Here is a 55,326-nt window from a genome sequence, read left to right on the forward strand (position 1 = left end):
TTTTCAATCTGTTCGACGAGAGCCAATTTAAAAGTCAGCGAGTAATCGCGTTGTGTTCGTTTCACACCTTGTCCCATTGGGGTCTCCATATCTTCGGGGGAAAGGTGTAAACCATATTCAGGACGGGACACGGGCAACAAAAAAGGCGCCGAAGCGCCTTTTTTCATGATTGCGTGCTGCTTAGTGATGATGACCGCAGCAGCCGCCATCGTGGTCGTGATCATGGTCGTGCTCGCCGTGCACGTGGCCGTGGGCCAGCTCTTCTTCGGTGGCTTCGCGCACTTCACGCACCACGCCCTTGAACGACAGGGTCATGCCTGCCAGCGGGTGGTTGCCGTCCACTTTCACGTATTCCTCGGCCACTTCCACAATGGTCACCGGACGATGGCCATCATCGGTCTCGGCCACAAAGGTGTCGCCTTCGGACACTTCCATGCCATCGAACAGTTCACCGGGCACCGACTGCACCAATGCCTCGTCGTAATCACCGTAGGCCTGATCCGGGCTCAGGGTGACGTCGAAATCTTCACCGGCCACCTTGCCGGCCAGCTCGCTTTCCAGACCGGTCACCAGATAGCCGGTACCGTGCAGGTATTGCAGCGGCTGCTTGTTCTCGGTGGAGTCCAGAATTTCGCCCTCGGCGTTACTGACGGTAAAGTCCAGTGTGACCACTGCGTTGTCGGATACTTTCATGGGAATGAGCCCTGGGTAAAAATGGTGGCTCATAGAATACATGATGGGCCCGCGGGATGAAATGAAGCCCGTGAAGATTAAAAATGGCCCCGAAGGGCCATTGGCGGCAGAATTCAAGAAAACACAGGGAATGGAACTTGCGCTCTGCCGTGCAGCCAGTCTAGCCCGAAAGGCCAGCCGGCACCAAGCCTGAAGCCGGCAAGCGGCCAGAAAGCATACGAATGGCAGGGAATAACCGGCTAGTCCGGCCGAAACACGCCGATAATGTCGCCGGTGGCGGCAGATTCCACCTGCTGCTCGGCCTGGCTTTGATGGTGGCCGCAGTGCACACACTCGACCTTCTCGACACCATGCTCCATATACAGCATCATGGTGTCCGCCGACTGGCATTTCGGGCAGACGGCGCCGGCAATAAACCGCTTTCTACGACGGGTTTCCATGGAACGGGATCCTGTACCACTAATCATTTTTAAAATTCTCCGCCAAAAACGAACCAACCACAATGACCGCAAGCGCCCATTACAGCATTCATCATCAGCTTTTCGATCTGCCTCACTTAACGCCCGGCAAACGCCGCCGCCACCTTAAAGGTGTCCTGCTGCTGGTACATGAAGGATCGGGCCTGTTGCAGCTCGGCCGCCGCTATTTTCCGCTGACCACGAACGAGGCCGCCTTTCTGCCCGCCGACACCCTGTTCGCCTGGCACGCCCTGGCCGGCAGCCGGGTGAGCCGTGTTGAGCTGTCGTGCCGGCTGGCCCAGCCGCAGCAGGCCGGGCGGCTTCAACCCACGGCGCTGCTGGCGGCCATCACCGGCAAACTGGCCGGCTGGCAGGGCGAAAAGCACTGGCAAGGTCCCTATGGCCGCCTGTGCCGGGCCCTGTATGACGAGCTGCCGGCACAGGCCCTGCTGCCTTTTGAGTCCATGTCGTCCCTGGCCGCTCAAGTGAGCGAGGCGTCCGCCGGGCTCGGTCTCGACGAGGAGCAACACCAGGCCTTTCGCCGGCAGTTTGGCTGCGATCTGGCCAGCTGGCAGCGTCAGCTCGCTCTGCTGCACATGCTGCGGGATCTGCCCAAAAGCCCGAATCCGGACCAGCTTGCCCGAGAACACGGGTTCGCCTCCTTTCCCCAGTTCGAGCAGGATTGCCGCCACTGGCTGGGAAGCCCCTGTCATACCGGGGGCAAAACCGGGTAAAATACCGCTTTTGCACAATTCCGGGTTTCTATGATCACCCTCAGCCAGATTGAATTGCTTCGGGGCGGCCGCCCCCTGTTGAAAGACGCCAGCGCCACCATTCACGGCGGCCAGAAGGTCGGCCTGGTGGGCAAAAACGGCTGCGGCAAGTCCACCCTGTTTGCCCTGCTCAAGGGCGAGCTCACCGTCGACAGTGGCCAGTTCAGCCTGCCCGCCGACTGGCAGCTGGCCAGCGTGGCCCAGGAAACCCCGGCGCTGCACTGCTCCGCCCTCGACTACGTCATTGACGGCGACCACGAATACCGCCGCCTGTGCCGGGAGCTGGAGGCCGCCGAGGCCCGCCACGACGGCATTGCCATCGCCGAGCTGCACGGCCGGCTCGAGACCCACGGCGGTTACCACATTCACGCCCGTGCCGCCGCCCTGCTGCACGGCCTGGGCTTTGCCAGTGACGCTCAGGGCCGACCGGTGAGTGATTTTTCAGGGGGCTGGCGCATGCGCCTGAACCTGGCTCAGGCGCTGATCTGCCGCTCCGATCTGCTGCTGCTCGATGAGCCCACCAATCACCTGGACCTGGACGCGGTGATCTGGCTGGAGCGGTGGCTGAACAGCTATGACGGTACCCTGATTCTGATTTCCCACGACCGGGACTTTCTCGATGCCGTGGTCAACCGCGTAATTCATATCGAAAACAACACACTGAACGAATACACCGGCAACTACTCCGACTTCGAACGCATGCGCGCCGAACAGCTGGCGCTGCAACAGTCGCTGTTTGAAAAGCAGCAGCGGGCACTGAGCCACATGCAGAATTACGTGGACCGCTTTCGCTACAAGGCCAGCAAGGCCAAGCAGGCCCAGAGCCGGCTCAAGGCCATGGAAAAGATGGAGCGCATTCTGCCCGCGCACGTCGACTCGCCGTTCAGCTTCAGTTTCCGTCCGCCGGCCAGCCTGCCGGTGCCGCTGATCGCCATGGAAAAACTGGCCGCCGGTTACGGCGACAGGGAAATTCTGTCGAACATCAAGCTTAACCTGGTGCCGGGCTCGCGCATCGGCCTGCTGGGCCGTAACGGCGCCGGCAAGTCCACCTTTATCAAGCTGCTGGCCGGCGAGCTTTCTCCCCTGTCCGGCAAGCTGGAAGCCAGCAAGGGCGTGGCCCTGGGTTACTTTGCCCAGCACCAGCTGGAAAGCCTGCATCCGCAGGAGTCGGCCCTGACTCACCTGGCCCGGCTCGATCCCAAAGCCACCGAGCAAAGCCTGCGCGACTATCTGGGCGGCTTTGATTTTCATGGCGACAAGGTGAAAGACCCGGTCGGGCCCTTTTCCGGCGGCGAAAAGGCCCGGCTGGTGCTGGCGCTCATTGTTTACCAGAAGCCCAACCTGCTGCTGCTCGATGAGCCCACCAACCATCTGGATCTGGATATGCGCGAGGCCCTGACCCTGGCGCTGCAGGCCTTTGAAGGGGCCATGGTAATCGTGTCTCACGATCGCCACCTGCTGCGCGCCACCACCGACGAGTTCTATCTGGTGGACAGTGGCAAGGTTGAAGCCTTTGACGGCGACCTCGACGACTACCACCAGTGGCTGACCGAGCAGGACAAAACGGAACAGGCCGCCGACACGCCTTCGGCCGGGGACAACTCGGCCCTGGCCCGCAAGGCGGAAAAGCGCCGCCAGGCCGAACTGCGCCAGCAAACCCAGCCCCTGCGCAAGGCCATCGCCAAACTGGAAAGCCAAATGGAGCGCTGCCAGCAACAGCTGGCCGACATCGAGCAGCAACTGGCGGATCCGGACATTTACGCGGCCGAGCACAAGGCTCGCCTGCAGCAGTTGCTTAAAGATCAAAGCCCGTTGCAACAACAGCTGGCCGAGGCTGAAATGGAATGGCTGGAGCTGCAGGAGCAGCTGGAAGCCCTGGAGCAGTCATGATCAGCGCCGATGAGCTGTGGCAGTTCAGCGAGCAGCATTACGGTCGCCCCGGCGTGGCCGCTGCCTGCCTTGAACTGCAGGACGCTCACGATGCCAACGTGAACCTGATGCTGCTGCTGTTGCTGCTGGAAGAGCGAGGGCTGACCGTCGACATCGCGCCCTTTGCCCCGACGCTGGAAAATCGCCGGGGCATGTTTGCCCACTGGCGCACCTTGCGCCGGCGGCTGAAGGCGCAGCTCGATGCCGACGACTACGCCCAGCTGCTGCAACACGAGCTGGAGCTGGAACGCTGGCAGCAGCAAGAACTGCTGTCGGTGCTGGCCGGCCTGCCCGTTGCCGCCGGCAGTGGCGCCCTGCTCACTTACCTCAACGCGCTGCAGGTGGCCGATGCGCCCCTGTGGCAGCTCAAACTTGCCGGTTAAGAGACCTTATCATGCTTAGTTATCGTCACGCCTTTCACGCCGGCAACCACGCCGACGTGCTCAAACACGCGGTGCAGGCCTTTATTCTTGAGTCGCTGTGCGCCAAGGACAAGGGCTACAGCTATATCGACACCCACTCCGGTGCCGGCGGTTATACCCTGAGCCACGAGTGGACCCAGAAAAAGGCAGAATACCTGGGCGGCATTGCAAAGCTCTGGAATGAACAGCAAAAATGGCCGCAACTGGCCGGCTATTTCGCTGCCATCAAGGCCATGAACCAAGGTGATGAGCTGGAACACTACCCGGGCTCGCCCCTGGTGGCGGCGCATTTTCAGCGCCCTCAGGACAAACTGACCCTGATGGAACTACACCATAACGAGGTGGAGCTGCTGCGCCACAACCTCGCCGGTGACGGCGTGGCCATTCACCATCGTGACGGCTTTGAAGGCCTGGTGGGGCTGCTGCCGCCCACTCCCAAACGTGGCCTGGTGCTGATTGACCCGCCCTATGAGCTGAAAGAAGACTACCAGCGGGTGGCCAGCACCCTGAAGAAGGCCCACAAGCGCTGGCCCATCGGCATTTACGCGGTGTGGTATCCGCTGCTGGCCAAGGCCGTGGATCGCAGCGACGGGCTGAAAGCGGCATTGGCCAAACTGGGTTTTGAGCAGGTGCTGTGCGCCGAGCTGAGCGTTCAGGCCCAGGCCGATGACTTTGGCATGCACGGCTCCGGCATGATAGTGCTGAACCCGCCCTGGAAACTGGATGAAAAGCTCGCCGAGCTGCTGCCCGCCTTGAGCCGAACCCTGGCCCAGGACGAGCAAGCCGGTTTTAGCCTGGAATGGCTGAAATAAACTAATCGTTTGCGAAGCAGTGCACTACCGTCGGTCAAAGCGCACTGCTTCTCCGGCACGCTGTAAATACATCCATGTACGCTCCGTCGCGTCATCCCTGACGCGAAGGGCACGGCGAAGCAGACACCCTTTGCCCTCCTCAGCACGCTCAACGTTCACTGCATACAGGCAACGCTGATGCTTCGAGAGCTCAGAACTCAGCAAACAGCCCTGTTCCAGTCCCAGCTCCCCAATCCCTACTCCCCGCCTTTAAAGCGCTTCCTGCTTTAACCAGTCCCGCACCATGGCAATGTCGTTCAGGCGGGGGGAGTCGGGCCGCCACACCAGATAGTAACGGTGGTGAGGCGTCAGCTCGGTGGCAAAGGGCCGGCACAGCCGACCCTCGCGCAGCAGATCCGCCACCAGCACCGAGCGGCTGAGCGCCACTCCCTGCCCTGCCAGCACCATTTCCAGCCCCAGATTGCCGTCGTCCACGGTGAGCTGACGACAGTGCGGCAAAATCTCCTCGTTGCCGCTCAGGGCAAGCCAGTTGGCCCAGCTGACACCGGCATATTCGGGGCCGGCCACCAGCGGCAGGCTGATCAGGTCTTCTACCCGCTGCAACCTGGCCGCCAATGCCGGCGCGCACACCGGAAAGGCGGTGTCGCTCATCAGCCACTCGCTATGCAGCCCTGTGTAGTTTCCTTCACCATAACGAATGGCCAGATCCACCTCGCCGCCGGCAAAGTCGGCGAGCTGCTGGCTGGGGTGCAAACGCAGTTCAAGGTGGGGATGGGTTTCGGCAAAACGCCACAGCCTGGGCATCAGCCAGCGGGCGGCCAGGGATGGCAGTACACTAAGCTGAAGCGGCCCGGCGGCGGGCTGAGTGAGCCGGCTCAGGCCACGCTCAAGCTGAGCCAGCCCCTGCTCCACAAAGGGCAGCAGCTCGCGCCCCTCATGGGTCAGCGCCATGCCGGCGCCCCGGCGCACAAACAGCCGGCAACCGAGGGAGGCTTCCAGATTACGGATTTGCTGACTCACCGCCGCCTGGGTCACGCACAACTCGGCGGCGGCGGCGGAATAACTGCCGTGGCGGGCGGCCACGGCAAACATGCGCAGGCCGCTCAGCCGGCTGGCAGTGACAAGCCGGGGGTTCAGACCTTACCCCTTGTTCAGCACCGGCCGGGCATACATGGCCAGCACCCGTTCACGCAGTTCGGCGGGCACGGCACTCATGTGCTGCTCAAAGGCGCGGCGGGCGGTGGCGTCCACGTCCACGGTCTGGCCCGCCGCCAGCAGATTGCTGGGAAACAGGTGATAGTTGGCGTGAATTTCCCGGTCTACCGCCAGCGCCAGCTCGTCGGCATTGTCGAAGTCACCGGTCATGGGCCGGCCAAAGGCCACATGCACCCTGCCCTTCTGGCCGGTAATGCCCTGGACGATGCTTTGAATATCCTCGAACTCGCTCTTTTCATAGCCGCCTTGGGTTTCCTTGGCATGCAGTTCGCGGGCCTTGGCCACGTCGCCGGGATCGTATTCATAGGAAATGGACACCGGCACCAGATTCAGGCTGCGAATATAGTCACTGAAAGGAATTTTCTGCTTTTTCCCTTCCATGTAAAACATCTTGAGAATGGCCGGATCCGTCTTGTCGTCCCCGTCCTTGGCCCGGCCTTCCTTCTGGGCTATCCAGATGGAGTGCTGCTCGTCGAGGGAATGGCGCAGGTAGGCAGACAGCTCGCTGAAAGCCTTCATCATTTCCCGCGGGCCCTTGGCGGAGCGCTTGACGATAAAGCTCTTGTTGAGCTTCATCAGCTCGGTGGCGCAGGGCTTGCGCAGCAGGTTGTCGCCGATGGCAATGCGTACCGTGTCCATGTCATGGGTATACAGACCCCAGTTGACAAAGGCCGGATCCATGGCGATATCCCGATGGTTGGAGATAAACAGGTAACCGGTGTCGGGACGCAGGTGCTCCAGGCCGGAGTAGGTCACGCCCGTGGTAGAGCTGGTGATCATCTTTTCCATAAAGCCGGCCACTTCCATCTGCACTTGGTGCACGCTGTTCACCTTGCGCCAGCGCCAGCCCAGATAGAGCCGGATCAGCTGCTTGACCAGGCCGCCGCCCAGACGGGACAGGCCGGCAAAACGATAGCGGGCGATGGCGCCAATAAACTCATCGTCGGCGATCAGCCGCTCAAGGGCGCCGGCGACTTCGTCATCCCGGTAGGGACGAATCTCTTTAAACAAATCTGTGTCAGAAACCATGACTGCCTTGGATCGAGGACAAAAAACCGGCCAGATTTTACACCCTTTGCGCCCAAACTCTAACGGTTAACCGCAAATCAATGCCAGATCATCGCCACGCAGGCAGCGGTCAGCCCGCCCATCACGCCATTAAAGCGGCGCCAGTCGCGCTCGGTGCGCAGCCAGCGGCGTACCCGCATGCCGATCAGGGTCCACAGGTGGCCGGTGATCAGGCCAAAAAACAGAAACACGCCCAGCACACTCCAGGCCGAGCTCCAGTACTGCTCGCCGGCCAGGGTAAAGCCGCTGATGGCGGAAATGGCCATCAGCCAGGACTTGGGATTGAGAAACTGGAACAGGGCGCCCTGATGCCAGCTCATGGGGCGCTCGCCGGCCTCGGGAGGCGGCGCCGTGGCAATGCGCCAGGCCAGCCACAACAGGTAACCGCTGCCGGCCACCTTGAGCCCCCACTGCAGCGCCGGCCAAAGTTCAAACAGCCGCCCCAGTCCCAGGGCGGTCAGCAGCATCAGCCCCTGCAGGCCAAGCATGATGCCCAGCAACAGTTTAAGGCTGGCCAGATAGCCGCTGCGGGTGCCGGAGCTGGCCAGCAACAGATTATTGGGGCCGGGGGTACCGCAGGCCGCCAGGGCAAAGCCGGCCACCGGACCGAGCAGGGCAATCTCCATGATAGTGTTGTCACCGTGGTAAATGAGAGCATCGTTTTACTCGATTTTATCAGCGCCGCCCAGTATTTTAACCCTACCGGCCCGTCAGCGCCGGCCGTCACATACCAGCACAGGACACCATGATCCATTCCAGCCGCTTTCAGCCTCCCTGGTGGGCCCGTAATCCGCACCTGCAGACCATTCTGGCCCGCACCCTGCACCGTACTCGCCAGCTGTACCAGAACGAACGGCTGGAGCTGCCCGATGGTGACTTTGTGGATCTGGCCTGGGCCACGCCCCTGCAAAGTAAGCAGGCTCCGCTGGTGGTGCTGTTTCACGGCCTGGAAGGCTGCGTGCAGTCTCATTATGTGCAGGGCATGATGGCGGCCCTGCACGGACGCGGCTGGCAGCCGGTGCTGATGCACTTTCGCGGCTGCAGCGGCGAACCCAACCGGCTGCTGCGCGCTTACCATTCAGGTGCCATTGAGGATCCGGCCTTTGTGCTCCAGGTGCTGCGCCGGCGTTTTCCCGGCCGGCCCATGGCGGCCATCGGCTATTCCCTGGGCGGCAACATGCTGGTGAATTACCTGGCCAGTCACAGACGCAACCCGCTGTGCGCTGCCGTGGTAGTATCGGCGCCGCTGCAACTGGCAGCCTGTGCCGACCGCATTGGTCAGGGGCTGTCGCGTCTGTATCAGCGTTATTTACTGGGTCGCATGAAGCACAACTGGCAGCGCCGGCTGGCCCGGCACCGCCACTCTGCCCTGGCCAGCAGCGTGACCAATCTGGCCCGGGTGAACAGCCTGCGGGCGTTTGACGATCACATTACCGCGCCCCTGCACGGTTTTGCCGACGCCGACGATTATTACCGCCGTTGCTCCGGCCTGCCGAAGCTGGCCGACATCATTACCCCCACCCTGGTGCTGCACGCCGCCGACGATCCCTTTATGACCGACGCGGTGATCCCCGAAGCGGATGCCCTGCCGCCGGCCATTACCTACGAGCTCAGCCGTCACGGTGGCCATGTGGGCTTTATGCAGGGCCGCCCCTGGCGACCGCGCTACTGGCTGGAACAACGGGTGCCAGCCTGGCTGGAGCACCATTGGCCCCCAACTCAGGAAACCCCATGATCATTCCCTTTCGTGAACTGCCCGAAGACACCCTGAACAGTTTGATTGAGCATTTCGTGCTGCAGGAAGGCACCGAGTACGGCGATCAGGACGTCTCGCTTGAGCAAAAAGTATTCGAAGTAAAACAACAGCTTGAGCGGGGTGATGCGGTTATCGTCTACAGTGAGCTGCACGACAGCGTCAACATAGTGCCGGCACAGCGCTTCGGTCACAAACCTTGACCTGCCCCCGGGGCACTGCGTATAAACACTCACGGTTTCATCAATTTAAAGGTTCGTCATGTCCGCCAAGCACCCCATCATAGCGGTGACCGGCTCTTCGGGTGCCGGCACATCGACCTCCACCGACGTGTTTCAGTCCATGTTCGCCCAGCTCGGGGTCAAGGCCGCCGTACTGGAAGGCGACAGCTTTCACCGCTATACCCGCCCGGAAATGGACGTGGCCATTCGCCGGGCCCGGGAGCAGGGCCGGCACATCAGCTACTTTGGCCCCGAAGCCAACGACTTCGAACTGCTGGAGCACTTTTTCAAGGAATATGGCGACACCGGCACCGGCCAGTTCCGGCGCTATCTGCACACCTTTGACGAAGCGGTACCCTTTAACCAGATGCCGGGTACCTTTACTCCCTGGCAACAGCTGCCCGATGACACCAACCTGCTGTTTTATGAAGGCCTGCACGGCGGCGTGGTCACCGACGAGCACAACGTGGCCCAGCATGTGGATCTGCTGGTGGGCATGGTGCCCATCGTCAACCTGGAGTGGATTCAGAAACTGATCCGCGATACCGCCGAGCGCGGCCATTCCCGTGAAGCGGTCACCGATTCCATCGTCCGCTCCATGGAAGACTACATCAACTTCATTACGCCGCAGTTTTCCCGTACCCACATCAACTTTCAGCGGGTACCCACGGTGGATACCTCCAACCCGTTCAGCGCCAAGGTGATCCCCAGCCTGGACGAGAGCATGATGGTGATCCGTTTTCGTGGCATCAAGAACGTCGACTTCCCCTACCTGCTGGCGATGATCGACGGCTCCTTTATGTCCCGGCGCAATACCATAGTGGTGCCCGGTGGCAAGATGGGCTTTGCCATGGAGCTGATTTTGCGCCCCATGCTGGAACAATTACTGGAAACCGGCAAAATTCGCTGATGACCCGGGTTATCTTTCAATTACAAAAATGCCGGATATCATCCGGCATTTTTAATTACAGCCGCGCTTTTTTTAATACTGTGACTCAGGCTTCGCGGATTTCATAAGAAGATGTGATCTGCACCGCCTTTTCCAGCATTTTAATCACAGAGCAGTATTTTTTCATGGACAAGTCCACCGCCCGCTCCACCTGTTTTTCCGATAACTCTCGGCCGGTGACCACAAAATTAAGGTGAATGGCGGTAAATACGCGGGGGGGATTTTCCGCACGCTCGGCACTGAGCTCGGCTTCGCACCCGGTAATATCCTGGCGGCCCTTTTCCAGAATGGACACCACATCGATGGCGCTGCAACCGCCGGCACCCAGCAGCACGTGCTCCATTGGACTGGCCCCCTGCCCCGGATTGGTACCATCCAGAACAATTTTGTGTCCAGACTCGGATACACCTTCAAAACACATGCCCTGCAACCAGCTGACCTTGGCTTTCATAGTTACTCCTCCAGAAAAAACCGCATATTAGCCTATTGCCGGCCTGCATCAAGAGCAGGATAAAACCGGCACGGCTCTTGATGAAGACCCCCAAGCCTTTTATGCTAGCTGCTCACCCACGCAATTAGGTATAAGGCCGGGCCGTTGAAGCCCAGGTCGTCTCAAGAGGAATATTCATGGTTATCGGCAAGCCCCAAAGTGACCCGACCCTGGAATGGTTTTTGTCACATTGCCATATTCACAAGTACCCGGCCAAAAGCTCGCTGATCCACGCGGGTGAAAAGGCTGAAACCCTCTATTACATCGTCAAGGGTTCGGTTGCCGTGCTGATCAAGGATGAAGATGGCAAGGAAATGATCCTGTCCTATCTGAACCAGGGTGATTTCATCGGTGAACTGGGCCTGTTTGAAGAAACCGACAATCCGGTGCGCACCGCCTGGGTTCGGGCCAAATCGCCCTGCGAAGTGGCCGAAATTTCCTACAAGAAGTTTCGCCAGCTGATCCAGGTGAACCCCGAGATCCTGATGCGGCTGTCGGCCCAGATGGCCACCCGTCTGCAGACTACCAGCCAGAAAGTGGGTGACCTGGCCTTCCTGGATGTGACCGGCCGCATTGCCGAAACCCTGCTGAACCTGGCGCGCCAGCCCGACGCCATGACTCACCCGGACGGTATGCAGATCAAGATCACCCGCCAGGAGATCGGTCAGATCGTGGGCTGCTCCCGGGAAACCGTGGGCCGGATCCTGAAGATGCTGGAAGAGCAGAACCTGATCACCGCCCATGGCAAGACCATAGTGGTGTTCGGTACTCGTTGAACCGCACTTAAGCCATGAAAAAACGCCACCGCATGCGGTGGCGTTTTTGTTTCTCATTGTCTGACGTATAAGGCCGGCGGGCTTAATCCACCAACCCGTAATCATCGCGCAGAATGGCGATAATGTCGGCCTTGGGGTTATCGGAGAGCTCCAGTTTTTGGCCGGTGATTTTCTCGGCAATGCCCACATAGGTACTGGAGATCTTCATCAGCACGTCTAACGGCAAGGCGTTGTCACGGGCCAGGGCTTCCCGCTCGTCCATGCGCGCCTTGTTGAGCAGAATGTCCGGATCAGGAAAGTACTTGAGCAGCAGCTGACGAAAGTCCTCTTTCGAGTTTTCCACGATGCGGCCTTCCCGGTAGGCCGGGCCGTCCCAGATGCGGGACGAGTCGGGGGTGCCCACCTCGTCCATGTAGATCAGCTTTTCATTACCCTGATCGTCGGTGACATAACCAAACTCGAACTTGGTATCCACAAAGATCTGGTCGATTTTCGCGAGCTCTCCGCTGATGACGTCAAAGCCTTCCTTCAGCAGCCGCTCATAAAGCGCAATGTCGTCCTGGCTTCTGAAGTTAAAGGCGGCGAAGTTGTCTTCGATGTTCTGACGGGTGATGTTGACGTCGTCCGCTTCCGGCACGCCGGGGATGCCTTTGAGAATGCCCTTGGTGGATGGGGTCATCAGCAGCTCGGGCAGCTTTTGATCCCGCTTGAGATCGTCGGGCAGGCGAATACCGCAGAACTCCCGCTCGCCCTTTTCGTAGCTACGCCACATGGAGCCGGTAATGTACTGGCGACAGATGGCCTCGATCTTCACCGGGGTGGCCTTTTGCACGATCCACACAAAGGGATGGGGAATATCGAGAATGTGACTGTCAGCCAGCCCCTGTTCCTTGAACAGCCGGAACCAGTGGTTGGAAATGGCGTTCAGTGCCGCGCCCTTGCCGGGCACGCCGTTCAGACCCTCTTCACCATGCCAGATGCAGTCAAAGGCGGAAATGCGATCGCTGATCACCATGATCGCCAGGGGGGCGTCGGGGGCGACCTTGTAGCCCTTTTCCCGAATCAACCGGCGGCTGTCTTCCTCGGTCAGCCAGTAAACGGAGCGCACCTTGCCGCTGTGCACCGGCTGGCGGGTTCGAATGGGAAGGTCGTTGTTAACGGCCAAAACCTTGTCTGCGAGGCTCATCACTTGTGTCCTGTGTGTGAAGTATTGAAGCGTCGCTGCACACCGGCCCGGCGTTATTTTGATTCTGTAATAGGCACGGCGCAGTCAGCGCCGCCATTCTACCAGATGTGTAAAACCGGCAATAGCCGCGCCAGCAGCTCGGGTTGTGCCGGTGTCAGCCACCAGCTTCCCGCCAGCAGCGCCAGCAACAGCAGATTAGGCAGCGGCGCCGGCCACTCAATCAGCTTGAGCGCAGTGCCGAACGACTTCTTGATGCGTCGTCCTTCCAGATCGATGCTGTAGAGTTCGTCCAGTAGCAGGTGAATGCAGGCGCCGAGAAACACAAACAGGCCGGTGAGCCAGGCCAGCTCGGCGCCCAGCCGGAACAAACGGTCGGCCACTACCACGGTCACCAGACCAAACACGGCATTGGCCAGCAGCGAATGCAGACTGGCCCGGTGCACGGTAAAATGAGCAAAGGCCCAGCACAACGGATAACGCACCAGGCCATAGGCCACCGCCCCCAGCACAAAGGTATCGACCAGGGAAAGATGCTGCTGGCCAAACAACAGCGCCAATATGGCCGCCAGCGCCCCAAACAGCCGGAACACGATATCCAGGGAATGGGACGAATCCGAGTCCATGTCCGGCAAAATGCCGCCCAGGCTGCCCGCCAGCCACAGCAGACAGGCCTGGCTCAGGGACACCTCGCCGGCCCACACCATGCCGGCGGCGAGCAGGCCGCTGGCGGCGCTGGCCACCTGAATATGGGTTCTGAAATTCGCCATCGACCACGTTCCCGGCGTTAAAAAAGAAGCCGAGTCTAGCACGGGACTACTGGACAAAAAAACAGGGGCTGCCGAGGCAGCCCCTGTTATGCGACCCGTATTGTCCGGCTCAGAAGCTGAGCTGGCCTTCCAGCACATAGGTGCGTCCGGGCATGGGCAGCCGGCCCACCGGGCTGACGTCGGCCCCCCGGAAATAGGCGTCGTCGTCCAGCAGGTTGTTCACGCCCAGGCCCACGTTCAGGGTCATGTCATTGCCCAGGGCAATATCCCGGCCCAGGCGGGTGTTGATCAGGGTATAGGACGGCAGCTTGCCCGCACTGCCGTTGGGTTCTTCCGTTTGAGTGTTGGCGGTATCGCTGAAGCTTTCACCGGCATACAGTGCGGTGGCGCTGGCGGTCCACAGGCCGGTCTGGTAAACGGCGTCGGCACTCACACGATGACGCGGCGCGTTGGGCAGCTCATTACCGCTGTTGTCGCCGCTCAGCAGCTCTGTATCCAGGAAGGTATAACCCAGGCCCAGGGCCAGCTCGCCGGTCGCCTGCCAGCGGCCTTCCAGCTCAATGCCCTGCTGGCGGGTCTCGCCCAGGTTCTCGTACACGCTCTGGGCCTTGTTGTACTGGATCTGATCCTCATAGTCGATGCGGAACAGGGTGGCGCTGGTTTCCAGGCTGCTGTAAGGCTGCCAGCGGGCGCCCAGCTCGTAGTTCCAGGCGGTTTCGTTGGCCACCGCGCCTTCACGGATCACCTGGGCGGTTTGCACCGGCACCAGGGAGCGCTGGGCGTTGGCGAACAGGAACACCTCATCGGTGGCCTGCAGGCCCAGGGTCAGACCGGGCAGCCAGGCCGTGGTGTGGTTGTCGCTGATGTCGCCGGAGTTGTCATCCCGGTAATCGGTACGTACCTCTTCGTAACGAATGCCCGGGGTCAGGGTCAGGCGGTCGTCCAGCAGGCTGATGGTGTCACTGACATAGGCGGCATAGGCATTGGTGGTAAAGTCCCAGTCCCGCACGGTATCGTTGTAGCTGCCATCGGACAGTTGCAGACGGTTAACGTCAAACTCCACCTCTTCCCGCACATAGCGACCGCCCAGCATCAGGGTATGGTTGCCCAGCTGCTTGGTCACTCGCGGCTCGGTCCCGTAAACATTAAAAATGCGGGGCGAGTCAGCCACGTGGGTCGCTTTATTGGCCGGATCCATATCGTAAGACAGCTTGGGATTGCCGGTATCGGGATCAATCTTGATTGTTTCATGCTGACCAAAGAAAAAGGTGCGATCCGCCCGGTGGGCAAAGTTTCGCCACTGGAATTCCAGCTCTTCGCTGGGGGTATGGATCCAGGTCAGGGTGCCGCGCCACATGTCGGCATCATAGCCATCGTAAGGACGCTGGGACTGGTTACGATCAGCCTCATAGGCGGCCGGGCTCAGGGCGCCGGGCAGAGCGGCGGTCACATCGTAGTACTGCAACTGAGCCTTGAACTCGTTGATGTCATCGGCGAAATAGTCGACATCAAAAATATAGTTCTGTACCTCGGTATCGGAATGGTCCCGAAAACCGTTGCCCTTTTGCAGGTTGGCCTGAAACTGCAGGCCCAGATTGTCGGTCACGAAACCGCCGGCCCGGTAATAGGTGTCGGTAAGTACATGACCGGTGTCTTCGGCGATCAGCAGCCGCTCGCGCAGGGTTTGCTCAAAGGCATTGGGAATGGGTTTGGTGATCAGGTTGAGCACACCGCCCACGTTGTTGGGACCATAGTGCACGGCAGCGCCGCCCCGGGCGATATCCACCGCCTCCAGGCTGGGCAGGGTCACCGGAAACAGCGACACCCCCACATTGGTGTAAGGGCCGATGGCCACCGGGTAACCGTCCACCAGCAGCTGCACCCGCTCGCTGCGCAGCGGGTTCAGGCCGCGTACGCCGATATTGGGCAGAATGCCGGTACCGGTTTCATCCAGCACCTGAATGCCGGGCACCTTGCGTAGAGCATCTTCCAGGTTAAGGGCACCGCGCTCGTGCAGCTCTTCGCTGTCTACCACATTACGGGCACCGGTATACGTCTTGACGGACTCCTTGTCGGAGGTGCCCAACCAGTCTCCTTCCACCACTATCTGATCCAGCTGGGTGCTGGCAACCTCGGCAGCAGCCAGGGGCAGGGCGGGCATCAGCGCCAGGCTGACAAACATGCTGAGAGGACGACGGCAGAAGCCGGCTGACTTCACTTTCCTTGCAGATGACATAAAACAAAACCAAATGATAATAATTGACGTTTGCGTATTGTTTTTTATACCCCTGAATTTTTCAATAAAAAATTGAACTTTTTCCATTTTTTATGACCCAGCGCAGACAGCACCCGATAAAGAAAAAGAGGAGCATGCGCTCCTTTTTTGTTGGTGTGATTCTGTTATCGCCGGCTCAGTGGCTGGGCAGCAGCCCTGCCGGCACCAGATGGCTGAGCACGTTGTCCTTGAGCAGGACGTTGGCCTGCTCGATATCGGGAGCAAAGAAGCGATCCTTGTCGTAATAGCTCACTCGCGCGCGCAGAGTCTGGCGCGCCTGCTCCAGCAACTCTGTGGTGTGCAGGCCGCCGCGGAAGTCCAGCCCCTGGCAGGCCGCCAACCATTCGATGGCCAGCACCCCGCGGGTGTTTTCCGCCATGTCCCACAGCCGGCGACCGCCGTTGGGGGCCATGGACACATGGTCTTCCTGGTTGGCGGAGGTGGGCAACGAGTCCACCGAGTGCGGGTGAGACAATGCCTTGTTGTCGGAGGCCAGGGCCGCCGCCGACACCTGAGCGATCATAAAGCCGGAGTTGACCCCGCCGTTTTCCACCAAAAAAGGCGGCAGACCCGACATATGGGTGTCCATCATCAGCGACACTCGGCGCTCACTCAGGGAGCCGATTTCGGCAATGGCCAGCGCCAGGTTGTCGGCGGCCATGGCCACCGGCTCGGCGTGGAAGTTGCCGCCGGAAATCACGTCGTTGTCGTCGGCAAACACCAATGGGTTGTCGGACACGGCGTTGCCTTCAATCAGCAACACCTCGGCGGCCTGGCGTAGCTGGGTCAGACAGGCGCCCATCACCTGGGGCTGGCAGCGCAGGGAATACGGGTCCTGCACCTTGGCGCAATTCACGTGAGAGCGGCTGATTTCGCTCGCCTCGCCCAGCACATGGCGATAGGCGGCGGCGGCGTCGATCTGCCCCTGCTGGCCACGCACGGCGTGAATACGCGCATCGAACGGACGACGGGAGCTCAGAGTGGCTTCTACCGTCAGGCCGCCCACGGCAATGGCGCCGGCGAACAGATCTTCCGCCTCAAACAGGCCGCGCAGGGCAAAGGCGGTGGACACCTGGGTGCCGTTAAGCAGCGCCAGGCCTTCCTTGGGCGCCAGCCCCATGGGCTTGAGGCCGGCGATCTCCAGCGCCTGGCCGGCGCTGATGATCTCCCCCTTGTAACGGGCATGACCTTCGCCCAACAGCACGCAACTCATGTGCGCCAGTGGCGCCAGATCGCCGGAAGCGCCCACCGAGCCCTTGCCGGGAATGCAGGGATAGACCTCGTGGTTGACCAGGGCCATCAGCGCCTCCAGCACTTCCAGGCGAATACCGGAAAAGCCCCGGGCCAGGCCGTTGATCTTGAGCACCATGATAAGCCGCACCAGCTCATCACTGATCAATTCACCCAGGCCGGTGGCATGAGACAACACCAGGGAACGCTGCAGAGTTTCCAGATCCTCGGGCTGAATGCGGGTATTGGCCAGCAGGCCAAAGCCGGTATTGATGCCGTACACGGTGCGGTCTTCCGCCACCATGCGGTTAACGCAGTCCACCGAGGCCTTAATGGCACCGTGAGTAGAAGGGTCCAGGCTCAGCTTGACCGGCTGTTCATAGGCCTGGCGCATCTGTGCCAAGGTCATTTTTCCGGGGTTGATGGTCAGAGTGTTCATTGTGCTCAGTCCTTATTAACCATGGGCAGATCCAGGCCCTGCTCGCGGGCACAGTCAATGGCAATATCGTAGCCGGCGTCGGCGTGACGCATCACACCAGTGCCCGGGTCATTGCGCAGCACGCGGCTCAGGCGGGCATCGGCAGCCTCGGTGCCGTCGGCCACAATCACCACGCCCGAGTGCTGGCTGAAGCCCATGCCCACGCCACCACCATGATGCAGCGACACCCAGGTGGCACCGCCAGCGGTGTTCAGCAGGGCGTTCAGCAGCGGCCAGTCGGAGACGGCATCGGAGCCATCCTGCATGGCCTCGGTTTCCCGGTTGGGGCTGGCCACCGAGCCGGAGTCCAGGTGATCCCGGCCTATTACTATGGGCGCCTTGAGCTCGCCATTTTTCACCATGTCATTGAAGGCCCGGCCCAGACGGGCACGATCCTTGAGGCCCACCCAGCAGATCCGCGCCGGCAGCCCCTGAAAGCTGATCCGCTCCCGGGCCATGTCAAGCCAGTTGTGCAGGTGCGGATCATCGGGGATCAGCTCCTTCACCTTGGCATCGGTCTTGTAGATGTCTTCCGGATCCCCGGACAGGGCCACCCAGCGGAACGGGCCAATACCCTGGCAGAACAGCGGACGAATATAGGCCGGCACGAAGCCCGGGAAATCAAAGGCGTTCTCCACCCCTTTTTCCTTGGCCATCTGGCGAATATTGTTGCCGTAGTCGGTGGTGGCGGAACCCCGCTCCTGCAGCGCCAGCATGGCACGCACCTGAATGGCCATAGACTCCTTGGCGGCGTCCACCACCGCGGCTTCGTCCTTCAGACGCATGTCGGCGGCGTATTCCATGGTCCAGCCTTTCGGCAGGTAGCCGTTCAGCGGATCATGGGCGCTGGTCTGATCCGTGGTCACGTCGGGCACTATGCCCCGCTCAACGATCTCGGGGAAAATATCGGCACAGTTGCCGAGCAGGCCCACGGACACCGCCTCGCCCTTGCTCTTGGCCTCGTCGATGATGCCCAGGGCTTCATCCAGGCTGTGGGCCTTTTTGTCGACATAGCGGGTGCGCAGACGGAAGTCGATACGGGTTTCGTCGCATTCCACCGCAATACAGCTGAAGCCGGCCATGGTGGCGGCCAGGGGCTGGGCGCCGCCCATGCCGCCCAGACCACCGGTGAGGATCCAGCGCCCCTTGGCCTCGCCGCTGAAGTGCTGCTTGGCCATGGCCACAAAGGTCTCGTACGTGCCCTGCACAATGCCCTGAGAGCCAATGTAAATCCAGGATCCGGCGGTCATCTGGCCGTACATCATCAGGCCCTTTTTATCGAGCTCGTTGAAATGTTCCCAGTTGGCCCAGTGGGGTACCAGGTTGGAGTTGGCCAGCAGCACTCTGGGGGCATCGGCGTGGGTCTTGAACACGCCCACCGGCTTGCCGGACTGGATCAGCAGGGTTTCATCGTCTTCCAGGCGGGTCAGCACCTCGGCAATGCGATCAAAGCAGGGCCAGTTGCGCGCCGCGCGACCAATACCGCCGTACACCACCAGATCCTCGGGCCGCTCGGCCACGTCCGGGTGCAGGTTGTTGTGCAGCATGCGGTAGGCGGCCTCGGTGAGCCAGCTTTTACAGATTTTGTTGACGCCGGTGGGCGCCTTGATGACGCGGCTGGGATCGTGACGGTTGCTTTGCTGAGCCATGGAAAATTCCCTCTTCAGTGTCGTAATCAATACGGTTGTTTCAATTCAGTGACCGGCAAATACGCGCTTCGCCAGGGTGGGCAGGCCCACGCTGTAGGCCAGCTCCGCCGGATTGCTGGTATTCCACAAACAGAAATCTGCTCGCAGGCCGGGGGCAATGCGCCCGGTGTGTTGGTGCAGCCCAAGCGCCTGAGCACCGTGGGTGGTGACGCCGCTCAGGGCTTCCAGCGGCGTCAGCCGGAACAGGGTGCAGGCCATGTTCAGCATCAGCCGCAGGCTGAAAATCGGTGAGGTGCCGGGGTTGGCGTCGGTAGCCAGGGCCATGGGCACCTTATGGCGGCGCAGCAACGCAATGGGCGGCACTTGAGTTTCGCGCAGCATATAAAAGGCGCCCGGCAGCAGGGTGGCGACGGTGCCGGCCTCGGCCAGCGCGGTTACCCCGGCTTCATCCAGGTATTCGATGTGATCCACCGACAGCGCGCCGGCCCGGGCAGCGGCGGCACTGCCGCCCAGGTTCGACAATTGTTCGGTATGACCCTTGATGGCCAGACCATGCTGTTTGGCGGCGGCATACACCCGCTGGCACTGGGCCACGGAAAAGCCGATGCCCTCGCAGAACACGTCCACCGCGTCGGCCAGGCCTTCGGCGGCCGCCGCCGGTATCATGCGGTTGCACACCAGCTCGATATAGCCGTCGGCATCGTCTTTATATTCCGGCGGCAGGGCATGGGCCCCGAGCAGGGTGGTCACCACCTGTACCGGCCGCTCACACCCAAGGCGGCGGGCCACCCGCAGCATTTTCAGCTCGTCTTCCACGGTGAGGCCGTAACCGGACTTGATCTCCACCGTGGTCACGCCCTCACTCATCAGCGCCTCAAGGCGCGGCAGGGCGGCGGCAAACAGCTCGTCCTCGCAGGCCGCGCGGGTGGCGCGCACCGTGCTGAGAATGCCACCGCCGGCCCGGGCGATGTCTTCATAGCTCTTGCCTTCGAGCCGGGCCTCAAACTCACCGGCGCGGCTGCCGCCAAACACCAGGTGGGTATGGCAGTCCACCAGCCCCGGGGTCAGCAGCCGGCCCTCGGCGTCAATTACCTCGCCGGCCACTCGCTCGCCGGCCGGCAGTTCACTCATGGGGCACACCCGCTCGATCAGACCCTTGGTGACAGCCACCGCCATGGGCTGGCCGGCGGTGGTCAGGCCGTCAAACAGGGTGACGTTGATCCAGAGGCGATCCGGTTGTGACATGAGTGACTCCTTGCTGTGCTATTTGTATATACATTTAAATAGAACAACGACTTCGCTGACAAGCAAAAAATCAGAATAAGTGGGAATAAACAGACAAGGATCACACAATTTATTTACATAAGCCGAACATAATCAGCCCTATTGTATATACACTTCATTCAGTCGCGCTTCAGTTGACACTCAAACGAACAGAATGCTGGCGCCGGCAACACTGGTCCGGTGTGTCGCTAGCCGTTACTATGTCCGCTTTTACACGGAACCCGTTCATGGCCCTTTCCGCCACCCTGCGCAAGGTGCGCATCAATATCAGTGATATGACCCGCCATTATTATCAGGCTCACAGCCTGACCGTGGCCCAACACCCGTCCGAAACCGACATTCGCCTGATGGTGCGGCTGCTGGCCTTTATGCGCCATGCCGGTGAAGACCTGTCCTTTACCAAGGGGCTGAGCACAGACGACGAGCCCGAGCTGTGGCAAAAGGCCCCCGACGGCCGCATTGTGCTGTGGGTGGAGCTGGGCGAGCCCAGCGTCAAACGCATCAAACAGGCTCTGTCCCGGGCCGAACAGGTGGTGATTTACAGCTATGGCGGCCGCAGCGCCATTGATTGGTGGAACAAGCACAAGGTGGAGCTGGGTCAGCTGCCCAGACTGGAAATTTTTCATCTGGCCGATCCGCAACCGGCGCAACTGGGGGAGCTGTGCCAGCGCAGCATGGACTTGTTCGCCACCCTGCAGGACGAGGAAATTCAGCTCACCGACGGCAGCCACAGCCTGGATCTGCAGCTGACCCGCTGGCGTTGAAACCAGGGAATAGGGATTGGGGACTTGGGATTAGACGACCGTGCATTTTTCCAGTCCCCAGTCCCTAGTCCCCGCCATCACTTATAGCTTCAATGTTGATCTCAGCTTGTAGCGGTTGCCGGGGTGCCAGAGCCGGGCGAAGCTCACCAGCTGGTTGAGGGACCAGGTGCGGCGGGTGACCAGCAGACAGGGTTGCTCTGCAGAAATCTGCAGCCAGTCGGCAATGTTGGCCGGCGCCAGCCGGGCCTCGACAATGTGCTCCATGTCCGACAGCGGGCACTGGGCCACCAGATAGGCATTGGGGGTCTGCTGCGTAAAATCGCAGCTCAGGTAGCCCGGCGCCAGCTGGGGATTGACGAAGCGCTCTTCCACCTGAATGGGCACGCCGTTTTCCAGGTGCACAAGTACCGAATGAAACACCCTTGAATTAAGCCGCATGCCCATGTGCAGCGCCACTTCCTCGTCGGCACGCCGGCTGTCCAGCACCAGCACCCTGTTGGCGTAATCATGGCCCCGGCTGCGCACCTCGTCGGCGATATTGTTGATGTCGGCCAGGGGCGACTCCGCCTTGGGCTCGGTGACAAAGGTACCCAGCCCGGCCCGGCGCATCAGGTAACCTTCCTGCACCAGATCACGAATGGCCTTGTGGGCGGTCATGCGACTGACGCCGAACTGGCCGGCCAGCTCCTGCTCGGGGGGGATCTGCTGATGTAGCGGATATTCCCCCGATTCGATACGGGCCAGAATATGCTGCTTGATCTGCTGGTAAAGGGGAATCGACTGGGTCACGGAGCCTCCTGCGCTGAACCTCAATTGTACATACAATTGCTCCTGAGTCACGGCCGCGCCGGTCAAACCATGAAGCGGATCTTTCCAGTCCGCCGCTTTTGCGCTATGGTGCGCGCAATTTTAACGAGCCCCCTGATAAAGAGAACACAGGTAGATTGTGGAAAAACATGAAGAGGTACTGGTGGCCCTGCGCCAGATCATCCGCGCCATCGATCTCCATTCCCGCCAGCTCAGCAAGGCGTCCGGCCTGACCGGTCCCCAGCTGCTGCTGATGCAGGCCATCAGCGAGCATGGCGACATCACCATGCGCAAGCTGGCCCAGGCCACCAACATGAGCCAGGCCACCGCCACCACCATCATCGATCGGCTGGAGCAAAAGCAACTGGTGCGCCGGGAACGCAGCCAGACCGACAAGCGCAAGGTGCATGCGGTACTCACCGAGGCCGGGGTAGAAAAGCTGAAAACCGCGCCGCGCCCGCTGCAGGAAAGCTTTATTCAGCGTTTTCAGTCGCTGGAAGAGTGGGAGCAGAACCTGCTGCTGTCATCCCTGCAGCGTATTTCTTCCATGATGAACGCCCACGATCTGGACGTGGCGCCCATGCTGCAGGTGGGCAGCCTGCTGCGCGAGTAATCACGCAGCAGCACCTTATTCCAGACCGATACCGATATTGGACACGCCGCCCTGAGCGGCAAAGTCCCGCACCGCCAGTATGGCCTCGGCTTCCCGAGGCTGTGCCACCCGCTCCAGCAGCTCCACCTGAAATTCCATTTCGGCTTCCATCAGCTCATGTTCGTAGAGCTCATGCTCTTCCAGCTCCCGCTCCGCCATCAGCTCGGCAAAGCCGGCCACCGTGCCCAGTGAGGCACTGCTGGCCTCCTGCGCTTCTTCACCAATGCGGCAGATCACCGAGTTGTAGGCCGCCCCAAGAGCCACACTGGCATCCAGGGCCGGATAGGCGCCATAGGATTCAAATTTGCTCGGATCCGGAATAAAATTCTCGAACGACTCCAGCTCGGCGGTCAGATCCACCCGCGATCCCTTGACCGTCAGGTAGGTCCAGAGCACGTCCAGGCAATGGCGAAAGCGGTCACCGTCACCAAAACCGGCGGTATCGGCAAACAACCGGTAGTTGGGATACATGCGCTCCGCCAGCGCCAGGGCGAACACGGTTTGCTGCCAGGGCGAGAGCTTGTTGAGTTTTTTGTAAAATTTATCGCCGAACACGCGAAATTCCTTGTGGTTGGGTTTACCCCGCAGCCCTCTTGCGCGTTTGCGCTGCAGGCTCACAGTTTGCGGGGGAAACACTGGTATAAGATTTTTGCTGTGTCATTGTCTCACAAAACCGGCGAACACCCCATTTCAAGGAGAACAGGTATGGCCAATCATACCCTGCTGCTGCTCAGCCAGGACAATCATCACTACCGGGATCTGCTGAGCAAGGCCTACCTGCCGGGCCTGACCGTGCTGATGCCCGGCAACGACAACGAGATTCGCGCGGGCCTGGAGCGGGCCGACATTATGCTGGGCGAGCCCGCCCGGATTCGTCCCTGGCTGAAGGAAGCCCGGCAGCTGAAATGGGTGCAGTCCACCTATGCCGGGGTCGATGTGCTGCTGAGCCCCGGCACCCGCCAGGACTACCAGCTCACCAATGTGCGCGGCATTTTCGGCCCCCTGGTGAGTGAATACGTGTTTGCCCACCTGCTGTCGCTGAACCGCCACCTGCGCCACTACCGGGAGCAGCAACGCCACCACAACTGGCAGCCCATTGCCTACCAGAGCCTGGCCGGCAAGACCATGCTGATCCTAGGCACCGGCAGCATCGGCCAGCACGTGGCCGGCACCGCCCGTCATTTTGGCATGCAGGTGCTCGGCATCAGCCGCACCGGCCGTGAAGCCCCCAACTTTGACCGCACTTATCAGCCGCCGGCACTGAACAAGGTACTGCCCCAGGCCGACGTGGTGGTGAGCGTGCTGCCCTCCACCCCCGAAACCCGGCAGTTGTTTGACGAAGAGCGGCTCAACTACATCAAGCCCGGCGTGGTGTTCTTTAACGTGGGCCGGGGCGATGCCGTGGACGAAACCGCCTTGCTGCACGCCCTGCGATCCGGCCGTATCGGTGCCGCCGTGCTCGATGTGTTCGCTACCGAGCCGCTGCCTGAAAGCAGCCTGCTGTGGGACATGCCCAACGTGGTGATCACACCCCACAATTCGGGCTACAGCTTTCCGGATCAAATCGTGACCCGCTTCAGCCGTAATTACCTGAAGTTTATTGAAGGTAAAGCCATGGAAGGGGTAGTGAACTTCGATCTGGGCTACTGATGAAACAACTGCTCGCCGACGTGCGCGCCTGCCGGTTGTGCGAGGCCGAGCTGCCGCTGGGGCCACGCCCGGTGGTGCAGCTGGGTGACGGCGCGCGCATTCTGATCATCGGCCAGGCGCCGGGCACGCGCGTGCATGACACCGGCATTCCCTGGAACGATGCCAGCGGCGACACCCTGCGCCGCTGGCTGGAACTTAGTCGCGAGCAGTTTTACGACCCTGAGCGTATTGCCATTATGCCCATGGGATTCTGTTATCCGGGCCGGGGCAAAAGCGGCGATCTGCCGCCCCGGCCCGAATGCGCTCCTACCTGGCACAAACGCATTCTGGCGGCCCTGCCCGACATTCGTCTGACCCTGCTGATCGGCCAGTATGCCCAGCGTTATTATCTCGGCAACCGATACCGCACTCTCACCGACACCGTGCGCCACTGGCGGGAGTTCGCCCCGGACAGGCTGCCCCTGCCCCACCCCTCGCCCCGCAACCGCCGCTGGCTGATGCAAAACCCCTGGTTCGAGCAGGAAGAGCTGCCTGCTCTCAGGGCTCGGGTGCATGAAGTTCTGAAAAGCTGAAAGCCGGAAGCCTCAGCAATGCGAAGCGACAGCACGGTTGCACTTCACGACACGCTTCATTGAAGGCCACTCATTAAAAAGCCTGCTGCGAACATACTTAATGTTCGTTCAGGCTTTTTACTTCGTCACGGCGAGCAAGCTCGCCCCATGTACGCTCGGCAAATGCATCTGACCGCCAGGGATGGCGGAAATGCCGAAAATGCAGGAGCAACTTTTCGGCCATGGCATTTGACGGTCGGCTACGGCAATCCCCGCTGTCACTTCGTGAAATTACAGAGCTGCCAGTTGGAGAGCAGCAGACAGCAGGGTGCCAGCCCAGGGAGGGCAAAGGGTGTCTGCTTCGCCGTGCCCTTTGCGCCATGGATGGCGCAACGGAGCCCCCAGGGATGGGTTCACGGCGTGCCGGAGAAGTAGTGCCCTTTGTCCGACCGATAGGCACGGCAAAACAGACACTATAAAGTTGCGCCTGACACATCAGCCGCGCCTGGGGATGACCTGTGACAGCAAAAACAGGGTGGCGGCGGCCACCACAACGGACGGACCGGTGGGGGTATCGTAACTGAACGACAGTTGCAGACCGCCCAGTACCGCCAGCACGCCAATGCCCGAGGCCAGGGCGGCCATCTGTTCTGGCGTGCGACTGAAGCGGCGGGCGGTGGCGGCGGGAATGATCAGCAGCGAGGTGATGATCAGCGCTCCCACAAACTTCATCGCCACTGCGATTAACACACTGATCATCAACAGCAGCAGCAACTTGAGTCGTTCCACCTTGAGCCCTTCCACCCGGGCCAGCTCCTCACTCACGGTAATGGACAGCAGCGGGCTCCAGAACCGGCGCAACACCAGCAGCAGCAGGGCGCCGCCACCGTAGATCCACACCAGATCCGACGCCTGGATCGCCAGCAGATCCCCGAACAGATAAGCCATCAGATCCACGCGAATGTTGTCCATAAAGGCCAGCGCCACCAGCCCCAGTGACAGGGCAGTATGGGCCAGAATGCCCAGCAGGGTGTCGGTGCCCAGCCGGCTGCCCCGTTGCAGACCGGCCAGCAGCAGGCCCAGCAGCAAACAGGCCACCAGCACCGCCAGGGTCAGGTTGATTTGCAGCAGCAGGCCCATGGCCACCCCCAGCAAGGAGGAATGGGCCAGGGTATCGCCAAAGTAGGCCATGCGCCGCCACACCACAAAGCTGCCCAGGGGGCCGGCCAGCAATGCAATGCCGAGCCCCGCCAGCAGGGCATAAAGCAGAAAACTATCCCACATGGCGTACGTCTCCGTGGTGCTCTTCGTCGCAATGATGATGATGGGTATACACCGCCAGCTGGGCCAGCTCGGGGCGGCCGAACAGACGGGCAAACTCGGGGTGGCGCGCCACCTGTTCGGGCTCACCGTGACAGCAGACGTGGCGGTTCAGGCAAATCACCCTGTGGGTACTGGCCATCACCAGGTGCAGATCGTGAGACACCATGAGCACGCCGCATTGCAGCTCCCCGGCCAGTTGCTGGATCAGCGCATAGAGCTCGGTCTGGCCGTGCACGTCCACCCCCTGAGCCGGCTCATCGAGGATAAGCAGCTCGGGCTCCATCATCAGGGCCCGGGCCAGCAAAATACGCTGCATTTCGCCGCCGGACAGCGCCTGCATGGCCCGTTCGGCCAGCCGCTCTGCCCCCACCCGCGACAGCGCCTGAGCCACCGTCAGCCGGCGACCGCGAGACAGGCTGAGAAAGCGCGCCACCGTCAGCGGCAGCACCGGATCCAGGTGCAGCTTTTGGGGCACATAGCCCACCCGCAGGCCCGGCTTGCGCCAAAGCGTTCCCCGGCTGGCCTGGCGCAGCTCCAGCACCAGTTTTATCAACGAGCTTTTGCCGGCGCCGTTGGGGCCGACCACGGTGAGGATCTCGCCACGGTGCAGGCTCAGGGAGATGTGATCCAGAATGACGTTGCCGTCCGCTTCCAGGCCGACCTCGGTCAGCTCTACCAGTTTGGTCATTCGATGCGCCTTTACTTCAATATTTGTAATATTATAACATTCTCAACCACGCGAATTCCATTCACAATCACTCGAGTATTCCCGCCATGAGAGCCCTGTTTTTTCTGACCCTGCTGCTTGCCGGCCAGGCCAGTGCCGTTGAAGTCCTGACCACCGTCAAGCCATTGCAATTGATCGCCAACGCCATCACTCAGGGTGGACAGCCTGCCGAGTTGCTGCTCAAACCAGGCACCTCACCCCACGACTATGCACTCAAGCCCTCGGATCTGCGCCGCATTCAGGGCGCGGATCTGGTGATCTGGGTGGGGCCGGATCTGGAAGGCTTTCTTGTGCCCTTGCTGGCCAATCGCAACAACAGTCTGGCGCTGATGGAGCAACTGCCTATTGAGGCACACAAAGAACACGACAATGATGAGCACCATGACGAGCATGCTCATCATGAAGAACACGAGCAGCACGATGAACATGAGCACCATGATGAACATGAACACCATGATCGGGACGCACATGATAACGGCAAAATCGTGATCACCCAGCATGAAGATCAGGACGATCATCATGGCCACGATCATGGCAGCCGGGATCCCCATGTCTGGCTGGATCCCCACCATGGCCTGCACATCGCCCGCCTGATCGCCGGACGCCTGAGTGAGCTGGATCCGGAAAACCTTGAGCGATATCAACACAACCTGGCGCTGTTTGAGTCAAAGTTGCGCGACACAGACAATCGCGTGGCCGAGCGCCTGGCCCCGGCCAGGAAAAAGGGCTACTTCGTGTTTCACGATGCCTACGGCTACTGGGAAGACCATTACCGGATTCCGGCACTGGGTTATTTCACCGTCAGTCCCGAGCGGGCACCGGGCGCACAAACCGTGGCACGCATTCACAAGGCGCTGAAAGAGGCCAGTGCCGAGTGCGTGTTTGCCGAGCCCCAGTTTCGCCCCGCCGTGGTCAATGCCGTGGTGCGCGACACACAGGCCCGGGTGGCGGTGCTCGATCCCCTGGCCGGCGAGATTCAGAACGGTCCGGACGGTTATTTCGAGTTCATGCTCAAGTTGGCCGATGACATGGCCGTTTGTCTGTTGAATGAAAGATGAACACTCGGTAACGAATTTTTGTATAATGCCGAACTTTCGTGATGAACGATGCACTAACCTCGGTGGCCCGACTTTTTCGGGCCATTTAGTAATAAGAAGACGACCATTTAGTCTTATATGGTTATAAAAACGTCGAACAATAAAACGGTAACAACATGCATCGTGTAGTATTCCACTGGCACAGGTAATCCGGATGAATTTTCTCCGCCCGATACAAAGCAGACTGCAAGACCTGCCCTCGCCCCTGCCCCGGCGGCACCTTTACGGCATTGTGCTGCTCAGCGGTCTGACCCTCTCCACCGCGGCCCTGATCCCCACCCCCGGCGAACTGATGGACAAACCGGTACGCATCAGCATACCGGCCAGCCTGCACGTGCCCCAGCACCCGCAGGAACAGGAGCAGGTCGAGAGCACCGAATTCTATACTCTGCCCAACGACGACATCGGCGCCGCCGAGCCGGTGGATGCCCTGGATGAAATCGCCGCCAGCGAGCCCGAGTGGCAGGAATACGTGGTGCAGAACGGCGATACCCTGAGCACCATCTTCAACGGCCTGGGCCTGCCCCTGGCCACCATGTACAAACTGCTCGATGCCGATGAAAACCGGGTACTCGATGGCCTGCGTCCCGGCCAGACCCTGCATCTGATGATCGACGAAAACAACCTCCTGCAGGAATTCAAGATCCAGCGGGATATCATGCATACCCGCATCTTCAGCCGCAGCGGCGAAGGCTATGAAAGCCGGCTGAAAACCGAGGAAAGCCACTGGGAAAGCCGCAACCTCAGGGGCACCATCAACGGCAGCTTCTACCTCAGCGCCCGCAGCGCCGGCCTCTCCGCCGGTCAGATCCAGAAAATCGCCAACCTGTTCCAGTGGCAGCTCAACTTTGCCCGGGATCTGCGTCAGGGCGACAGTTTCCGGGTGGTGGTCAAGCGTGAATTCGTGGAAGGCCAGAGCACCGGCAAGGCCGAACTGCAGGCAGTGGAAATCGTAAACCACGGTCGCACCTACCAGGCCTTCCGCCACGAAGACGGCAATTTCTACGATGACGAAGGCAACAGCATGGAGCGTGGCTTTGTGCGCATTCCGCTGAAGCACCACGCCCGCATCAGCTCCAACTTCAACCTGCACCGCAAGCACCCGGTCACCGGCCGCATTCGCCCCCACAAGGGCACCGACTTTGCCGTGCCCACCGGCACCGCGGTGCTGGCCCCGGGCGACGGCGTGGTGGTCAAGGCAGTGCGCCACCGCCTGGCGGGCAACTACCTGGTGATCCGCCACGGCCGCAAGTACACCACCCGTTTTCTGCACCTGAGCAAGTTCCTGGTAAAACCGGGTGACAAGGTGCGCCGCGGAGACCGTATTGCACTGTCGGGCAATACCGGCCGCTCCACCGGTCCGCACCTGCACTACGAGTTTCTGGTCAACAACCGGCCGGTAGACCCCATGCAGGTCAAGCTGCCCATGGCCGAAGGCCTGACCGGGAGCGCCCGCAAGCAATTTCTGGCAAAGGTGGCGCAGTACAAGCAACAACTCGCCGCCGGCTAAGCCGGCAGCAGGACATAAAAAAAGCGCCGAAAGGCGCTTTTTTTATGTCTTCGGTTTTCTCCCTGCCGGGGCTGGCCCCGGCAGACCATCCTTAGCCGGCGTGGTAAGGACGAGACAGCCGGTGTACCGACTCGATAAAGGCGCCGGCGTGCTCCGGATCCACGTCCAGATGAATGCCGTGGCCCAGGTTGAACACATGGCCGGGGCCATGGCCAAAGCCTTCCAGAATGCCGGCCACTTCCTGTTCGATGCGCTCGGGTGAGGCATACAACATGGACGGGTCCATGTTGCCCTGCAACGCCACCTTGTCGCCCACCCGGCGCTTGGCGTCGGCGATATTGATGGTCCAGTCCAGGCCCACGGCGTCGCAGCCGGTGGCGGCTATGGCTTCCAGCCACTGACCGCCGTTCTTGGTGAACAGGGTCACCGGTACCCGGCGGCCCTCGTTCTCGCGGGTCAGGCCGTCGACGATCTTGGCCATGTAGCGCAGGGAAAACTCGTTGTAGTCCCGCGGGGTCAGCACGCCGCCCCAGGTGTCAAAGATCATCAGCGACTGGGCGCCGGCCGCCACCTGGGCGTTGAGGTAGCTGGTGACGCTGTCGGCCAGCTTGTCGAGCAGCAGGTGCAGGGTCTGCGGCTCGGCATACATCATTTTCTTGATCTTGGTAAAGGCCTTGGAACTGCCGCCTTCCACCATGTAGGTGGCCAGGGTCCAGGGACTGCCGGAGAAGCCGATTAGCGGTACTTCGCCCTGCAGCTCGCGGCGAATGGTGCGCACCGCGTTCATCACGTAGCCCAGCTCCCCTTCCGGATCGGGAATACCAATGCGCTTGACGTCGGCAGCGCAGGTGACCGGACGCTCAAAACGCGGGCCTTCACCGGTTTCAAAGTACAGGCCCAGGCCCATGGCATCGGGAATGGTCAGAATGTCGGAAAACAGAATGGCCGCGTCCAGCGGAAAACGACGCAGCGGCTGCAGAGTCACTTCGCAGGCCAGCTCGGCGTTACGGCACAGCGACATAAAATCGCCGGCCTCGGCCCGGGTGGCCTTGTATTCCGGCAGATAGCGGCCGGCCTGGCGCATCATCCACACCGGGGTGTAGTCGGTGGGCTGACGTGACAGGGCGCGTAGATAGGTATCATTCTTGAGTGGTTTCATTCCGTCGTTCCGCATCGGGTGGCAAAATTGGCCGCATTGTACCACTACCAACCGGGAACGCGAAAAAGCCAGACTCGTGCACTCCATGGTCACGAAATCGCCACCGGCTATTGACCGGGGCGTCGCTTTTCTTTACTTATAGTACTGAGCCCATCAGGCAGCCCACGGAGGGAACCATGCTCGGGAAACTGGAACAGACCAAAGCCAGGCTTGGCGGCATTCACAAGGCACTGGACGCCTTTCTTAATGCCCGTCAGGCCCTGCTCGTAGAATATATTCGCCTTTCCACTCACCAAACCCTGCCCTCGCAAGCCGATCTGCACGAGTTCTGCGGTCAGCTGGTCGACTATGTCTCCGCCGGCCACTTTGAAATTTACGATCACGTGCTGGCCGCCTACGAGTCATCAAAGGGGAACGCCCGGGTACTGGCAGAGCGCATCTACCCGCGCATTAAGCGCAATACCGATGAAGCCCTGAACTTTCACGACAAGTACACTCAGGCCAGTGACGACACCCTGCTCGAGCTGGATCAGGATCTGAACCGGCTGGGTGAGGTGCTGGAAGAACGCTTCTCGCTGGAAGACCGGCTGGTGTCGGCCATCGATCTGCTGGATCACCTGGATACCAGCGAGCCGGCATAAGGAGGCCCCATGGCCGAACGCAGAGCCTTTTGCCGCATCGAGTTCAACGCCGATGCCCGGCTCACCGATGCCTCGGGCCGGCAATGGCCGGCCCGGGTCAGGGACTTGTCCCTGCACGGCGCCCTGCTCACCCAGGATAACTGGCAGGGGGAAAACGGCAGTGAACTGATCCTGCACATCACCCTGGAAGACGGCGGCGTTATTCGCATGGAAGGCCACCAGCGTCACCACGAGGACGACGATGTCGGGCTGGAATGCGGCCACCTCGACCTGAACAGCGCCACTCGCCTGCGCCGGCTGGTGGAGCTGAACCTGGGCGACGAGCAGCTGCTGCACCGCCAGTTTGAACAGCTGCTTGGGAGTATTTAGGCACGCTCAATAGCCGTCATGCCGGGGCAAACCTGATATGGCGGCGTTACAGCGCCTCCAGCGCTTCTTCCAGTTTTTTCACCGCAATCACTTCCATGCCCTCCGGCGCCTGCTTGGGGCGGTTGGCCCAGGGCACGATGGCGCGGGTAAAGCCGTGCTTGGCCGCTTCCATCAGCCGCTCCTGACCGGACGGCACCGGCCGGATCTCTCCCGACAGGCCCACCTCGCCAAATACCACCAGCTCCTTGGGCAGCGCCTTGTCGCGAAAACTCGACACCAGCGACAGCAGCAACGCCAGATCGGCACTGGTGTCTTCCACCCGCACGCCGCCCACCACATTGACGAACACATCCTGATCCGCCATCTGCATGCCGCCGTGTCGGTGCAGCACCGCCAGCAACAGCGCCAGCCGATTGTGCTCCAGCCCCACGGTCACCCGCCGCGGATTGGCCAGCTGGGAATAATCCACCAGCGCCTGCAGCTCCACCAGCAGCGGCCGGGTGCCTTCCCAAATCACCATGACCACGGATCCGGTCACCTGCTCCTCACCCCGGCTGAGAAAAATGGCCGAGGGGTTGCTCACTTCCTTCATGCCGGTTTCGGTCATGGCGAACACCCCCAGCTCGTTCACCGCGCCAAAGCGGTTCTTGTGACTGCGCAGGGTACGAAAACGACTGTCGGCAGCGCCGTCGAGCAGCACCGAACAGTCGATGCAATGCTCCAGCACCTTGGGTCCGGCCAGGGTGCCGTCCTTGGTGACGTGGCCCACCATCAGGATCACCACCCCCTGCTGCTTGGCAAAACGGGTCAGCTGGGCCGCCGCTTCCCGCACCTGGCTCACCGAGCCCGGCGCCGACTGCACGTCGGCCACGTGCATCACCTGAATGGAGTCGATCACCATCACCGCCGGCTGCTCTTCCCGGGCCACATGACAGATTTGCTCGACGCTGGTTTCCGACAGCATGCGCAGCTGATCCCGGGGAAGTCCCAGACGCTTGGCGCGCATGGCCACCTGCTGCAACGATTCTTCACCGGTCACATACAGGGTTTTCATGCGCCCGGCCAGGCCGCACATCACCTGCAGCAACAGGGTACTCTTGCCCGCACCCGGGTTACCGCCGATGAGAATGGCCGAGCCCGGCACCAGGCCGCCGCCCAGCACCCGGTCCAGCTCGCGAAAGCCGCTGTCGATGCGCGGAATTTCGGTCATGGCGATTTCGTTGAGGGTCTGAACCTTGTTTTCCTGCAGACCGGCGTAACCGGCAAAACGGGCATTGCGGCTGGATGAGGTGGCCGGCGCCAGCCGGATTTCACTGACGGTATTCCATTCCTTGCACTCGGAACACTGCCCCTGCCAGCGGGGGAATTCGGCACCGCATTCACCACATACGAAGGCGGTCTTGGACTTGGCCATGCTGTCTCACTCATTGATTCACAAGCTGTTATACTGGCGCAAGTTTTTCGCTCACTCAAGCATGCAACGGAATGGACTTCAGCCCCTACAAAGCCCTGCTCAACCGCATCATTCCCCTGAGCTACCAGCAGGACACGGAAAGCCTGCTGACCGGCCTGCTGCCCGATGCAGACAACCAGACCCGCTATCAGCTGCTGGCCGAGCTCAACCGGCTCAAGGCGCCCTGTCTGCGGGTGCTGGATCTGAACAAACTGTTTCCCGGCCAGTGCCGGCCGGTGCCCCACCGGGGGCTGAACCACATGCTGCCGCCCCGGCTTGAGCAGCGCTTTATGCAGTTGCTGGGTCAGTACAACGGTGAATATACCCGTGGCCTGTACGAAACCCTTCTTGCCGATCTGGCCGCCATGCGCAAGCAGCCTGCCATGCTCAATGCCACCCCCTGGCACCAGCCCACCTTTGGCACCCGGCGCAAGGAGCCCCGGCTGCAATTCGTGACCCCGGTGCAACTGCATCTGGACGACGGCGACATTCAGGCCAACAGCCTGGATATTTCCATCAATGGCCTGATGGCGACTCTGACGCCACCCGTCGCCCTGCCCGCCGAGTTGTCGGTGTCCTTTCCCGAACTGGCCCAGCAACCCGGCATGAGCGCCCTGGTGGAACCCAGGCGCTTTCGGCTGGCCGATGCGCCTCAGGGCGACAAGGGCCGCATTCGGCTGCGCCGTATTGAGCAGGACGGCGCCTGGGATCAGGCGCTGGAGCAGTTTATTGAGCAAAACCAGAGCCGTTACGGCCATGATGCCCAGGATCTGTTGGACACCGCCCTCGCCCAGTGCTGGGGCCAGACGCTGCTGGAAACCGGGCTGGGTCAGTCCCTGTTCTTTGACGAGCAGGGCCGGCTGCAGGAAGTATTGTGCAACCGCTTTGGCAAAAAGCTGCTGGACTTCTGGCGCCATGAACGCGCGGGTGATCTGCTGGCCAGCCTGCTGCCGCCGGCGCGGGTGCTCGACATGGCGGCGCGCCAGCACGAGCCGGTGTTTCTGTACAGCTTTCGCATTCAGGGCAAGAAGGAAAGCTATTATTTCGCCGCCGAACAGCGCCGGCTGGAGAAGGAACAACAGCTCAGGCAGTTTATCAGTGACGGCCAGCGCGCCGGCACCCTGCAGCTCTATCATCTGGGCATTCGTCCGGTGCTGTTTACCGATCAGATCACCGACAACCTGGACGCCCTGGGCCGGGACCGGCTGGCCCCGCTCAAGTGGCAACTGTGGCTGACCCCCCTGCCCGTGCCCGAACTGGCCGCGCCGGAGCCTGCCAATGCCCGCCAGTTGCTGCCCTACCGGGTGCTGCCCGAGGCAAGGCCCATCAGTCTGGTGTCTCTGCGTCAGCCGTCACAGCGCAGGGAAACCCGGTTTCGCTTTGAAACGCCGGTCGAGCTGTTGCTGGAGGAAACTCCTGTCGGCGGCGTGACCGAAGATATTTCGGTCGAGGGCCTGAAAATCACGCTGAGCAAGCCGGTGGAGCTGGCGCTGCCGGCACTGGTGCAACTGAACCTGCCCGAGCTGAACAAGCTGGGCCGGGACTGGAACCTGAGGAAACTGCCCTACCGGGTGGTGAACCTGAGTGGTGGCGGCAAGGTCTTGCACCTGCATGCCCATGATCAGGGCAAAGGCCACGCCGCCAGTCGGTTTTTCACCGCGCTGCTGGCCCAGAACCAGGACAAGCTGCGCGCCCGCCCCGAACGTAGTCAGCAGCCGGCCTGGATGATGTGGCTCACCCGTCAGGCCCTGCAGCAACTGGCCGGTCCCGCCTTTTTGCTGGGCCGCAACGACGGCGGCTTTTACGTACAGGGCAGCCTGGCCAGTCCGGTGCGGCAGCGGCTGATGGGCCTGCTCACCGACGACCACGGCCAGGCCCAGCTGGGCCGGCTGATTTCCCGCCAGCTGTTGCAGTCCATTGCCACCACCCTGCAACGGCCCAATGGCAAAAGCCACCTGGTGGCAGAGGTCTGGCTGGCCGCCGATGCCAGCGGCACCGGCACGCCCGGCGTGCTGCTCAACCCGGCTCCGGCGGAACAACGGCGGTTACTGGATGGCCAGCGCCGGGTCACCGTGTGCCTGGCAGTGGTCAACCGCCTGCAACTGCGCCAGCTCGACTTCTACGTGCCCGAGTGGCATCGGCTGACCGAGGCGTCGCTGTACAAGACTCAGGTGCTGGAACAAAACCTGGCCGAGCTGGCCCTGCAATGCCAGGTGTTCAATATTACCGACCTGGCCCAACAGCGTTGTCGTCTCAGCGCGCCTGCAACAAGCCCAGCACCCCTTCCAGACTGAGCCGGTTCAGGCACACCGGGGCCTGCTCCTGCACTAGCGGCTTGGCGTGCAGCGCCACACCCAGGCCGGCCCGGGCCAGCATTTTCAGATCGTTGGCGCCATCACCGATGGCCACGGTCTGGGCCAGGGGAATGCCGTGCTCGTGGGCCAGCTCGGCCAGAATATTGGCCTTGGCGTCGGCGTCGACAATGGCGCCGAGCACTTCACCGGTCAGCTTGCCATCCTCAATGCCCAGGGTATTGGCAAACACCGCATCCAGCCCCAGCTGCTGCTGCAAATGGCGGGCAAAGGGCACAAAGCCCCCCGAGGCAATGGCCACCTTCCAGCCCATGGCCTTGAGCCCGGCCACCAGTTCGGTGAGGCCCGGCATCAGCGGCATGCGGCCGATCACCTGCTCGATAATGGCGGCGTCGGCACCGCTCAGCGCGGCCACCCGGCGGCGCAGGCTTTCGGAAAACGGCAGCGCCCCTTCCATCGCGGCCCGGGTCACGGCGGCCACTTCCTCACCCACTCCGGCCAGGGCGGCAATCTCGTCGATGCATTCAATCTGAATGGCGGTGGAGTCCATGTCCATCAGCACCAGGCCGGGGCGGCCGGGTTCGGGCAGCGCCGGCACACAGGCCAGATCCCAGTCGGTGGCCACCTGTTGCAGCGCCGCCTTAAGGGCCGGCGACCAGGCCGACAGCCGAAGGCTTGCCAGCTCGCGCCCGGCGACCGTGCTGACGGCACTCAGCTCGGTGGTCACGCCGGCCTCGTCCAGCACTTGCAGGCTGTGAGCCAGGGCCTGTTTGCCCAGTTGCTCCGCCAGCAGCACCAGCCGGCCTGCGGCCTCGGGTAATTGCCCGGCGATCCACTCTCCCTGTTGCCACAGATATGCTTGCTGCTCCAGAGAGTCTTTCCATTCCACTACCCGCTCGGGCAGCCCATTCAGACACAGTGCCACGTTTCTTCCTTTACAACGACAAACCGGCGCTCAGGGTAGCGTATTGCTTTTTAAGCAGGCAAGAGACAATATTGGCCGCCATGGGAAACCTTCAATCACACCTCAAACGACTGCCCTGGCTCTGGCTGCTGGCTTCACTGCTGTTACTGCTGGCCGGTCAGCAGTGGCTGGCGCTGAACGATCTGGGCCAACGCTGGCAGTTGCTGCCTCATCGTTCCTCGGCCTCGGCGCTGGCGGATTTTGCCGAATTTCAGGCGTTGCGCGCGCTGACGGCGGAAGACAAGGATGCCCAGCAACTGCTGGTCGCCGAGCTCACCCACTCGCCGCTGGTGCTGTCGGCCCGCCTCTACGATGCCGGCGGCACCCTGCTGGCCGACACCGGTGAGCCCGGTGCCGAGCCGGCCCGGGCCTATGTGCGCCCCCTCCATGAGCAGGAGCGCATTGCCGGCTTTTTGCAGCTGGAGCTGGCGGAGTCGGCACTGACCGGCGAGCAGCGGCAGCTGTGGCAGCGGCTGTATCAGCAGCTGGGCTGGCTGCTGCCGCTGGCAGGCGCCGCCGGTGCCCTGCTGGCCTCGGCGCTGTTAAGGCTGCGCCGGCGCCCTGCCCCCGCCGATTAAGGCTCAGTCGCCCAGCAGCACCGACTCCAGCGCCACTTCCATCATTTGATCAAAGCCGGTCTGGCGCTCATCGGCGCTGAGCTGCTCGCCGCGCAGTATGTGATCCGATACCGTGCAAATGGTCAGGGCCCGGGCGCCGTATTCGGCGGCCACGCCATAGAGCCCGGCGGCTTCCATCTCCACCCCCACCACACCGTAGCGCTTCAGTAATTCAAACAGCTCGCTTTGGGGGGTATAGAACAGATCCGCCGAAAACAGGTTGCCCACCTTCACCGGCACCTTGAGGTGTCTGGCCGCCGCCACCGCATGTTGCGTCAGTTCAAAGTCGGCGATGGCCGCCAGATCGTGGCCCATAAAGCGAGTACGGTTGACTCTGGATTCGGTGCTGGCCCCCAGGCCAATCACCAGATCCATCAGATTAACGTCATCGCGCACCGCGCCGCAGGATCCCACCCGGATCAGGTTTTTAACGTCAAACTCGGTGATCAGCTCCTTGGCGTAGATCGACACCGATGGTATGCCCATGCCGTGGCCCATTACCGACACCGGCCGGCCCTTGTAGCTGCCGGTAAAGCCCAGCATGTTGCGCACCGCGTTGACCTGGCGCACGTCGGAGAGAAAGGTGTCGGCGATGTATTTGGCCCGCAGCGGATCGCCGGGCATCAGTATGGTGTCGGCAAAATCGCCGCGTTCCGCCTTGATATGGGGAGTTGCCATGCTTGTTCCTTCCCTTGGTAAAAGTGAGGCTCAGAGAAAAGAGCGGCCAAAGTCCATGGGACTGGTGCCGAAATAAGCTGCCAGGCTCTGGCCGATATCGGCAAAGGTGCCCCGCCCGCCAAGTGTCCCCGGCGTCAGCCCGGCGCCGGTGCAGAGTACCGGAATATGCTCCCGGGTATGCTCGGTGCCTTTCCAGGTGGGATCGCAGCCATGATCCGCGGTGAGGATCAGCAGATCCTCGGGGGCCAGCAGGCTCAGCAGCTCGGGCAGGCGGCGATCAAAGGCTTCCAATGCGGCGGCATAACCGGCCACATTGCGCCGGTGGCCGTAGCTTGAGTCAAAGTCGACGAAATTGGTCATGATAAGGGTATTGTGGCCGGCGGCCTTCAGCTCGCTCAGGGTGGCATCGAACAAGGCGTCGTGGCCACTGGCCTTAAGCTGGCGGGTAATGCCGCAGTGGGCGTAGATGTCGGCAATCTTGCCGATGGACACCACCTCGCCATCCAACTCGTCTACCAGCTTTTGCAGCACGGTGGGGGCCGGCGGTTCAATGCTGTAGTCCCGGCGGTTGCCGGTGCGCACAAAGTCGGCGGCGGTGTCACCCACAAAGGGACGGGCAATGACCCGGCCGATGTTGTAGGGCATCAGCAGTTCCCGGGCGGTTTCACACAGGGCATACAGCCGCTCCAGGCCAAAGTGCTGCTCGTGGCAGGCGATCTGGAATACCGAGTCCGCCGAGGTGTAGCAAATCGGCTTGCCGGTACGTTCATGCTCCTCGCCCAGCTCTTCAAGTATGGTGGTGCCCGAGGCGTGGCAGTTGCCGAGAATACCCGGCAGGCCGGACCGCTCAACCAGCTCGTCGACAAGTTCCTGCGGAAAGCTGTTTTCGGTATCAGCAAAATACCCCCAGTCAAACAGTACCGGCACACCGGCGATTTCCCAGTGGCCCGAGGGCGTGTCCTTGCCCGACGACAGCTCCCGGGCGTAGCCGTAGCTGCCGGCCACGTCCGCCGGCAGAGTCACTCCCTCAGCCACGGTGCCGGTGCTCTCGGCATGGGCGTGAAACAGCCCCAGCCGGGCCAGGTTGGGCAGTTGCAGCGGCCCCTCGCGGCCGCTGTTGGCCTCGCCTCGTGCACAGGCGGCGGCAATATGCCCCAGGGTGTCGGCACCGGCGTCGCCGAAACGCTCGGCGTCGGGGGCGGCACCAATGCCAAAGGAATCGAGAACCAGTACGATGGCGCGTTTCATGATGAGTTTCCTCAGGCCCTGAAGCCAAATGAACGTCAGTAAGCGGACCGGCCGCCGTCATGGGGAGTTAACTGCAGGGTATGCAGCAGATCGCTCAGCAGCCCGGAAGCGCCGAGGCGAACATGGGCCGGCGTGATCCAGTCCGGGCCCATGATGTCGACGGCCAGCCTCAGGTAGTCCGCCGCCTGGGCCAAAGTACGCACACCGCCGGCGGCCTTGAAGCCCACCGGCCGGTCGGCATGGCGAATCACCTCCAGCATGATTCTGGCTGCCTTAAGCGTGGCATTGACCGCCACCTTGCCGGTGGAGGTCTTGATAAAGTCGGCACCGCCCTCGATGGCCAGCTCGCTGGCCCGTTTTATCAGCGCCGGTGTGCCCAGCTCGCCGCTTTCGATGATCACCTTGAGAATACGCTCGCCACAGGCCGCCTTGCAGGCCCGCACCAGTTCAAGGCCGGTGTGCTCGTCACCGGCCATCAGCGCCCGCCAGGGAAACACCAGATCCACCTCGTCGGCCCCGGCGGCGATGGCGGCGCGCGTTTCCCGTTCGGCCTGCTCGATGTCGCTGCCGCCGGCGGGAAAGTTGGTGACCGTGGCCACGCGCACCCGCTCCGCCACCCCCAGCTCGGCGAGGGTTTGCCTGGCCAGCGGCACAAATGCTGAGTAGACACACACCGCCGCCGGGGTGCCGGCCGGTGTCACCGCCCGATGGCACAGGGCGAGGATGTCGGCCTGGGTGTCATTCTCGTTAAGACTGGTCAGATCCATCAGGCTCAGGGCCTGCTGAGCAAGCTGTTGCGATGCCGTCATGCAATGATCTCCTTGTGGCTTGCTCCAGTGTACGGAAAACCTCCTACCAGGCAAACAGCCGGCCGGCGTTGCTTTCCAGCGCTGTCGCCAGCCGCTCCACTGGCTCGGTACGAATGCCGGCCAGCGCCTGCAGTATCAAAGGCAGTCGCTCGGGGTGGTTGGGCTGGCCCTGAAAACCGCACAAGGGCATGTCGGGAGCATCGGTTTCCAGTACCAGAGACTCAAGGGGCATGGCGGCGATGGTGTTGCGGGTCTTTTGGGCCCGCTCATAGGTGATGGTGCCGCCCACGCCCAGATGAATGCCCAGCTTCCAGAACGCCTCGGCCTGTTGCAGCGAGCCGGCAAAGCCGTGTACCACGCCCCCCACCGGAGTAAAGCGGCGCAGCCACTTCAGCAGCAGGTCGTGGGCCTTGTGGCTGTGCATGATCACCGGCAGTCCGCGTTCACAGGCCAGTTTAAGCTGAAACACAAAGGCGTCTTCCTGCTCGGTCATGGCCAGCTTGCAGGCCACATCCAGCCCGGTTTCGCCGATGGCCACGCAGGCCGGACCAGCCTGGTCCAGCGCCGCAACCAGCCGCTCCTGCCACTGAGCCGACGCACTTTCAACCCACCAGGGGTGCAGCCCCAGCGCATAACGGGTACCGGAAAGCTGCCGGCACAGCGCGGGCAGCCCAGGCCACTGAGCTTCTTCCACCCCCGGGATCACCAGCCGGTGCACCCCCGCCGCCTGGGCCCGGCGCCAGTGCGCCGGCCGGTCGTCGGCAAAGGCGTCGAAGTCGAAATGGCAGTGGGTGTCGGTCAGCAGCATGGGCAATCCGGGCAGATGGCGGTGAACTGATGTCAGAGTATCAGAACGGCGGGCAAAAAAATGCCGGCCCCGAGGCCGGCATTCTGACCCGGAAGCCTTAGTGCTCCCGGGTCTTGCTGAACTGAATGTCCGGATAGCGCTCCTGGGTCAGGTTCAGGTTGACCATGGTGGGGGCGATATAGGTCAGGTTGTCGCCGCCGTCCAGCGCCAGGTTGGCGGATACCTTGCGCTGAAACTCGTCCAGCTTTTTGGCGTCACTGCCATACACCCAGCGCGCGGTGGACACGTTGACCGACTCGTACAGGGCATCCACGTTGTATTCCGCCTTGAGGCGGGCGACCACCACGTCAAACTGCAGCACACCCACGGCGCCCACGATCAGATCGTTGTTGTCGAGCGGGCGGAACACCTGCACCGCGCCTTCTTCCGACAGCTGTACCAGGCCCTTGAGCAACTGCTTCTGCTTGAGCGGATCCCGCAGGCGAATGCGGCGGAACAGCTCGGGCGCGAAGTTGGGAATGCCCGAGAACTTGAGCTCTTCCCCCTGGGTAAAGGTGTCACCAATCTGAATGGTACCGTGGTTGTGCAGGCCGATAATGTCGCCGGCATAGGCTTCTTCCGCCCGCTCCCGGTCGCCGGCCATAAAGGTCACCGCATCGGAAATGCTCACCGTCTTGCCGATGCGCACGTGCTTCATCTTCATGCCCTGGGTGTACTTGCCCGAGACGATGCGCATAAAGGCGATACGGTCCCGGTGACGGGGATCCATGTTGGCCTGAATCTTAAAGACGAAACCGGAGAACTTGTCATCATCGGCGGTCACTTCCCGCTCGTGGGTCTGACGCGGCTGGGGTTCCGGCGCCCACTCGGTCAGGCCGTCGAGCATGTGGTCCACGCCGAAGTTGCCGAGGGCGGTACCGAAAAACACCGGGCTCAGATCGCCGGACAGGAACAGCTCCTGGTCAAAATCGTTGGAGGCCCCCATCACCAGCTCCAGCTCTTCCCGCAACTGGTCGGCCAGGCCGTCGCCCACGGCTTCATCCAGCTCGGGATTGTCCAGCCCCTTGATAATGCGCACATCCTGAATGGTGTGGCCCTGGCCGGACTGATACAGAATGGTTTCATCCCGGTGCAGGTGGTAAACCCCCTTGAACAGCTTGCCGCTGCCAATGGGCCAGGTCACCGGCGCGCACATGATATTAAGCTCGGTTTCAACCTCGTCGAGCAGCTCCATGGGGTCGCGAATATCCCGGTCGAGCTTGTTCATAAAGGTGACGATGGGGGTGTCACGCAGCCGGGTAACTTCCATCAGTTTGCGGGTCCGGTCTTCCACGCCCTTGGCGGCGTCGATCACCATCAGGCAGGAGTCCACCGCGGTCAGGGTACGGTAGGTATCTTCCGAGAAGTCTTCGTGGCCCGGGGTGTCGAGCAGGTTCACCAGGCGGTCGTTGTAGGGAAACTGCATCACCGAGGTGGTGACCGAGATGCCCCGCTCCTTTTCCATTTCCATCCAGTCCGACTTGGCGTGCTGGCCCGAGCCCCGGCCCTTGACGGTACCGGCGCTCTGAATGGCCTGACCGTGCAGCAGCACCTTTTCGGTGATGGTGGTCTTACCGGCGTCCGGGTGAGAGATAATGGCAAAGGTACGGCGCTTGGCAATTTCCTGCGCGATGGTGCTGTTTGACATGGGTGCTATCTTCTGGGTTGACACGGACCTTGGCTGCCGGCGGTGAGCCTGAAAACATGAAATCCGCTGGGTTTAACTGAACTGGCGGCTATTTTCGCCTATTCGGCGGCGCTTAACAATCAATCTGATGCCCACGCCAGCTTTCCCCCCGCTGCCGGCGTCGCTAAAATTGGTCGTTTTCAGCCAGGATTTTGCCCTCTCATGTCCCGCGCCACCTGCCCCCGCTGCCAGCTGCCCGTGCGTACCTGCCTGTGCGCCGATACCTATCCCCAGCCCTGTCCGCTGCCGGTGGTGGTGCTGCAACACCCGCTGGAAGCCAGACACGCCAAAAGCACGGTGCCGCTGCTGCAACGGGCTCTGCCCGGGCTGGAACGGAGAGTAGCCGAGCACATGGCACCGCTGCCGCCCCCGGCCACCGGCCGCTGGTGGCTGCTCTACCCCAGTGACGAGGCGGTGGATATCGACACCACCGCGCCCGCCGGCCTCGACATTGGCGGCCTGGTGGTGCTCGATGGCACCTGGCGCAAGACCCGGCTGTTGCGTCATCTCAGCCCCTGGCTCAACGACCTGCCCGCCCTCACCTTCAGCCGTGCCCCGGCGGGGCGCTATGCCATGCGCAAGGGGCCCGGCGGCCAGGCGCTGTCGACTCTGGAAAGCCTGGCCCATGTGCTGGACCGGCTCAGCCCCGCCTTTGACCCGGCGCCGCTGCATCATCTGCTGGCCTGCCGGGTGGCTCAGTTCTCCCCTGACGGTTACAGTTGAACATGACATTCAGATTCATGTGTATACAAGATACTCCATCATCGTCCGCAACTTTGCGTGCGACCAAGGTTGCAGCCGCAACCATATGAGCTATGATATTGCCCGCTTTGAGTTCGCTCGATAAGCCGTTCGGCACTCGCCGGCAACGATAAACTCCAACCTCTTGATTAACAGTCATTTTATTCGCTTAAACGGCGCCAAAACCGGCAAAGTGGTTGCAAATGCAAGAAAAATAACTGTTAATGAATGTTGACAAAGTTCATGTTTTTGAAAAAAATCACCTCACAAATTGTCAACAGTCTAATTTTTGAACTGTATACAGTTTGGAAGCACACGACAGCGCATGTGGTCTCAGCTCCCGCCCTTGGCAGGGCATCTGTTTCGATGCGCTTGGGTCTCAATCAATACAAAATGAAACAGAGAAGGTAAGACCATCATGGAAGCGTATCTGCTGGATTTTGGTAACCTGCTGCTCCGTTGGCTGCACGTCATTGCCGCCATCGCCTGGGTAGGGGAATCCATTTATTTCGTAATGCTCGACAACGGCCTGCGTCCGCCCAAGTCTGAAGAGTGCAAGAAGAAAGGCGTGTTCGGTGAAATGTGGGCCGTGCACGGCGGTGGTTTCTACCACAACCAGAAGTATGCAACCAGCCCCGAGCAGCTGCCCGAAGACCTGCACTGGTCTTTCTGGAAGTCTTACACCACCTGGCTGTCCGGTTTCGGTCTGTTCACCCTGCTGTACCTGACCAAGCCCAGCTTCTACCTGGTTAACCCCGGTTCTCCCTGGGAGTGGGCCGCCAACATGACCGGCTGGCAGGCCAACATCGCCGCCCTGGCATTCCTGCTGCTGGGCTGGATCGTGTATAACGAGCTGTGCAAGCGCATCAGCCCCAACATGGAAAACGACGGCATTCTGTCTGTGGCCGTTGCCGTGATGATGGTGGTTGTGGCTTACCTGAGCACCCACATCTTTGCCGGCCGTGCTGCCTTCCTGCTGACCGGTGCCGTGATGGCCACCGCCATGTCTGCCAACGTATTCTTCTGGATTATTCCCGGCCAGCGCCGCATGGTTGCCGCGATGAAAGCCGGTGAAACCCCGAACCCCATCGACGGCAAGCGCGGCAAGCAGCGTTCCGTACACAACACCTACTTCACCCTGCCGGTAGTGCTGCTGATGCTGAGCAACCACTACTCCTTCACCTACAGCCACGAACTGTCCTGGGTGATCATGACCCTGTTCATCTTCGCAGGTGCCCTGATCCGTCAGTACTTCGTACTGATGCACGCCGGTCACATCCGTCCGGGTTACCCGATTGCCGGTGTGGCCCTGATCCTGGTGGCCATCTGGGTGGGTGCGCCCAAGCCTGTAGCAGCTCCGGCTGCGACTGCGCCGGCTGCTTCCCAGTCCGAGACCGCTGCTGCCGGTGAAGCCGCTGCGCCTGCCGCTGCTACCGTGACCACCGCTCAGGTGCTGAACGTAATGGAAGCCCGCTGTGTGCAGTGTCACGCCGCCAACCCCACTCAGCCCGGCTTTGCCGCCGCGCCTCTGGGTGTGATGCTGGACTCCGAAGAGCACCTGCTGCTGCAGGTGGATCGGGTGAAGCAGGTTGTTGCCAACAAGTACATGCCGCTGGGTAACATCACCGGCATGACCGACGAAGAGCGCGCCCTGGTGGCCGCCTGGAACGGTCAGTAAGCAACACAGCCCACGCTGTTGAAAGAGCCCGCCTTGTGCGGGCTTTTTTGTGCCTGCCGCTCCAGCCATGGCCTCCCTACTCGCTTTGCACCGCAAAACAGGTATTAAAAATACCTTTAATTAAAAAGTATAAGACTCATTGTGCAGCGCAAAAAATAAGCTATCCTCTGTTCATGTATCAGCCTTCAATGAAACCTCTTTTTAAAAGGACTCCATCATGACCGGTACGTCTCGGGATATGCATAACAACATCTGTGTGGTCACCGGCGCCGCTCGCGGGCTGGGCCGTTGCATCAGCGAAACCCTGGCTCAGGCCGGGGCAGCCCGGGTGTATGCCTGCGACATCGACATGGCACCGGCCGATGCCTGGCTGAGCGAATATGACAATGTTACCGCCGTGCCCCTGGACGTGTGCGACAGCGAAGCGCTGAGCCGGCTCAGCGCCCGCATTCTGGCCGAACATGGCCGCCTTGACGTTCTGGTGAACAACGCCGGCATCACTCGCGACGCCCTGCTCGACAAGATGACCGAAGCCGACTGGGATCAAGTGCTGAATGTGAACCTTAAAGGGGTATTCCTGATGACCCAGGCCATGCTGCCGCTGATGAAGCTGAACCAAAGCGGCAGCATCGTCAGCATCTCCTCCATCGTGGGTACCGACGGCAACATCGGCCAGAGCAACTACGGCGCCAGCAAAGGCGGCGTGATCAGCATGACCAAAGGCTGGGCCAAGGAGCTGGCCCGGGGCGGCGCCCAGATCCGGGCAAACTGCATCGCGCCCGGCTTTATCAATACCGAAATGACCCAGGCGGTGCCGGAACGTGTACTGGAAAAAATGATCGCCCGCATTCCCCTCGGTCACCTCGGCGACCCCGCCGATATTGCCGAAGGGGTGCTGTTTCTGGCCAGCCAGCGCGCCCGCTACATTACCGGGCAGGTGCTGAAAATCGATGGCGGGCTGGTGCTTTAAAGCACCTCGGCACGACTGCCCAGGTGCAGCCGCTGGCGTAGGTGACGAGCGAGCACATCCACCAGCATATTCAGCCCGGCACACACCAGCAGCAGTGCCATGGCCCGGTCGAAACGAAACTCGCTGAACGCCGAGTCGATAAAAAACCCAAGAGTGGGAATGCCCAGCATGCCAAGAATGGCGGTTTCGCGAATGAGGTTCTCAAACCGGTACAGGCTGTAGGCCATAAAGGCGCGATACAGCCGGGGCAGCACCTCGAAAAAGTACAGGTTCAGGCCGTGAGGAGCATCCTCGCGCAGGCTCAGGGTATTGAGGTGATGGCCCAGCAGATGGGCAATAATGGCGCCGTTGTGCAATCCCAGCGCCAGCATGGCCGGCAGCATGCCCGGCCCCAGCAGCAGCATGCCCACAAAGGCCAGCAGGTATTCCGGCAGCGAGCGCATCAGCACCAGCCAGCCATGGCTGGCGCGACGGCTGACGCCGTTGCCGAAACGCCGGGAGATGGTCGGAAACCACAGCAACGCCAGCACGCCGGTGACCACCAATGACACCAGCGCCAGCACCAGGGTGTTGGCAAGCCCTGGCCCCACCTGTTGCTGCCACAGCGACCACCACCAGGGCCAGAGCCCGGCCCAGTCGCCACTGCGCAGGGGCGCGGGAATGATGTCCTCGGTAAAAAAACGGGCCATCAGCGCCCAGTTCAGACTGGCCACCGGCGGCAACCACCACAGCGCTGCCAGCAGGTAAAACGGCACCAGTCTGCCCCGCAACCACCAGCGCAGGGTAGCGATGATCAACACCAGGGCATAGAAAAAGGCGGCGGCCTCATCGTAGTAGCCCTGGCGCAACAGGGATTCCAGGTGATAACCCAGGGTCGGCAGACCGATAAAGCCCAGCACCGCCGAGCTGCGAATGCCGCACTCCAGCCGGTAACCGGTATAAGTGGCCATCTGCCGCCAGCACAGCGGCACTTGCAGATAGATGAGCCGGGTCAGCCGCCCAAAGCCCGCCGGCAATGCTTGTTCCGGGGCCGGATCCGCTTCTTCAAACAGTTCGCCGTAGATCTTGGCAAAGGTGCCCGCATAGGGCAGCGCAATGGCCAGCACCCCGGCCAGGGCCGAGAGCCCCAGCAGCTGCATAAACAGCAGCGCCCAGAACAGCTCGTGCACGGCCCGAAGTCCCGCCGCCAGCCGGCGCACCCAGGCCGAGCGATAACCACAGGCCAGGCCCAGGCCGAGCACAGCGCCCTGGGCCACCCCCTGCAGGGCAAAGGCCAGGGTATTGGCCAGCGCCGACAGCAACACGCTCGGCTCGGGCCAGGCCGGCAGCAGCAGGCCAGCACCGAGCCGACCCAGCTCGAACCAGGGATCCACGGCGGTAATGGAAAAATCCGCCCAGGGCAAACACAGCAGCGCCAGCGCCACAAACAGCAGGCTGGTACGGCCCATGGAAGCAGATGAGGTCATGAGGAGGAATAGAGCGCCCGTAACTGGGCCGCCGTCAGATCGCTACTGGGCGCATCCAGCACCAGCCGGCCTTGGCGCAGCCCCACGATGCGGGTGCAGTGAGTGAGCGCCTGCTCCACGTTATGCAGCGCCAGCACCACTGTCTGGTGGCGTTCGCACACCAGCCGGAGCAAGTCGGCGGCCTGACGCTCATCCAGTGCCGACACCGGCTCGTCACCGATAAATACCGGCTTTTGCTGATACAACGCCCGGGCCAGGCTGACCCGGCTCTGTTGCCCACCGGAGAGCTGGCCGGCGGCGCGCCAGAGCTGCCCGGAGAGCCCCAGCCGGCTGGCCAGCTCGGCGACCTCCCCTTTTGGCGTGGTCAGGGGCTTCACCAGATTAACCAGGTTGTACCAGAAAGGATGATGAGCCAGCCGGCCCATGTAGATGTTGTGAAAGGTGCTCAGCACCGGCACCAGGCCCGGCTGCTGCGGGCACCAGGCCACCTCCTGTGGCCGCAGCTCACGCAGCCGGCGCAGCAGGGTGCTTTTGCCGGTGCCCGACTCTCCTAGCAGGGCGATTTTGTCGCCCTGTTTCACGTCCAGGTTCAGCTCCTCGAGCACGGGCTTGCCGGCATAGCCGAGGCTGGCCTCATGAAACCGAAACAGGCTGACCGGCTCGCTCATTACTGCGCGGGATCCATGATGCCAATGGCCACGGCGGTGTCGCGAATGGGGGCATAGTCATCGTTGGTGGCGTCCACAAAACCGGAGCGGGGAAAGGCCGCCAGCAGCTCGGGATCGGTCATCTCCAGCAGCGCCTGCTTCACTTTTTCCTTGAAGCCGTCACCGAAGCGGGCGTTCACATCGCCGCGAATGCTCCACTGGTAATCGGGATACTCGGGGCTGGTCCAGATCACCTTGACCTTGTTTTGGTCTATGTTGCCTTTTTCCAGCTCGGCGTCCCACACTGCGTAGTTGACCGCGCCCACTTCATAGGCACCGGACTGCACCAGACTGATGGTACGGTTGTGATCGCCGGAGAAGCCCACCCGGGAGAACAGCTGCTCGGGGGCCTGCTCAAAATGCTGACGCAAAAAGAACTCGGGCATCAGCCGGCCGGAGGTGGAGCCCTTGTCACCAAAGGTAAAGCGCTTGCCGGCCAGCTCCGCAGGTAACTGCTCACTTTCAGTCAGGCCCGTGCTTTCATGGGCAATCAGATAACTGACGAAGGCAGTGTCTTCCGCGCCCTGAGCGATGGCCTCACTGCCGGGCACCAGTTCCCGGGCCTGCACCCCGGTCAGGCCGCCGAACCAGGCCAGTTGCACCTGATCGTTACGAAACGCGCTCACCGCCGCCGGGTAGCTCTTCACCGGAATGTACTTTACGTCCACTTCCAGCTTGTCGGCCAGGTAATCGGCAATTTTGCCAAAGCGCTCGGTCAGGCGGCGTTCGTCCTGATCAGGAATGGCGGTAAAGACAAAAGTCTCGGCCTGAGTCAGGCCGCTCAGGCACAGGGCCGCCATTCCCAGCAGGCGGGCAGGTACAGAAATGCTCATGTTTGGTTCCGTTTAAACAAGAAGGGCGGCAATTATAGCCGAAAACGGCGAAAGGATCAGAGCCCCAGCCAGCCGTTGACCAATGCCATGTACACCAGGGTGCCGGCCAGTATGCTGGTGAGCGCCTGGCGCCGCCACAGCTGCAGCCCGGCCACCACCGCCACGGCAATGATCTGGGCCTGGCCATCGGCGGGAGAGCTCCAGTGGTGCACGCCCATGGCATACAGGGTCAGCAGCACCATCATGGCCACCGGCAGCCGCCGGCCCAGCACCTGAATACGATGATGGTGAGCGATAACCCCCCGGGCCACGAAGGGAAAGGCGCGCAGGGCAAAGGTGACGCCGGCCATGATCAGTGCCGCCAGTAAATAATCGAGATCAGACATGGGCTGCCTTCTCCTTGGTGTTGCGCTCGGGCCAGGCCAGCAGAACTAGCACCAGCATGATGGAGGCCGCCAACAGGAAGTAATCACTTACCCACACACCAGCCACCACCGCGGCCGTCGCTCCCAGGGCCACCGCGCCCCAGTCTTTTTGGGCGCGAATTTGCTCCACCGCCAGCACGGTAAACAGGGCGGTCAGGGCAAAGTCGAGCCCTTGCAGACCGGGCGGCAGGCCCCGCGCCAGCACCATGCCAACCAGGGTGCCCAGCACCCAGTAGCTCTGGTTCAGCAACACCACCCAGAGCGCGGTTTCGCTGTCTTTTACTTTGCCCGAGGCACTGAGCAGGGAATAGGTTTCGTCGGTAATGCCAAAAATAAAGTAGTTGCGGCCAATCACGCTCCTGGGCAGCAAATGGTACAGCGACAGGCCATAAAACAGGTGGCGAAAGTTCACCAGCAGCGCCGCCACCGCCAGGTCAATCCAGCCGATGCCGGCGGCCAGCAGGCCCACCGCCAGATATTGCATGGCACCGGCGTACACCAGCACGCTCATCAGCGGTGCCCAGTACCAGGTGAGCCCGGCATCGACCCAGAGCACACCAAACACGGCCCCAAGAGGCAAATATCCCATCATCACCGGCAGCGTCAGCGACACCAGCCCGCGTTTGCTCGTCATTATTATTCTCCTCTCTTCAGCCTTGGGAAAATAAGGGATTAATGACTGTAGAGCAAGGCCGCTCAGGCCGGAAAACGCAGGGTAAAGGTGGTGCCGTCATCGTCGCTGTGTACGCTCACCTCGCCGCCGTGCAGTTGCATGATGGAGTCGACAATGGCCAGCCCCAGGCCACCGGTGTCACCACTGTTGGTACGGGAAGGATCGCAGCGGTAAAAGCGGTCAAACAGCTTTGACAAATGCGCTTCGGCGATGGCCGGGCCTTTGTTGTGTACTGTGATCGCCATGCCATTCTCGACCTGCTCACTGCCGATGGTGATGGGCTGGCCCGGCTCGCCATAACGCAGGGCGTTGGCCAGCAGGTTCGCCAGTGCCCGGCGCAGCAGCTCTTCATCGGCCTGCACTTGGCCCTCGGCCCGGTTCACCAGCGCCATGTTGGCCTCTTCCGCCATGCCTTCAAAGTAATCGCATAGCTGTTCAATCAGCGGCGTCAGAGTCACCGGAGCAAGCTGAATTTCGGCCTGAGGCTGCTCGGTGCGGGCCAGAAACAGCATGCTGTTGACCATGCGCGCCAGCCGCTGGTATTCCTCCAGGTGGGACGCCAGCAGGGTTTCGTATTCTTCCGTGCTGCGCGGCCGGCGCAGGCTGTGCTCGGTATGGCCCACCAGGTTGCTGAGCGGGGTACGAATTTCGTGGGCCAGATCTTCGGAAAACCGCGACAGCCGGCCAAAACCGTCTTCCAGCCGGGCCAGCATTTGGTTGAGACTGTCTCCCAGCTCCCGTAATTCGTCGGGCAACTGCCGCGTATTCAGCCGCCGGTGCAACTGCCTCACCTCAATGGCCCCGGCTTCACCCGCCAGCCGCCGTACCGGATACAGCCCGCGCCGGCTCACCAGCCAGCCCAGGGCAAAGGCCACCAGGGCGCCACCGGCCAGTGCCAGCAACAACCGCAGCCGATAGGTGGCCAGCATCTGCTCACGGGGCGCCAGCAACTTGCCCGCCACCAGCATCAGGCTGCGCCCTTCCAGCTCCAGCCGGCGCCAGGCCAGGCGGGCATTGCCCTCGGGGTTATAGCCCAGGCGGGTCTCTCCGGCCGAGAGGCCAACGGGCACCGCCAGTCCGGCCGGATTGACCGAGATCAGCACTTCACCGTCGAGGTTCAGTACCCACAGCAGGCTGTCTTCGTTGCCCAGCATGTTGGCGTAGAGAGTAGGCCGGTTGCGCAGCTCGCCAATGCTGTCGGTGCTGGAGAGCAGGGCCTGCATGTGTTCAAGGCGCCCCAGCAGACTTTGATCGTCCCGCCAGGCCAGCTCCCGCTCCAGGGAGAAATAAAGATAAAACCCCAGGCTGCCCAGCAGCAGGGCGCTGACCAGGGCGAACATCAGCGCCAGCCTGAGGCTTAATGACGACAACACCCGCTTCATTCCCGCACCTCACAGACATAGCCCATGCCGCGCACGGTATGAATGACCCTGGGCTCAAAACCGTCGTCAATTTTGGCCCGCAGCCGGCGAATGGCCACGTCCACCACATTGGTGTCGCTGTCAAAGTTCATGTGCCATACCTGAGAGGCAATATAGGTACGCGACAACACCTCCCCCTGATGGCTGAGCAGCAACTGCAGCAGGGTAAATTCCTTGTTGGTGAGATCAATGCGCCGTCCGTCCCGGCTGACCCGGCGCGCCAACGGGTCCAGCTGCAGATCCGCCAGCTGATAAAACAACGGCTCCGCCGGTTTGCCCCGGCGCAGCAACTTGCGGGCCCGGGCCAGCAGCTCGGCAAAGGAAAAGGGCTTCGCCAGGTAGTCGTCGGCGCCCTGCTCCAGGCCGCGCACCTTGTCTTCCACCGCGTCCCGAGCACTCAGGCAGATCACCGGGGTATCGCTTTTAGCGCGAATAAGTTGCAGCAGCTGCCAGCCGTCCAGCCCCGGCAGCATGATGTCGAGGATCACCAGATCAAAGGTGCTTTCTTCCAGCAGGTAACGCCCTTCCAGGCCGTCTTTGGCTACCTCCACCTGGTAACCGGATTCGGTAAAGCCCTTTCTCAGATAGTCTGCGGTTTTGGCTTCGTCTTCCACCACCAGAATACGCATGCTCGGCCTCGCTTGATGCAATGAACTGAACGCAAGTTTATCACCGATTCTGGCTGCTCCGGCTTGATGACGGTTTTGTAATAAAGCGGTAAGGGGTTTGCAAGGCGGACTCAGGCATGATGAGCCCATCTCGCCAAGCACGGCGAACACATTAACGGGTGAGGCTCTGCTCACTCACAACCACGGAGAATCGCCATGACTTTTAAACATGTTCTGGCCGGTGCCATGATGGCCGGCGTATCCACCCTGACTTTCGCCGCCGGCAACCCGCTGAGCGTGCACGTACTCAACCTGGAAAACGGCCTGCCCTCTCCCGATGTGAAGGTGGTTCTGGAGCAGAAGCAGGGTGACAACTGGGTGGAGCTGAACAGCGCCGTCACCAACGAGCAGGGCCGCATCACCGCCCTGTACCCGGAAGGTCAGGATCTGGAAAAAGGCACCTACAAGGTCACCTTTGAAACCGGTGCCTGGTTTGAACAGCACGACACCGAGACCTTCTTCCCCGAGATCCCGGTGATCTTCTCCGCCGACGGCAAGCTGGATCACTACCATGTGCCGCTACTGCTGAGCCCTTACGGCTTCTCCACTTACCGCGGCAACTAAGTCCACCGCTGTAATCACACCAAGTCCTGTGTATAAAAAAAGAGAGCCTCGGCTCTCTTTTTTTGTATTGGTGCAGCCAAAAACAAAAGGGGCGCCGAAGCGCCCCTTGAATGGCATGTAATGAGAATTACAGCGCACGCAGAATATTGTCCACGCTGTCCTTGGCGTCGCCAAACAGCATGACGCTGTTTTCGCGGAAGAACAGCGGGTTCTGCACACCAGCGTAACCGGTATTCATGGAGCGCTTGAACACCACCACCTGCTGAGCCTTCCACACTTCCAGCACCGGCATGCCGGCGATGGGGCTGGCCGGGTCTTCGGACGCCGCCGGGTTGACGGTGTCGTTGGCGCCGATCACCAGCACGGTGTCGGTGTCGTCGAAGTCATCGTTGATCTCGTCCATTTCCAGCACCACGTCATAGGGCACCTTGGCCTCCGCCAGCAGCACGTTCATGTGACCGGGCAGACGACCCGCTACCGGGTGAATGCCAAAGCGCACCTTGACGCCGGCCGCCCGCAGCTTGGAGACCAGCTCGGCCACTGGGTACTGAGCCTGAGCCACCGCCATGCCGTATCCGGGCGTGATGATCACGGAGCTGGAGCCCTTGAGCATCTCGGCCACGTCTTCGGCATTCACTTCGGTGTATTCACCTTCTTCTTCCTCACTGGAAGCCGCGGTGCCGTCGGAGCCAAAGCCGCCGGCGATCACCGAAATAAAGGAGCGGTTCATGGCCCGGCACATGATGTAGGACAGAATGGCACCCGAAGAGCCCACCAGGGCACCGGTCACGATCAGCAGATCGTTGGAGAGCATAAAGCCCGCCGCCGCGGCCGCCCAGCCCGAGTAGGAGTTGAGCATGGAGATCACCACCGGCATGTCGGCACCACCGATACTGGCCACCAGGTGCCAGCCAAAGGCCAGGGCGATCAGGGTCATCACCAGCAGCGGGAAGGTGGAGCCTTCCACCTGTACAAACCAGATCAGCAGAAAGGCCGAGACCACCACCGCCAGCAGATTGAGCTTGTGGCGATGGGGCAGGGTCAGCGGCTTGGACGACACCAGACCGCGCAGCTTGCCAAAGGCCACGATGGAGCCGGTAAAGGTCACCGCGCCGATAAACACGCCGAGGAAGATCTCGGTGTTGTGAATGTTGAGCATGGCGCCCGACAGGTCACCGTGATCCATGTAGGTGTTGTAGCCCACGAATACCGCGGCCAGACCCACGAAGCTGTGCAGAATGGCGATCAGCTCCGGCATTTCGGTCATTTCCACCTTGAGTGCAAAGCGAATACCGATGGCGGCACCGATGGCCATGGCCACGATGATCCAGCCCAGGCCAGTGACCTCGGGATTGAAAATGGTCGCCAGCAGGGCAATGGCCATGCCCGCCACGCCATACCAGTTACCGGCCTTGGCCGACTCCTGCTTGGACAGACCGGCCAGGCTCATGATAAAGAGCACGGCGGCCACGATATAAGATGCAGTTACTAGTCCTTGTGACATTTAATCAGCCCTTCCTAAACATCTTCAGCATGCGGTGTGTCACGGTAAAACCGCCAAACACGTTGATTGAGGCGATCAGCACCGCCACAAAGGCGAGAAAGCTGACAAAACCACCCGAGCCCACCTGGGACAGGGCGCCCACCACGATAATGCCGGAGATGGCATTGGTCACCGACATCAGCGGCGTGTGCAGAGAGTGAGACACATTCCAGATCACGTAGTAACCCACGATACAGGCCAGCACGAACACAGTGATGTGGGACAGAAACTCTGCCGGGGCCACCGCCGCTAGCCAGGCGAACAGCAGCACGCCGGCACCGCCCAGATAATATTTGAGGTTGCTCGGCTTTTTGGGGTGAGGCTCGGCGGCGGGCTGGGCCGCAGCCTTGGCCTTGGGCGCCGCCGATACGCTGATGGCGGGCGGCGGAAAGGTCACCTCATTGTCTTTGGTGACCGTCATGTTGCGCAGCACCACGTCGTCGAAGTCGACATTGATGTTGCCGTCCTTTTCCTTGCACAGCAGCTTGGCCAGGTTGACCAGGTTGGTGGCATACAGGGTGGAGGACTGGGTCGGCAGACGACCGTTGAGATCGGTGTAACCGATGATCTTGACGCCATTGTCGGAGACAAACAGCTCGCCCGGTTTGGTCAGCTCGCAGTTACCGCCGTTCTGGGCGGCCAGATCCACAATGACCGAGCCCGGGGCCATGGCGGCCACCATGTCGGCGGTGATCAGCTTGGGTGCCGGCTTGCCGGGGATCAACGCCGTGGTGACGATAATGTCCACTTCCTTGGCCTGCTCCATGAACAGGGCCATTTCGGCGTCGATAAAGGCCTGGCTCATTTCCTTGGCGTAGCCGTCGGAAGAGTCGCTTTCCTCTTCGTAGTCCAGCTCCAGGAACTCGGCGCCCATGGAATTGATCTGCTCCTTGACCTCGGGGCGAGTATCAAAGGCACGCACGATGGCACCCAGGGAGCCGGCGGCACCAATGGCGGCCAGACCGGCCACGCCGGCGCCGATCACCAGTACCTTGGCGGGCGGCACCTTGCCGGCGGCGGTGATCTGACCGGTAAAGAAGCGGCCAAATTCGTGCGCGGCTTCCACCACCGCACGGTAGCCGGCGATGTTGGCCATGGACGACAGCGCATCCAGGGACTGGGCGCGGGAAATGCGCGGCACCATGTCCATGGCGAGCACGGTCACGCCCTTGTTCTTGAGCTGTTCGACCAGCTCCGGGTTCTGGGCCGGCCAGATAAAGCTGACCAGGGTGGTCCCCGCCTGCAGCCGCTCAATTTCGTCGGCGGTGGGCGCGTTCACCTTGTAAATAATGGCGGCTTGCCAGATATCGTCGGCACTGGCCAACTGAGCGCCGGCGGCCTCAT

56 protein-coding genes (1 of these 56 only partly in view) are annotated in these 55,326 nt (G+C 61.5%); 22 read left to right on the forward strand and 34 right to left on the reverse strand.

The annotated features are described in order from the left end of the window. The 3 genes from Q9290_RS14405 to Q9290_RS14415 form a co-directional block, all read right to left on the reverse strand. The coding region (locus Q9290_RS14405; protein ID WP_306080345.1) for a hypothetical protein at positions 1–224 on the reverse strand (224 nt) is incomplete at its 3' end. Beyond that, positions 181–693, reverse strand: coding sequence for a peptidylprolyl isomerase (gene slyD / locus Q9290_RS14410; RefSeq protein WP_306080346.1), 513 nt, complete (start codon positions 691–693; stop codon positions 181–183). The genes Q9290_RS14405 and slyD, both read right to left, overlap by 44 nt. A gap of 239 nt (positions 694–932) precedes the next feature. Continuing rightward, entirely contained in the window at positions 933–1,133 is a 201-nt protein-coding gene (locus Q9290_RS14415; protein ID WP_306080347.1) for a YheV family putative zinc ribbon protein, read from the reverse strand. 62 nt (positions 1,134–1,195) lie between these two features. Here Q9290_RS14415 and Q9290_RS14420 point away from each other — a divergent pair, with 62 nt between their 5' ends. Genes Q9290_RS14420 through Q9290_RS14435 form a run of 4 tightly spaced genes read left to right on the forward strand, consistent with a single transcriptional unit; the run spans position 1,196 to position 5,087 of the window. Continuing rightward, on the forward strand, positions 1,196–1,885 hold the full coding sequence (locus Q9290_RS14420) for a hypothetical protein (RefSeq protein ID WP_306080348.1): 690 nt from the start codon (positions 1,196–1,198) through the stop codon (positions 1,883–1,885). 30 nt (positions 1,886–1,915) lie between these two features. Then, positions 1,916–3,814 (forward strand): ABC transporter ATP-binding protein, encoded by a 1,899-nt coding sequence (locus tag Q9290_RS14425; protein ID WP_306080349.1) that lies wholly within the window; start codon positions 1,916–1,918, stop codon positions 3,812–3,814. After that, positions 3,811–4,236 (forward strand): TIGR02444 family protein, encoded by a 426-nt coding sequence (locus tag Q9290_RS14430; protein ID WP_306080350.1) that lies wholly within the window; start codon positions 3,811–3,813, stop codon positions 4,234–4,236. The genes Q9290_RS14425 and Q9290_RS14430 overlap by 4 nt, the downstream gene beginning before the upstream one ends. 11 nt (positions 4,237–4,247) lie before the next feature. Beyond that, positions 4,248–5,087 (forward strand): 23S rRNA (adenine(2030)-N(6))-methyltransferase RlmJ, encoded by an 840-nt coding sequence (locus Q9290_RS14435; protein WP_306080351.1) that lies wholly within the window; start codon positions 4,248–4,250, stop codon positions 5,085–5,087. 249 nt (positions 5,088–5,336) lie between these two features. On the opposite strand, the gene Q9290_RS14440 is transcribed toward Q9290_RS14435, so the two are convergent. From Q9290_RS14440 to Q9290_RS14450, 3 genes are all read right to left on the reverse strand, one after another. Further along, a complete protein-coding gene (locus tag Q9290_RS14440) occupies positions 5,337–6,179 on the reverse strand; it encodes a LysR substrate-binding domain-containing protein (RefSeq protein WP_306080352.1) in 843 nt (280 codons plus the stop codon). A gap of 48 nt (positions 6,180–6,227) precedes the next feature. Then, positions 6,228–7,331 carry a 1-acyl-sn-glycerol-3-phosphate acyltransferase gene (locus Q9290_RS14445; protein WP_306080353.1) on the reverse strand — a complete coding sequence of 368 codons (1,104 nt, stop codon included), beginning with the start codon at positions 7,329–7,331 and terminating at the stop codon, positions 6,228–6,230. Between the two features lie 77 nt (positions 7,332–7,408). Then, the gene (locus Q9290_RS14450) at positions 7,409–7,996 is read right to left on the reverse strand and encodes a LysE family translocator (RefSeq protein WP_306080354.1); all 588 of its coding nucleotides are present in this window, start codon (positions 7,994–7,996) and stop codon (positions 7,409–7,411) included. 119 nt (positions 7,997–8,115) lie between these two features. Between Q9290_RS14450 and Q9290_RS14455 the strand changes: the two genes are divergently transcribed. From Q9290_RS14455 to Q9290_RS14465, 3 genes are read left to right on the forward strand one after another with little or no spacing between them, the layout of a single operon-like run. Further along, the gene (locus Q9290_RS14455) at positions 8,116–9,105 is read left to right on the forward strand and encodes a hydrolase (RefSeq protein WP_306080355.1); all 990 of its coding nucleotides are present in this window, start codon (positions 8,116–8,118) and stop codon (positions 9,103–9,105) included. Beyond that, on the forward strand, positions 9,102–9,326 hold the full coding sequence (locus Q9290_RS14460; protein WP_306080356.1) for a YheU family protein: 225 nt from the start codon (positions 9,102–9,104) through the stop codon (positions 9,324–9,326). Before Q9290_RS14455 ends, Q9290_RS14460 begins: the two co-directional genes overlap by 4 nt. A 58-nt stretch (positions 9,327–9,384) precedes the next feature. Then, positions 9,385–10,254: a phosphoribulokinase gene (locus Q9290_RS14465; protein WP_306080357.1), complete on the forward strand. Its 870-nt coding sequence runs from the start codon at positions 9,385–9,387 to the stop codon at positions 10,252–10,254. Between the two features lie 85 nt (positions 10,255–10,339). Here the strand turns inward: Q9290_RS14465 and Q9290_RS14470 are convergent, their stop codons facing one another. Beyond that, positions 10,340–10,744, reverse strand: a complete 405-nt coding sequence (locus tag Q9290_RS14470) for an OsmC family protein (protein WP_306080358.1) — start codon at positions 10,742–10,744, stop codon at positions 10,340–10,342. Positions 10,745–10,920: 176 nt separating this feature from the next. Here Q9290_RS14470 and crp point away from each other — a divergent pair, with 176 nt between their 5' ends. Beyond that, a complete protein-coding gene (crp, locus tag Q9290_RS14475; RefSeq protein ID WP_306080359.1) occupies positions 10,921–11,559 on the forward strand; it encodes a cAMP-activated global transcriptional regulator CRP in 639 nt (212 codons plus the stop codon). Positions 11,560–11,641: 82 nt separating this feature from the next. On the opposite strand, the gene Q9290_RS14480 is transcribed toward crp, so the two are convergent. The 6 genes from Q9290_RS14480 to hutI all read right to left on the reverse strand — a co-directional run bounded on the left by Q9290_RS14480 (position 11,642) and on the right by hutI (position 20,389). Beyond that, on the reverse strand, positions 11,642–12,745 hold the full coding sequence (locus tag Q9290_RS14480; protein WP_306080360.1) for a phosphoribosylaminoimidazolesuccinocarboxamide synthase: 1,104 nt from the start codon (positions 12,743–12,745) through the stop codon (positions 11,642–11,644). Between the two features lie 98 nt (positions 12,746–12,843). Continuing rightward, positions 12,844–13,512: a metal-dependent hydrolase gene (locus Q9290_RS14485; protein WP_306080361.1), complete on the reverse strand. Its 669-nt coding sequence runs from the start codon at positions 13,510–13,512 to the stop codon at positions 12,844–12,846. A 109-nt stretch (positions 13,513–13,621) separates the two neighbouring features. Next, positions 13,622–15,730 carry a TonB-dependent receptor family protein gene (locus Q9290_RS14490; RefSeq protein WP_306080362.1) on the reverse strand — a complete coding sequence of 703 codons (2,109 nt, stop codon included), beginning with the start codon at positions 15,728–15,730 and terminating at the stop codon, positions 13,622–13,624. Positions 15,731–15,923: 193 nt separating this feature from the next. Further along, entirely contained in the window at positions 15,924–17,456 is a 1,533-nt protein-coding gene (hutH, locus tag Q9290_RS14495; protein ID WP_306080363.1) for a histidine ammonia-lyase, read from the reverse strand. Between the two features lie 5 nt (positions 17,457–17,461). Further along, the gene (gene hutU / locus Q9290_RS14500; protein WP_306080364.1) at positions 17,462–19,144 is read right to left on the reverse strand and encodes a urocanate hydratase; all 1,683 of its coding nucleotides are present in this window, start codon (positions 19,142–19,144) and stop codon (positions 17,462–17,464) included. A 45-nt stretch (positions 19,145–19,189) separates the two neighbouring features. After that, positions 19,190–20,389, reverse strand: coding sequence for an imidazolonepropionase (hutI, locus tag Q9290_RS14505; RefSeq protein ID WP_306080366.1), 1,200 nt, complete (start codon positions 20,387–20,389; stop codon positions 19,190–19,192). Between the two features lie 266 nt (positions 20,390–20,655). Here hutI and Q9290_RS14510 point away from each other — a divergent pair, with 266 nt between their 5' ends. Then, the gene (locus tag Q9290_RS14510; RefSeq protein ID WP_306080368.1) at positions 20,656–21,192 is read left to right on the forward strand and encodes a YaeQ family protein; all 537 of its coding nucleotides are present in this window, start codon (positions 20,656–20,658) and stop codon (positions 21,190–21,192) included. Between the two features lie 81 nt (positions 21,193–21,273). Here the strand turns inward: Q9290_RS14510 and hutC are convergent, their stop codons facing one another. Next, on the reverse strand, positions 21,274–21,981 hold the full coding sequence (gene hutC, locus Q9290_RS14515) for a histidine utilization repressor (protein ID WP_306080369.1): 708 nt from the start codon (positions 21,979–21,981) through the stop codon (positions 21,274–21,276). A 157-nt stretch (positions 21,982–22,138) separates the two neighbouring features. On the opposite strand from hutC, the gene Q9290_RS14520 reads away from it, so the two are divergent. Further along, positions 22,139–22,612, forward strand: coding sequence for a MarR family winged helix-turn-helix transcriptional regulator (locus tag Q9290_RS14520; protein WP_306080370.1), 474 nt, complete (start codon positions 22,139–22,141; stop codon positions 22,610–22,612). A 15-nt stretch (positions 22,613–22,627) separates the two neighbouring features. Here Q9290_RS14520 and Q9290_RS14525 read toward each other — a convergent pair whose 3' ends face one another. After that, positions 22,628–23,206 carry a YjaG family protein gene (locus Q9290_RS14525; RefSeq protein ID WP_306080371.1) on the reverse strand — a complete coding sequence of 193 codons (579 nt, stop codon included), beginning with the start codon at positions 23,204–23,206 and terminating at the stop codon, positions 22,628–22,630. Between the two features lie 150 nt (positions 23,207–23,356). On the opposite strand from Q9290_RS14525, the gene Q9290_RS14530 reads away from it, so the two are divergent. Then, positions 23,357–24,301 (forward strand): D-2-hydroxyacid dehydrogenase, encoded by a 945-nt coding sequence (locus Q9290_RS14530; protein ID WP_306080372.1) that lies wholly within the window; start codon positions 23,357–23,359, stop codon positions 24,299–24,301. Then, a complete protein-coding gene (locus Q9290_RS14535; protein WP_306080373.1) occupies positions 24,301–24,873 on the forward strand; it encodes a uracil-DNA glycosylase family protein in 573 nt (190 codons plus the stop codon). The genes Q9290_RS14530 and Q9290_RS14535 overlap by 1 nt, the downstream gene beginning before the upstream one ends. A gap of 474 nt (positions 24,874–25,347) precedes the next feature. Here Q9290_RS14535 and znuB read toward each other — a convergent pair whose 3' ends face one another. Continuing rightward, on the reverse strand, positions 25,348–26,136 hold the full coding sequence (gene znuB, locus Q9290_RS14540) for a zinc ABC transporter permease subunit ZnuB (protein ID WP_306080374.1): 789 nt from the start codon (positions 26,134–26,136) through the stop codon (positions 25,348–25,350). After that, positions 26,126–26,863 (reverse strand): zinc ABC transporter ATP-binding protein ZnuC, encoded by a 738-nt coding sequence (gene znuC / locus Q9290_RS14545; RefSeq protein WP_306080375.1) that lies wholly within the window; start codon positions 26,861–26,863, stop codon positions 26,126–26,128. The genes znuB and znuC overlap by 11 nt, the downstream gene beginning before the upstream one ends. An 86-nt stretch (positions 26,864–26,949) precedes the next feature. Between znuC and znuA the strand changes: the two genes are divergently transcribed. Next, the gene (gene znuA, locus Q9290_RS14550; RefSeq protein ID WP_306080376.1) at positions 26,950–27,960 is read left to right on the forward strand and encodes a zinc ABC transporter substrate-binding protein ZnuA; all 1,011 of its coding nucleotides are present in this window, start codon (positions 26,950–26,952) and stop codon (positions 27,958–27,960) included. A gap of 193 nt (positions 27,961–28,153) precedes the next feature. Continuing rightward, positions 28,154–29,509 (forward strand): murein DD-endopeptidase MepM, encoded by a 1,356-nt coding sequence (mepM, locus tag Q9290_RS14555; RefSeq protein ID WP_306080377.1) that lies wholly within the window; start codon positions 28,154–28,156, stop codon positions 29,507–29,509. Between the two features lie 91 nt (positions 29,510–29,600). Here the strand turns inward: mepM and hemE are convergent, their stop codons facing one another. Continuing rightward, positions 29,601–30,668 (reverse strand): uroporphyrinogen decarboxylase, encoded by a 1,068-nt coding sequence (hemE, locus tag Q9290_RS14560; RefSeq protein WP_306080378.1) that lies wholly within the window; start codon positions 30,666–30,668, stop codon positions 29,601–29,603. A gap of 176 nt (positions 30,669–30,844) precedes the next feature. Here hemE and rsd point away from each other — a divergent pair, with 176 nt between their 5' ends. Both rsd and Q9290_RS14570 read left to right on the forward strand, forming a co-directional pair. Beyond that, positions 30,845–31,309: a sigma D regulator gene (gene rsd / locus Q9290_RS14565; RefSeq protein ID WP_306080379.1), complete on the forward strand. Its 465-nt coding sequence runs from the start codon at positions 30,845–30,847 to the stop codon at positions 31,307–31,309. A gap of 9 nt (positions 31,310–31,318) precedes the next feature. Then, the gene (locus Q9290_RS14570) at positions 31,319–31,678 is read left to right on the forward strand and encodes a PilZ domain-containing protein (RefSeq protein WP_306080380.1); all 360 of its coding nucleotides are present in this window, start codon (positions 31,319–31,321) and stop codon (positions 31,676–31,678) included. Between the two features lie 46 nt (positions 31,679–31,724). Here the strand turns inward: Q9290_RS14570 and radA are convergent, their stop codons facing one another. Then, a complete protein-coding gene (gene radA, locus Q9290_RS14575; RefSeq protein WP_306080381.1) occupies positions 31,725–33,092 on the reverse strand; it encodes a DNA repair protein RadA in 1,368 nt (455 codons plus the stop codon). A gap of 71 nt (positions 33,093–33,163) precedes the next feature. On the opposite strand from radA, the gene Q9290_RS14580 reads away from it, so the two are divergent. Continuing rightward, a complete protein-coding gene (locus Q9290_RS14580; protein WP_306080382.1) occupies positions 33,164–35,425 on the forward strand; it encodes a PilZ domain-containing protein in 2,262 nt (753 codons plus the stop codon). Here the strand turns inward: Q9290_RS14580 and serB are convergent. Next, positions 35,385–36,368: a phosphoserine phosphatase SerB gene (gene serB / locus Q9290_RS14585; protein WP_371930930.1), complete on the reverse strand. Its 984-nt coding sequence runs from the start codon at positions 36,366–36,368 to the stop codon at positions 35,385–35,387. The two genes, Q9290_RS14580 and serB, sit on opposite strands and share 41 nt — an antisense overlap. An 80-nt stretch (positions 36,369–36,448) precedes the next feature. Between serB and Q9290_RS14590 the strand changes: the two genes are divergently transcribed. Further along, on the forward strand, positions 36,449–36,985 hold the full coding sequence (locus Q9290_RS14590) for a hypothetical protein (protein WP_306080383.1): 537 nt from the start codon (positions 36,449–36,451) through the stop codon (positions 36,983–36,985). A gap of 3 nt (positions 36,986–36,988) precedes the next feature. On the opposite strand, the gene deoD is transcribed toward Q9290_RS14590, so the two are convergent. The 5 genes from deoD to prfC form a co-directional block, all read right to left on the reverse strand. After that, a complete protein-coding gene (gene deoD / locus Q9290_RS14595; RefSeq protein WP_306080384.1) occupies positions 36,989–37,702 on the reverse strand; it encodes a purine-nucleoside phosphorylase in 714 nt (237 codons plus the stop codon). Between the two features lie 30 nt (positions 37,703–37,732). Continuing rightward, positions 37,733–38,950, reverse strand: coding sequence for a phosphopentomutase (locus tag Q9290_RS14600; RefSeq protein WP_306080385.1), 1,218 nt, complete (start codon positions 38,948–38,950; stop codon positions 37,733–37,735). A gap of 35 nt (positions 38,951–38,985) precedes the next feature. Further along, positions 38,986–39,759 carry a deoxyribose-phosphate aldolase gene (gene deoC, locus Q9290_RS14605; RefSeq protein WP_306080386.1) on the reverse strand — a complete coding sequence of 258 codons (774 nt, stop codon included), beginning with the start codon at positions 39,757–39,759 and terminating at the stop codon, positions 38,986–38,988. Between the two features lie 43 nt (positions 39,760–39,802). Then, positions 39,803–40,567: a TatD family hydrolase gene (locus tag Q9290_RS14610; protein WP_306080387.1), complete on the reverse strand. Its 765-nt coding sequence runs from the start codon at positions 40,565–40,567 to the stop codon at positions 39,803–39,805. Positions 40,568–40,664: 97 nt separating this feature from the next. Next, the gene (gene prfC / locus Q9290_RS14615; protein WP_306080388.1) at positions 40,665–42,254 is read right to left on the reverse strand and encodes a peptide chain release factor 3; all 1,590 of its coding nucleotides are present in this window, start codon (positions 42,252–42,254) and stop codon (positions 40,665–40,667) included. A gap of 201 nt (positions 42,255–42,455) precedes the next feature. Between prfC and Q9290_RS14620 the strand changes: the two genes are divergently transcribed. The 3 genes from Q9290_RS14620 to fabG all read left to right on the forward strand — a co-directional run bounded on the left by Q9290_RS14620 (position 42,456) and on the right by fabG (position 45,682). Next, complete coding sequence (locus Q9290_RS14620; RefSeq protein ID WP_306080389.1) at positions 42,456–43,016, forward strand: tRNA-uridine aminocarboxypropyltransferase; 561 nt, start codon at positions 42,456–42,458, stop codon at positions 43,014–43,016. A 436-nt stretch (positions 43,017–43,452) separates the two neighbouring features. Continuing rightward, positions 43,453–44,712: a urate hydroxylase PuuD gene (locus Q9290_RS14625; protein ID WP_306080390.1), complete on the forward strand. Its 1,260-nt coding sequence runs from the start codon at positions 43,453–43,455 to the stop codon at positions 44,710–44,712. Between the two features lie 217 nt (positions 44,713–44,929). Continuing rightward, the gene (gene fabG, locus Q9290_RS14630; RefSeq protein ID WP_306080391.1) at positions 44,930–45,682 is read left to right on the forward strand and encodes a 3-oxoacyl-ACP reductase FabG; all 753 of its coding nucleotides are present in this window, start codon (positions 44,930–44,932) and stop codon (positions 45,680–45,682) included. On the opposite strand, the gene Q9290_RS14635 is transcribed toward fabG, so the two are convergent. The 7 genes from Q9290_RS14635 to Q9290_RS14665 all read right to left on the reverse strand — a co-directional run bounded on the left by Q9290_RS14635 (position 45,679) and on the right by Q9290_RS14665 (position 51,836). Further along, positions 45,679–47,148, reverse strand: coding sequence for a PhnE/PtxC family ABC transporter permease (locus Q9290_RS14635; RefSeq protein WP_306080392.1), 1,470 nt, complete (start codon positions 47,146–47,148; stop codon positions 45,679–45,681). The two genes, fabG and Q9290_RS14635, sit on opposite strands and share 4 nt — an antisense overlap. Next, positions 47,145–47,816 (reverse strand): ATP-binding cassette domain-containing protein, encoded by a 672-nt coding sequence (locus Q9290_RS14640; RefSeq protein WP_306080393.1) that lies wholly within the window; start codon positions 47,814–47,816, stop codon positions 47,145–47,147. The genes Q9290_RS14635 and Q9290_RS14640 overlap by 4 nt, the downstream gene beginning before the upstream one ends. Further along, on the reverse strand, positions 47,816–48,688 hold the full coding sequence (locus Q9290_RS14645; protein WP_306080394.1) for a putative selenate ABC transporter substrate-binding protein: 873 nt from the start codon (positions 48,686–48,688) through the stop codon (positions 47,816–47,818). The genes Q9290_RS14640 and Q9290_RS14645 overlap by 1 nt, the downstream gene beginning before the upstream one ends. Before the next feature lie 56 nt (positions 48,689–48,744). Further along, a complete protein-coding gene (locus Q9290_RS14650; protein ID WP_306080395.1) occupies positions 48,745–49,074 on the reverse strand; it encodes a branched-chain amino acid transporter permease in 330 nt (109 codons plus the stop codon). Next, complete coding sequence (locus Q9290_RS14655; protein WP_306080396.1) at positions 49,067–49,747, reverse strand: AzlC family ABC transporter permease; 681 nt, start codon at positions 49,745–49,747, stop codon at positions 49,067–49,069. Before Q9290_RS14655 ends, Q9290_RS14650 begins: the two co-directional genes overlap by 8 nt. 62 nt (positions 49,748–49,809) lie before the next feature. After that, complete coding sequence (locus tag Q9290_RS14660; protein WP_306080397.1) at positions 49,810–51,168, reverse strand: heavy metal sensor histidine kinase; 1,359 nt, start codon at positions 51,166–51,168, stop codon at positions 49,810–49,812. Further along, positions 51,165–51,836, reverse strand: coding sequence for a heavy metal response regulator transcription factor (locus Q9290_RS14665; RefSeq protein WP_306080398.1), 672 nt, complete (start codon positions 51,834–51,836; stop codon positions 51,165–51,167). Before Q9290_RS14665 ends, Q9290_RS14660 begins: the two co-directional genes overlap by 4 nt. A gap of 195 nt (positions 51,837–52,031) precedes the next feature. On the opposite strand from Q9290_RS14665, the gene uraH reads away from it, so the two are divergent. Continuing rightward, positions 52,032–52,439, forward strand: coding sequence for a hydroxyisourate hydrolase (uraH, locus tag Q9290_RS14670; protein WP_306080399.1), 408 nt, complete (start codon positions 52,032–52,034; stop codon positions 52,437–52,439). Between the two features lie 127 nt (positions 52,440–52,566). Here the strand turns inward: uraH and pntB are convergent, their stop codons facing one another. Both pntB and Q9290_RS14680 read right to left on the reverse strand, forming a co-directional pair. Then, positions 52,567–53,943: a Re/Si-specific NAD(P)(+) transhydrogenase subunit beta gene (gene pntB, locus Q9290_RS14675; protein ID WP_306080400.1), complete on the reverse strand. Its 1,377-nt coding sequence runs from the start codon at positions 53,941–53,943 to the stop codon at positions 52,567–52,569. 4 nt (positions 53,944–53,947) lie between these two features. Then, a protein-coding gene (locus Q9290_RS14680) for a Re/Si-specific NAD(P)(+) transhydrogenase subunit alpha (protein WP_306080401.1) crosses the window boundary here: on the reverse strand, positions 53,948–55,326 show its 3' portion. It continues 148 nt past the right edge of the window; 1,379 of the gene's 1,527 nt are visible here — the last part of the coding sequence; the start codon falls outside the window, past its right edge — the gene reads right to left on this strand; its stop codon occupies positions 53,948–53,950.

Origin of the sequence: Oceanimonas aquatica (assembly GCF_030732065.1) — a bacterium.
GTDB lineage: Bacteria > Pseudomonadota > Gammaproteobacteria > Enterobacterales > Aeromonadaceae > Oceanimonas.

What these genes read in the sequence shown, in the direction of transcription:
- Q9290_RS14590 (WP_306080383.1), top strand. Translation starts at nt 36,449, where the DNA reads ATGGGAAACCTTCAATCACACCTCAAACGACTGCCCTGGCTCTGGCTG.
- Q9290_RS14460 (WP_306080356.1), top strand. Translation starts at nt 9,102, where the DNA reads ATGATCATTCCCTTTCGTGAACTGCCCGAAGACACCCTGAACAGTTTG.
- hemE (WP_306080378.1), bottom strand. Translation starts at nt 30,668, where the DNA reads ATGAAACCACTCAAGAATGATACCTATCTACGCGCCCTGTCACGTCAG.
- Q9290_RS14510 (WP_306080368.1), top strand. Translation starts at nt 20,656, where the DNA reads ATGGCCCTTTCCGCCACCCTGCGCAAGGTGCGCATCAATATCAGTGAT.
- znuA (WP_306080376.1), top strand. Translation starts at nt 26,950, where the DNA reads ATGAGAGCCCTGTTTTTTCTGACCCTGCTGCTTGCCGGCCAGGCCAGT.
- Q9290_RS14580 (WP_306080382.1), top strand. Translation starts at nt 33,164, where the DNA reads ATGGACTTCAGCCCCTACAAAGCCCTGCTCAACCGCATCATTCCCCTG.
- Q9290_RS14610 (WP_306080387.1), bottom strand. Translation starts at nt 40,567, where the DNA reads ATGCTGCTGACCGACACCCACTGCCATTTCGACTTCGACGCCTTTGCC.
- Q9290_RS14430 (WP_306080350.1), top strand. Translation starts at nt 3,811, where the DNA reads ATGATCAGCGCCGATGAGCTGTGGCAGTTCAGCGAGCAGCATTACGGT.
- Q9290_RS14650 (WP_306080395.1), bottom strand. Translation starts at nt 49,074, where the DNA reads ATGTCTGATCTCGATTATTTACTGGCGGCACTGATCATGGCCGGCGTC.
- Q9290_RS14625 (WP_306080390.1), top strand. Translation starts at nt 43,453, where the DNA reads ATGGAAGCGTATCTGCTGGATTTTGGTAACCTGCTGCTCCGTTGGCTG.
- uraH (WP_306080399.1), top strand. Translation starts at nt 52,032, where the DNA reads ATGACTTTTAAACATGTTCTGGCCGGTGCCATGATGGCCGGCGTATCC.
- prfC (WP_306080388.1), bottom strand. Translation starts at nt 42,254, where the DNA reads ATGTCAAACAGCACCATCGCGCAGGAAATTGCCAAGCGCCGTACCTTT.
- Q9290_RS14425 (WP_306080349.1), top strand. Translation starts at nt 1,916, where the DNA reads ATGATCACCCTCAGCCAGATTGAATTGCTTCGGGGCGGCCGCCCCCTG.
- hutU (WP_306080364.1), bottom strand. Translation starts at nt 19,144, where the DNA reads ATGGCTCAGCAAAGCAACCGTCACGATCCCAGCCGCGTCATCAAGGCG.
- znuC (WP_306080375.1), bottom strand. Translation starts at nt 26,863, where the DNA reads ATGACCAAACTGGTAGAGCTGACCGAGGTCGGCCTGGAAGCGGACGGC.
- deoC (WP_306080386.1), bottom strand. Translation starts at nt 39,759, where the DNA reads ATGACGGCATCGCAACAGCTTGCTCAGCAGGCCCTGAGCCTGATGGAT.
- Q9290_RS14655 (WP_306080396.1), bottom strand. Translation starts at nt 49,747, where the DNA reads ATGACGAGCAAACGCGGGCTGGTGTCGCTGACGCTGCCGGTGATGATG.
- Q9290_RS14480 (WP_306080360.1), bottom strand. Translation starts at nt 12,745, where the DNA reads ATGAGCCTCGCAGACAAGGTTTTGGCCGTTAACAACGACCTTCCCATT.
- slyD (WP_306080346.1), bottom strand. Translation starts at nt 693, where the DNA reads ATGAAAGTATCCGACAACGCAGTGGTCACACTGGACTTTACCGTCAGT.
- Q9290_RS14620 (WP_306080389.1), top strand. Translation starts at nt 42,456, where the DNA reads ATGTCCCGCGCCACCTGCCCCCGCTGCCAGCTGCCCGTGCGTACCTGC.
- Q9290_RS14485 (WP_306080361.1), bottom strand. Translation starts at nt 13,512, where the DNA reads ATGGCGAATTTCAGAACCCATATTCAGGTGGCCAGCGCCGCCAGCGGC.
- Q9290_RS14420 (WP_306080348.1), top strand. Translation starts at nt 1,196, where the DNA reads ATGACCGCAAGCGCCCATTACAGCATTCATCATCAGCTTTTCGATCTG.
- fabG (WP_306080391.1), top strand. Translation starts at nt 44,930, where the DNA reads ATGACCGGTACGTCTCGGGATATGCATAACAACATCTGTGTGGTCACC.
- rsd (WP_306080379.1), top strand. Translation starts at nt 30,845, where the DNA reads ATGCTCGGGAAACTGGAACAGACCAAAGCCAGGCTTGGCGGCATTCAC.
- Q9290_RS14450 (WP_306080354.1), bottom strand. Translation starts at nt 7,996, where the DNA reads ATGGAGATTGCCCTGCTCGGTCCGGTGGCCGGCTTTGCCCTGGCGGCC.
- Q9290_RS14660 (WP_306080397.1), bottom strand. Translation starts at nt 51,168, where the DNA reads ATGAAGCGGGTGTTGTCGTCATTAAGCCTCAGGCTGGCGCTGATGTTC.
- Q9290_RS14600 (WP_306080385.1), bottom strand. Translation starts at nt 38,950, where the DNA reads ATGAAACGCGCCATCGTACTGGTTCTCGATTCCTTTGGCATTGGTGCC.
- mepM (WP_306080377.1), top strand. Translation starts at nt 28,154, where the DNA reads ATGAATTTTCTCCGCCCGATACAAAGCAGACTGCAAGACCTGCCCTCG.
- radA (WP_306080381.1), bottom strand. Translation starts at nt 33,092, where the DNA reads ATGGCCAAGTCCAAGACCGCCTTCGTATGTGGTGAATGCGGTGCCGAA.
- Q9290_RS14465 (WP_306080357.1), top strand. Translation starts at nt 9,385, where the DNA reads ATGTCCGCCAAGCACCCCATCATAGCGGTGACCGGCTCTTCGGGTGCC.
- hutH (WP_306080363.1), bottom strand. Translation starts at nt 17,456, where the DNA reads ATGAACACTCTGACCATCAACCCCGGAAAAATGACCTTGGCACAGATG.
- Q9290_RS14645 (WP_306080394.1), bottom strand. Translation starts at nt 48,688, where the DNA reads ATGAGCATTTCTGTACCTGCCCGCCTGCTGGGAATGGCGGCCCTGTGC.
- Q9290_RS14445 (WP_306080353.1), bottom strand. Translation starts at nt 7,331, where the DNA reads ATGGTTTCTGACACAGATTTGTTTAAAGAGATTCGTCCCTACCGGGAT.
- Q9290_RS14635 (WP_306080392.1), bottom strand. Translation starts at nt 47,148, where the DNA reads ATGACCTCATCTGCTTCCATGGGCCGTACCAGCCTGCTGTTTGTGGCG.
- Q9290_RS14455 (WP_306080355.1), top strand. Translation starts at nt 8,116, where the DNA reads ATGATCCATTCCAGCCGCTTTCAGCCTCCCTGGTGGGCCCGTAATCCG.
- Q9290_RS14570 (WP_306080380.1), top strand. Translation starts at nt 31,319, where the DNA reads ATGGCCGAACGCAGAGCCTTTTGCCGCATCGAGTTCAACGCCGATGCC.
- deoD (WP_306080384.1), bottom strand. Translation starts at nt 37,702, where the DNA reads ATGGCAACTCCCCATATCAAGGCGGAACGCGGCGATTTTGCCGACACC.
- Q9290_RS14435 (WP_306080351.1), top strand. Translation starts at nt 4,248, where the DNA reads ATGCTTAGTTATCGTCACGCCTTTCACGCCGGCAACCACGCCGACGTG.
- Q9290_RS14665 (WP_306080398.1), bottom strand. Translation starts at nt 51,836, where the DNA reads ATGCGTATTCTGGTGGTGGAAGACGAAGCCAAAACCGCAGACTATCTG.
- Q9290_RS14535 (WP_306080373.1), top strand. Translation starts at nt 24,301, where the DNA reads ATGAAACAACTGCTCGCCGACGTGCGCGCCTGCCGGTTGTGCGAGGCC.
- znuB (WP_306080374.1), bottom strand. Translation starts at nt 26,136, where the DNA reads ATGTGGGATAGTTTTCTGCTTTATGCCCTGCTGGCGGGGCTCGGCATT.
- Q9290_RS14640 (WP_306080393.1), bottom strand. Translation starts at nt 47,816, where the DNA reads ATGAGCGAGCCGGTCAGCCTGTTTCGGTTTCATGAGGCCAGCCTCGGC.
- pntB (WP_306080400.1), bottom strand. Translation starts at nt 53,943, where the DNA reads ATGTCACAAGGACTAGTAACTGCATCTTATATCGTGGCCGCCGTGCTC.
- Q9290_RS14470 (WP_306080358.1), bottom strand. Translation starts at nt 10,744, where the DNA reads ATGAAAGCCAAGGTCAGCTGGTTGCAGGGCATGTGTTTTGAAGGTGTA.
- Q9290_RS14530 (WP_306080372.1), top strand. Translation starts at nt 23,357, where the DNA reads ATGGCCAATCATACCCTGCTGCTGCTCAGCCAGGACAATCATCACTAC.
- Q9290_RS14440 (WP_306080352.1), bottom strand. Translation starts at nt 6,179, where the DNA reads ATGTTTGCCGTGGCCGCCCGCCACGGCAGTTATTCCGCCGCCGCCGCC.
- crp (WP_306080359.1), top strand. Translation starts at nt 10,921, where the DNA reads ATGGTTATCGGCAAGCCCCAAAGTGACCCGACCCTGGAATGGTTTTTG.
- hutI (WP_306080366.1), bottom strand. Translation starts at nt 20,389, where the DNA reads ATGTCACAACCGGATCGCCTCTGGATCAACGTCACCCTGTTTGACGGC.
- Q9290_RS14415 (WP_306080347.1), bottom strand. Translation starts at nt 1,133, where the DNA reads ATGGAAACCCGTCGTAGAAAGCGGTTTATTGCCGGCGCCGTCTGCCCG.